General features: G+C 61.7%; 53 protein-coding genes. 29 read left to right on the top strand and 24 right to left on the bottom strand.

What is annotated here, in order from left to right:
* Positions 1-862: 862 nt before the first annotated feature.
* Positions 863-1,846: a zinc-binding metallopeptidase family protein gene (locus GL286_RS10495; protein ID WP_155095521.1), complete on the bottom strand. Its 984-nt coding sequence runs from the start codon at positions 1,844-1,846 to the stop codon at positions 863-865.
* A 102-nt stretch (positions 1,847-1,948) separates the two neighbouring features.
* On the opposite strand from GL286_RS10495, the gene GL286_RS10490 reads away from it, so the two are divergent.
* Together GL286_RS10490 and GL286_RS10485 are read left to right on the top strand one after the other, a co-directional pair.
* Positions 1,949-2,782, top strand: coding sequence for an aldo/keto reductase (locus GL286_RS10490; RefSeq protein ID WP_211596277.1), 834 nt, complete (start codon positions 1,949-1,951; stop codon positions 2,780-2,782).
* A 74-nt stretch (positions 2,783-2,856) separates the two neighbouring features.
* On the top strand, positions 2,857-3,285 hold the full coding sequence (locus GL286_RS10485) for an RbsD/FucU family protein (protein ID WP_155095520.1): 429 nt from the start codon (positions 2,857-2,859) through the stop codon (positions 3,283-3,285).
* 13 nt (positions 3,286-3,298) lie between these two features.
* Here GL286_RS10485 and GL286_RS10480 read toward each other — a convergent pair whose 3' ends face one another.
* The 5 genes from GL286_RS10480 to GL286_RS10460 form a co-directional block, all read right to left on the bottom strand.
* Positions 3,299-3,664, bottom strand: coding sequence for a hypothetical protein (locus tag GL286_RS10480; RefSeq protein WP_155095519.1), 366 nt, complete (start codon positions 3,662-3,664; stop codon positions 3,299-3,301).
* Positions 3,665-3,751: 87 nt separating this feature from the next.
* Positions 3,752-4,795, bottom strand: coding sequence for a selenide, water dikinase SelD (selD, locus tag GL286_RS10475; protein WP_155095518.1), 1,044 nt, complete (start codon positions 4,793-4,795; stop codon positions 3,752-3,754).
* On the bottom strand, positions 4,788-7,901 hold the full coding sequence (locus GL286_RS10470; RefSeq protein ID WP_155095517.1) for an efflux RND transporter permease subunit: 3,114 nt from the start codon (positions 7,899-7,901) through the stop codon (positions 4,788-4,790). The genes selD and GL286_RS10470 overlap by 8 nt, the downstream gene beginning before the upstream one ends.
* Positions 7,901-9,160, bottom strand: coding sequence for an efflux RND transporter periplasmic adaptor subunit (locus GL286_RS10465; RefSeq protein WP_155095516.1), 1,260 nt, complete (start codon positions 9,158-9,160; stop codon positions 7,901-7,903). The genes GL286_RS10470 and GL286_RS10465 overlap by 1 nt, the downstream gene beginning before the upstream one ends.
* Before the next feature lie 124 nt (positions 9,161-9,284).
* Positions 9,285-9,458, bottom strand: a complete 174-nt coding sequence (locus tag GL286_RS10460) for a DUF1674 domain-containing protein (RefSeq protein ID WP_155095515.1) — start codon at positions 9,456-9,458, stop codon at positions 9,285-9,287.
* A gap of 55 nt (positions 9,459-9,513) precedes the next feature.
* On the opposite strand from GL286_RS10460, the gene GL286_RS10455 reads away from it, so the two are divergent.
* The 9 genes from GL286_RS10455 to GL286_RS10415 all read left to right on the top strand — a co-directional run bounded on the left by GL286_RS10455 (position 9,514) and on the right by GL286_RS10415 (position 20,603).
* Positions 9,514-10,776, top strand: a complete 1,263-nt coding sequence (locus tag GL286_RS10455; protein WP_155095514.1) for an RsmB/NOP family class I SAM-dependent RNA methyltransferase — start codon at positions 9,514-9,516, stop codon at positions 10,774-10,776.
* Between the two features lie 39 nt (positions 10,777-10,815).
* Positions 10,816-12,462: a heparinase II/III family protein gene (locus GL286_RS10450; protein WP_155095513.1), complete on the top strand. Its 1,647-nt coding sequence runs from the start codon at positions 10,816-10,818 to the stop codon at positions 12,460-12,462.
* A gap of 36 nt (positions 12,463-12,498) precedes the next feature.
* Entirely contained in the window at positions 12,499-14,088 is a 1,590-nt protein-coding gene (gene purH, locus GL286_RS10445; protein ID WP_155095512.1) for a bifunctional phosphoribosylaminoimidazolecarboxamide formyltransferase/IMP cyclohydrolase, read from the top strand.
* Positions 14,089-14,153: 65 nt separating this feature from the next.
* Entirely contained in the window at positions 14,154-14,816 is a 663-nt protein-coding gene (gene lspA, locus GL286_RS10440) for a signal peptidase II (RefSeq protein ID WP_246184915.1), read from the top strand.
* 32 nt (positions 14,817-14,848) lie between these two features.
* On the top strand, positions 14,849-15,412 hold the full coding sequence (locus tag GL286_RS10435) for a DUF3035 domain-containing protein (protein WP_155095510.1): 564 nt from the start codon (positions 14,849-14,851) through the stop codon (positions 15,410-15,412).
* Positions 15,413-15,511: 99 nt separating this feature from the next.
* Positions 15,512-16,906: a M16 family metallopeptidase gene (locus tag GL286_RS10430; protein WP_155095509.1), complete on the top strand. Its 1,395-nt coding sequence runs from the start codon at positions 15,512-15,514 to the stop codon at positions 16,904-16,906.
* Positions 16,903-18,216: a M16 family metallopeptidase gene (locus tag GL286_RS10425; protein WP_155095508.1), complete on the top strand. Its 1,314-nt coding sequence runs from the start codon at positions 16,903-16,905 to the stop codon at positions 18,214-18,216. The genes GL286_RS10430 and GL286_RS10425 overlap by 4 nt, the downstream gene beginning before the upstream one ends.
* A 43-nt stretch (positions 18,217-18,259) precedes the next feature.
* Entirely contained in the window at positions 18,260-20,092 is a 1,833-nt protein-coding gene (mutL, locus tag GL286_RS10420) for a DNA mismatch repair endonuclease MutL (protein WP_155095507.1), read from the top strand.
* A gap of 139 nt (positions 20,093-20,231) precedes the next feature.
* A complete protein-coding gene (locus tag GL286_RS10415) occupies positions 20,232-20,603 on the top strand; it encodes a DUF3775 domain-containing protein (protein ID WP_155095506.1) in 372 nt (123 codons plus the stop codon).
* On the opposite strand, the gene GL286_RS10410 is transcribed toward GL286_RS10415, so the two are convergent.
* From GL286_RS10410 to GL286_RS10390, 5 genes are all read right to left on the bottom strand, one after another.
* Entirely contained in the window at positions 20,604-21,785 is a 1,182-nt protein-coding gene (locus GL286_RS10410; RefSeq protein WP_155095505.1) for a PQQ-dependent sugar dehydrogenase, read from the bottom strand. It abuts the gene before it with no gap.
* An 87-nt stretch (positions 21,786-21,872) separates the two neighbouring features.
* Positions 21,873-22,928, bottom strand: coding sequence for a saccharopine dehydrogenase (locus GL286_RS10405; protein ID WP_155095504.1), 1,056 nt, complete (start codon positions 22,926-22,928; stop codon positions 21,873-21,875).
* 27 nt (positions 22,929-22,955) lie between these two features.
* Positions 22,956-23,813 (bottom strand): C40 family peptidase, encoded by an 858-nt coding sequence (locus tag GL286_RS10400; RefSeq protein ID WP_155095503.1) that lies wholly within the window; start codon positions 23,811-23,813, stop codon positions 22,956-22,958.
* Positions 23,810-25,213: a leucyl aminopeptidase family protein gene (locus tag GL286_RS10395; protein ID WP_155095697.1), complete on the bottom strand. Its 1,404-nt coding sequence runs from the start codon at positions 25,211-25,213 to the stop codon at positions 23,810-23,812. The genes GL286_RS10400 and GL286_RS10395 overlap by 4 nt, the downstream gene beginning before the upstream one ends.
* Positions 25,214-25,291: 78 nt before the next feature.
* Complete coding sequence (locus tag GL286_RS10390) at positions 25,292-25,669, bottom strand: phage regulatory CII family protein (RefSeq protein ID WP_155095502.1); 378 nt, start codon at positions 25,667-25,669, stop codon at positions 25,292-25,294.
* A gap of 140 nt (positions 25,670-25,809) precedes the next feature.
* Between GL286_RS10390 and GL286_RS10385 the strand changes: the two genes are divergently transcribed.
* Positions 25,810-26,460 (top strand): carbonic anhydrase, encoded by a 651-nt coding sequence (locus GL286_RS10385; RefSeq protein WP_155095501.1) that lies wholly within the window; start codon positions 25,810-25,812, stop codon positions 26,458-26,460.
* A 105-nt stretch (positions 26,461-26,565) separates the two neighbouring features.
* On the top strand, positions 26,566-27,777 hold the full coding sequence (kynU, locus tag GL286_RS10380) for a kynureninase (protein ID WP_211596285.1): 1,212 nt from the start codon (positions 26,566-26,568) through the stop codon (positions 27,775-27,777).
* A 46-nt stretch (positions 27,778-27,823) separates the two neighbouring features.
* Here the strand turns inward: kynU and GL286_RS10375 are convergent, their stop codons facing one another.
* Genes GL286_RS10375 through GL286_RS10365 form a run of 3 tightly spaced genes read right to left on the bottom strand, consistent with a single transcriptional unit; the run spans position 27,824 to position 29,658 of the window.
* Positions 27,824-28,375, bottom strand: a complete 552-nt coding sequence (locus tag GL286_RS10375; RefSeq protein WP_155095499.1) for a biotin transporter BioY — start codon at positions 28,373-28,375, stop codon at positions 27,824-27,826.
* 1 nt (position 28,376) lies between these two features.
* A complete protein-coding gene (locus GL286_RS10370) occupies positions 28,377-28,991 on the bottom strand; it encodes an energy-coupling factor transporter transmembrane component T family protein (protein WP_155095498.1) in 615 nt (204 codons plus the stop codon).
* Positions 28,966-29,658, bottom strand: a complete 693-nt coding sequence (locus tag GL286_RS10365; RefSeq protein WP_246184914.1) for an energy-coupling factor ABC transporter ATP-binding protein — start codon at positions 29,656-29,658, stop codon at positions 28,966-28,968. Before GL286_RS10365 ends, GL286_RS10370 begins: the two co-directional genes overlap by 26 nt.
* A 121-nt stretch (positions 29,659-29,779) precedes the next feature.
* Here GL286_RS10365 and GL286_RS10360 point away from each other — a divergent pair, with 121 nt between their 5' ends.
* A complete protein-coding gene (locus GL286_RS10360) occupies positions 29,780-30,712 on the top strand; it encodes a pirin family protein (RefSeq protein ID WP_155095496.1) in 933 nt (310 codons plus the stop codon).
* Here GL286_RS10360 and GL286_RS10355 read toward each other — a convergent pair.
* From GL286_RS10355 to GL286_RS10345, 3 genes are all read right to left on the bottom strand, one after another.
* Positions 30,709-31,686 (bottom strand): zinc-binding dehydrogenase, encoded by a 978-nt coding sequence (locus GL286_RS10355; RefSeq protein ID WP_155095495.1) that lies wholly within the window; start codon positions 31,684-31,686, stop codon positions 30,709-30,711. The genes GL286_RS10360 and GL286_RS10355 overlap by 4 nt on opposite strands.
* 37 nt (positions 31,687-31,723) lie before the next feature.
* Positions 31,724-32,332 (bottom strand): TetR/AcrR family transcriptional regulator, encoded by a 609-nt coding sequence (locus tag GL286_RS10350; RefSeq protein WP_155095494.1) that lies wholly within the window; start codon positions 32,330-32,332, stop codon positions 31,724-31,726.
* Positions 32,333-32,804: 472 nt separating this feature from the next.
* Positions 32,805-33,578 carry a DeoR/GlpR family DNA-binding transcription regulator gene (locus GL286_RS10345; protein WP_155095493.1) on the bottom strand — a complete coding sequence of 258 codons (774 nt, stop codon included), beginning with the start codon at positions 33,576-33,578 and terminating at the stop codon, positions 32,805-32,807.
* 189 nt (positions 33,579-33,767) lie between these two features.
* Here GL286_RS10345 and glpD point away from each other — a divergent pair, with 189 nt between their 5' ends.
* From glpD to purU, 11 genes are all read left to right on the top strand, one after another.
* Positions 33,768-35,345, top strand: a complete 1,578-nt coding sequence (gene glpD, locus GL286_RS10340; RefSeq protein ID WP_170295138.1) for a glycerol-3-phosphate dehydrogenase — start codon at positions 33,768-33,770, stop codon at positions 35,343-35,345.
* Positions 35,346-35,355: 10 nt separating this feature from the next.
* Complete coding sequence (locus GL286_RS10335; RefSeq protein ID WP_155095492.1) at positions 35,356-36,441, top strand: ABC transporter ATP-binding protein; 1,086 nt, start codon at positions 35,356-35,358, stop codon at positions 36,439-36,441.
* Between the two features lie 9 nt (positions 36,442-36,450).
* Positions 36,451-37,542, top strand: coding sequence for an ABC transporter ATP-binding protein (locus tag GL286_RS10330; protein ID WP_155095491.1), 1,092 nt, complete (start codon positions 36,451-36,453; stop codon positions 37,540-37,542).
* Positions 37,542-38,417 (top strand): carbohydrate ABC transporter permease, encoded by an 876-nt coding sequence (locus GL286_RS10325; RefSeq protein WP_155095490.1) that lies wholly within the window; start codon positions 37,542-37,544, stop codon positions 38,415-38,417. The genes GL286_RS10330 and GL286_RS10325 overlap by 1 nt, the downstream gene beginning before the upstream one ends.
* The gene (locus GL286_RS10320; protein ID WP_155095489.1) at positions 38,414-39,217 is read left to right on the top strand and encodes a carbohydrate ABC transporter permease; all 804 of its coding nucleotides are present in this window, start codon (positions 38,414-38,416) and stop codon (positions 39,215-39,217) included. Before GL286_RS10325 ends, GL286_RS10320 begins: the two co-directional genes overlap by 4 nt.
* A complete protein-coding gene (locus GL286_RS10315) occupies positions 39,217-39,642 on the top strand; it encodes a DUF2160 domain-containing protein (protein WP_246184913.1) in 426 nt (141 codons plus the stop codon). The genes GL286_RS10320 and GL286_RS10315 overlap by 1 nt, the downstream gene beginning before the upstream one ends.
* Before the next feature lie 56 nt (positions 39,643-39,698).
* On the top strand, positions 39,699-41,420 hold the full coding sequence (locus GL286_RS10310; RefSeq protein WP_155095488.1) for an ABC transporter substrate-binding protein: 1,722 nt from the start codon (positions 39,699-39,701) through the stop codon (positions 41,418-41,420).
* Positions 41,421-41,483: 63 nt separating this feature from the next.
* Positions 41,484-42,971 carry a glycerol kinase GlpK gene (gene glpK / locus GL286_RS10305; RefSeq protein WP_155095487.1) on the top strand — a complete coding sequence of 496 codons (1,488 nt, stop codon included), beginning with the start codon at positions 41,484-41,486 and terminating at the stop codon, positions 42,969-42,971.
* The gene (locus GL286_RS10300; RefSeq protein ID WP_155095486.1) at positions 42,968-44,101 is read left to right on the top strand and encodes an iron-containing alcohol dehydrogenase; all 1,134 of its coding nucleotides are present in this window, start codon (positions 42,968-42,970) and stop codon (positions 44,099-44,101) included. Before glpK ends, GL286_RS10300 begins: the two co-directional genes overlap by 4 nt.
* 291 nt (positions 44,102-44,392) lie before the next feature.
* The gene (folD, locus tag GL286_RS10295) at positions 44,393-45,280 is read left to right on the top strand and encodes a bifunctional methylenetetrahydrofolate dehydrogenase/methenyltetrahydrofolate cyclohydrolase FolD (RefSeq protein ID WP_155095485.1); all 888 of its coding nucleotides are present in this window, start codon (positions 44,393-44,395) and stop codon (positions 45,278-45,280) included.
* A gap of 109 nt (positions 45,281-45,389) precedes the next feature.
* Positions 45,390-46,274 carry a formyltetrahydrofolate deformylase gene (purU, locus tag GL286_RS10290; protein ID WP_155095484.1) on the top strand — a complete coding sequence of 295 codons (885 nt, stop codon included), beginning with the start codon at positions 45,390-45,392 and terminating at the stop codon, positions 46,272-46,274.
* A 27-nt stretch (positions 46,275-46,301) separates the two neighbouring features.
* Here purU and GL286_RS10285 read toward each other — a convergent pair whose 3' ends face one another.
* From GL286_RS10285 to GL286_RS10265, 5 genes are all read right to left on the bottom strand, one after another.
* Positions 46,302-47,399: a flagellar basal body P-ring protein FlgI gene (locus tag GL286_RS10285; RefSeq protein WP_155095483.1), complete on the bottom strand. Its 1,098-nt coding sequence runs from the start codon at positions 47,397-47,399 to the stop codon at positions 46,302-46,304.
* Entirely contained in the window at positions 47,399-48,409 is a 1,011-nt protein-coding gene (locus tag GL286_RS10280) for a flagellin N-terminal helical domain-containing protein (RefSeq protein ID WP_155095482.1), read from the bottom strand. The genes GL286_RS10285 and GL286_RS10280 overlap by 1 nt, the downstream gene beginning before the upstream one ends.
* The gene (gene flgK, locus GL286_RS10275) at positions 48,406-49,860 is read right to left on the bottom strand and encodes a flagellar hook-associated protein FlgK (RefSeq protein WP_170295137.1); all 1,455 of its coding nucleotides are present in this window, start codon (positions 49,858-49,860) and stop codon (positions 48,406-48,408) included. The genes GL286_RS10280 and flgK overlap by 4 nt, the downstream gene beginning before the upstream one ends.
* A gap of 36 nt (positions 49,861-49,896) precedes the next feature.
* The gene (locus tag GL286_RS10270; RefSeq protein WP_155095481.1) at positions 49,897-51,231 is read right to left on the bottom strand and encodes a flagellar hook protein FlgE; all 1,335 of its coding nucleotides are present in this window, start codon (positions 51,229-51,231) and stop codon (positions 49,897-49,899) included.
* A gap of 86 nt (positions 51,232-51,317) precedes the next feature.
* Positions 51,318-52,109 carry a flagellar motor protein MotB gene (locus GL286_RS10265; RefSeq protein WP_155095480.1) on the bottom strand — a complete coding sequence of 264 codons (792 nt, stop codon included), beginning with the start codon at positions 52,107-52,109 and terminating at the stop codon, positions 51,318-51,320.
* Between the two features lie 141 nt (positions 52,110-52,250).
* Between GL286_RS10265 and GL286_RS10260 the strand changes: the two genes are divergently transcribed.
* Genes GL286_RS10260 through GL286_RS10245 form a run of 4 tightly spaced genes read left to right on the top strand, consistent with a single transcriptional unit; the run spans position 52,251 to position 56,329 of the window.
* Positions 52,251-52,931 carry a paraquat-inducible protein A gene (locus tag GL286_RS10260; protein WP_155095479.1) on the top strand — a complete coding sequence of 227 codons (681 nt, stop codon included), beginning with the start codon at positions 52,251-52,253 and terminating at the stop codon, positions 52,929-52,931.
* A complete protein-coding gene (locus tag GL286_RS10255) occupies positions 52,928-53,590 on the top strand; it encodes a paraquat-inducible protein A (RefSeq protein ID WP_155095478.1) in 663 nt (220 codons plus the stop codon). Before GL286_RS10260 ends, GL286_RS10255 begins: the two co-directional genes overlap by 4 nt.
* 8 nt (positions 53,591-53,598) lie before the next feature.
* The gene (locus GL286_RS10250) at positions 53,599-55,665 is read left to right on the top strand and encodes a PqiB family protein (protein WP_155095477.1); all 2,067 of its coding nucleotides are present in this window, start codon (positions 53,599-53,601) and stop codon (positions 55,663-55,665) included.
* Position 55,666: 1 nt separating this feature from the next.
* The gene (locus GL286_RS10245) at positions 55,667-56,329 is read left to right on the top strand and encodes a PqiC family protein (protein ID WP_155095476.1); all 663 of its coding nucleotides are present in this window, start codon (positions 55,667-55,669) and stop codon (positions 56,327-56,329) included.
* A gap of 3 nt (positions 56,330-56,332) precedes the next feature.
* Here the strand turns inward: GL286_RS10245 and ferA are convergent, their stop codons facing one another.
* Positions 56,333-56,878, bottom strand: a complete 546-nt coding sequence (gene ferA / locus GL286_RS10240; protein WP_155095475.1) for a flavin reductase FerA — start codon at positions 56,876-56,878, stop codon at positions 56,333-56,335.
* Between the two features lie 156 nt (positions 56,879-57,034).
* The coding region (locus GL286_RS10235; RefSeq protein ID WP_155095474.1) for an integrase core domain-containing protein at positions 57,035-57,211 on the bottom strand (177 nt) is incomplete at its 5' end.

The raw sequence follows: 57,211 nt of genomic DNA, 5'->3' as shown, positions 1-57,211 counted from the left end.
GGCAATCCTACAACATGATCGCGCCGGTTGTCTGGCACTATCGGCGGCTGCGGAGCACCTGATTTTCCGGCAATCGAGGGGCGGGGCAAGTGCGGGATCGTGGGCGTTATCTGCGATTTCTGGCGCATCACTGCATCCGTGTCATCTCCGGACAGGATGCCATGATATCATCAGATGCGCCTGCTTGGTGCAATTGCTCCGGGAAGCGTGTCGTCTGACGATCACGCGGCGGGCAGTTTGCCCAGCGGATGCGAGAAGAATGGTTAGCGGCAGTTGCAGCGCGACGTCAGGGAAATCTCCGGTCCCAAGTGGTCACTTCGGCTTCATAGTCTCAAGACATATCAACTTGCTAAGCCTAGCGATCAGGGCTGCCCGGATGCAGTTCCAATCTCATGGCGGGTCGTCGCAATGCGTCTGTTGGCGGGGCGTGATCCTAAACCGCGGGATACACGGATAGCGGCGCGGAGGAGGATCGCTTGCAATGGTGCGAAGCCGATCAAGCGCCTTGTTCTGCTGCTGATCCGGTCGCATACGCGGCACAGTATCGTCGAGCAAATAGGACGTCGCGCGACCTCTAAGAGCAGTCGCGACTTTCCGGTCGATCGGTTGTTTGAGGCTGGTAATCTGGCAGCGGGCCTCGTTTATCGCGGCCGCACGGCATAGTGTTCCGGCCCGTGCATGCCCCCCGATTTCTGCCGGTTTATGGTCCAATCTTAGCAGGATCTCTCGATTCATGATGGACCTTCGTCATCTAGTCCCGATGCGAGGCCGCGCAAGCTGGCCGATCAGACGAACGGCCAGACGGGATAGGGTCGATATTCTCGATTCGATCTTTGCGCGGCTCGGTAGCGCCGGTTTGGCCTCAAGCGGCCATGGGCGCCATCGCAGAACCTTGCGAAAGCCAATGATGCGCGAAGGCCAGCTTGGCGCGGGTCGTTTCGGTCAGGACGAAGGGATAGACGTCGGGATTGTCGAGGGCGCGGTTGATCTCGTTCACGGCCAATGCCACGGCGGTCGCGACAGTCAGCAATTGCTCGGCATTGGGATCGGCATAGGCATCGTAGCCGGGCGGAGGGATTTGTGGTCCGGTCAATCCGGTTGCCATCAGGCTGTCGGTCATATCGACCAGATGTAGGATATGGGCCGAGGTCTCGGCCCAGTCCTCGTGCGGATGCATGGTGGCGTATTTGCTGATATGCGTCGCGCCCTTGTCTTTCGGGTTGGCGTAATGTTCGGTGATCGCCTGCGCGTAATCGGCGCGTTCGTCACCGAACATGGTGCGGAACTGATCCAGAAATCCCGGAAGGACGGCGAGGCGCTCGAACAGGAAGTGCGCGATCTCGTGGCGCATATGGCCCACCATCGAGCGGTAGAGTTCGCCCAGTTCCTGCTGGCGTTCGACCCGAACGGCATCGTCGGCCTCGACCACGTTGATGGTGATCACGCCATCTGCATGGCCCATGGTCACGTTGACCTCTTGGTGACGGGCGTGTTCCGACAGCATCTGGAAACTGACCCTTTGGCCCTGATCGGCGTTCGTGAACCAGCGCCACCTTGCAAGGTTGGCCAGAACCCAGCGTTTGGCGGCCTCGCTTTGGGCCAACAGGTCCAGATTGCCCTCGACAGACAGATCGGGAACGGTCGTGGTCATTGCGCAGGAACGGCATTGCGGACCGTCTTGCTCGGCCCGCCAGTTGCAGCCGATATCTCTTAGTCGCGTACAGGGTGTGGCATTCGCAGCGAAGGCCCCGAGTTCCGGATCAAACACCAGAGCCATGCCGCAGGAACACAGAGTGTTGTGAAAGTAGACACGCTGTCCGCAACCGGGGCAATCAAGGCGCTGCATTTTGATTAGCTCGTTGTTTTTTGGTGGAATTGCTGGATTTTGATTGTGGTGGTGGTCCCGTTCGTGCTTGATTCAGACAATCACCCGTTTCAGGATGACCGAATGATCCCACGCACAAACCTGCCTGACGGTGAGATGGTTCCAGCATTGGGGCAGGGCACTTGGCAGATGGCCGAGCAGCCCTCGCAGCGGGACTCCGAACTTGCGGCACTTCGAAAGGGGCTCGATCTGGGGATGTCCCTGATCGATACCGCTGAAATGTATGGCGACGGCGCTGCCGAAGAACTTGTCGCAGAAGCCATCCAAGATCGACGGGATCAGGTGTTTCTGGTCAGCAAGGCCTATCCTTGGCATGCCTCGGCCGCGGATCTGCCCAAGGCATGCAAGGCAAGCCTGCGGCGGTTGGGAACTGATCGGATCGACCTGTACTTGCTGCACTGGCGCGGTGACGTCCCCTTGGCCGAGACCGTCGCCGCGATGGAGGCGTTGCGCGATGCCGGTCATATCCGTCATTGGGGGGTCAGCAATTTCTCGGTCACGGATATGGAGGAACTGATGGTTGCTGGCGGCTGGCGCTGTGCGGCGAACCAGGTCCTTTACAATCTGTCCCGTCGGGGACCGGAATGCGACCTGCTGCCTTGGCTCGCAGCGCGCGGCATTCCCGTGATGGCCTATAGTCCGGTAGAGCAGGGCCGCCTTGCAGGCCACCCCGAACTGCGACGGATTGCCACCGGACTTGGCCTGACTGCGGCGCAGCTTGCCTTGGCCTGGGTGCTGAACCGCCCCGGTCTGATCGCGATCCCCAAGGCCGCAAATCAGATCCACACCCAGCAAAATCTGCGCGCGGCGGAGTTGGGGCTGACACCAGTCGTTATGGCCGAACTTGATGACCTGTTTCCCGCACCCTTGACCCCACAACCGCTTGAGGTGATCTGACGCCCCATTGACGCGAGGCGTGCCGAAGCGTTTCTTGGCCTCCAATTTGGAAGAACTCGGTTTGGAGGTTTATCATGCTCAAGGGAATCAGCCCGTCGATCTCGCCGGATTTGCTATATGTTCTGGCGCAAATGGGGCACGGCGACGACATCGCGATTGTCGATCAGAACTTCCCCGCAGTCAGCGTGGCGCGCAACCTGCCCTATGATCGCGTGCTGCCAATGGGATTGCGTTTAGTGGGAGCAGTCACCCAGATCACCAATCTGATGCCCTTGGACAGCTTCGTTCCGGCTGCGGCGACCTCCATGCAGGTCGTGGATGATCCGGACACCGTTCCCGAGGCCGTGGCCGAGACGATCCCGATTATCGAGCGTGCCGGATCGTCGCTGCAATCCATAGATCGCTTCGGTTTTTATGAATTTGCCCGCAACGCTTTCGCTATCGTGCAATGTCAGGACGTCCGGCTTTACGCCAACATGATCCTGAAAAAGGGCGTCCTGTAGAACCGCCAGCCGCCTAGCAGACCGGCGCAGGCTCGGGGCGGCCTTTTAGGTCTATTCCGCGTGCGGTCGGGGAATGCCATGTCTTGGTGTGCTGCGAGCCGCCTTGCGGGTTGGTCCCGATATGCGAGCCGCCGGTTCCGCCGCTCCAGCCTGTCGATCCGGAATTGGATGGAGCAGTGCCATCGGTGGTCGCGGTGTCCTTGGTCGCAGGCTCGGCCTGCGCTGCGGCAGGAGGGCAGTCGCTTTTGGCGATGGTTGCCGTTTGACCGGTCACGGGTGTCTGCTGGGTGGCAGGTGCGGTCTGTGCTGCCAGCGGCACGGTCATCGAGGCGCTGAACAATGCGACAGCGATCAGATGCGGCAAGTGTTGGCACGTCATGGTCGAACTCCTTGCATGGGTCCGACGGAACGCAAGGGCCGGACAGAGGTTCCGTCCGGCTGAATGCCGCATCATGGCAGAGACGTCCTAATCGACTGTAATTCCCGCGCTTCCGGCTTCTGCCCTACCGACGATTGCTGCCAGCGGAAAGCCCGCCGAGCGGATCTGCTGCAGGACGTCCGCGGCTGCTTCGGGCGCGCAGGCGACGAGCAAGCCACCCGAGGTTTGCGGATCGGTCAGCAAATTGCGCTGCCAATCGGCCAGACCTTGCGGCAAGATCACCTCTGCCCCGTATGCAGCCCAGTTTCGGGTCGAGGCACCGGTGAAAAACTCCGCTTGCGCCAGTTCGGCGGCCCGGGTCAGCAAGGGCAGGCGGGCAAGGTCAAGATGCAGGCGCAGGCCCGCGCCGCGCGCGATCTCCAGCCCGTGGCCCAGAATCCCGAAGCCGGTGACATCGGTGATTGCATGCACATCGGCGCGCTTCGAAAGATCACTACCCACGCGGTTCAATGTCGTCGTCGAGGCGACCATTTCGGCCAGTCCCGCTTCGTCCAGCGCGTTTTTCTTGATGGCAGCGGAATAGATGCCGACGCCCAACCCCTTGGTCAGGATCAGCACATCGCCGGGTTTTGCGTCGGCGTTCCGGCGCAATTCGCTTGGATGACACAGACCGATCACGGCCAGACCATAGATCGGCTCTGGTGCGTCGATCGAGTGACCGCCGGCGACGGGAATACCGGCCTCGGCGCAGATTTCGCGGCCCCCCTCCAGAATCTGGCGGATCTGATCGGCGGGCAACTTGTCGACGGGCATGCCAAGGATTGCCAATGCCATGATCGGGCGTCCGCCCATGGCATAGATGTCCGAGATTGCATTTGTCGCCGCGATCCGTCCGAAATCGCGCGGGTTGTCGACCATCGGCATGAAGAAATCGGTCGTCGCGATCACGCAGGTATTGTCATCGACCTGCCAGACCGCCGCGTCATCCGAGGTCTCGGTCCCGACCAGAAGCTGGGGGAACGCCTGCGCCACCGGTTGACCGGCCAGCAATTCGCGCAGGACCGAGGGGGCCAGCTTGCAGCCACAGCCTCCTCCATGGGCAAGCGAGGTCAATCTGGGATGTTCATTCATGCGTCGGCTCCTGTTTGGGTCGCCTGTCAGTCAGCTTGCGGACAGTAACGTAGAAACCGGGAACCATGAAGACTCCGAGAAAGGTTGCTGCGATCATCCCGCCCATGACCCCGATCCCGATCGAGTTCTGCGCCCCTGCGCCAGCACCCTTGGCGATGGCAAGCGGCAGGACCCCCAGAATGAAGGCCAACGAGGTCATCAGGATCGGTCGAAGGCGCTGGCGCGCGGCCTCGACCGCCGCATCGACAGCCGAGCGTCCCGCATCCTGCAGTTCACGGGCGAATTCGACGATGAGGATGGCGTTCTTGGCGGCAAGCCCGATGGTCGTCAGAATCCCGACCTTGAAATAGACGTCGTTCGCCTGCCCGAAGGCCAGTGCCGCGACGACCGCACCCAGCACCCCGACCGGAACGGCCAGCATGACGGAAAACGGAATCGACCAGCTTTCGTAAAGCGCGGCCAGCGACAGGAACACGACCAGCGCCGAAAGGGCGAACAGGAATGGGGCTTGATTGCCTGCCTGCCTTTCCTGATAGGACAGGTCGGTCCAGGCAAGGCCGTAGCCGCCGGGCAGGGAAGCAACCAGTTCCTCCATCGCGTCCATCGCCGTGCCCGAACTGACACCCGCGCCCGGCTGGCCCTCGATCGCGATGGCGTCGATGCCGTCGATGCGGGACAGCCGCGGCTCGACCGGTTCCCAGCGTACGGTCATGAAGGCATTGAACGGCACCATGTCGCCATCCGAATTGCGGGCGTACCAGCTGTTCACGTCATCGGGTTGCATCCGGTTTTCCGCGCTGGCCTGTACGATCACCGGACGCAGTTGCGAGCCAAGAGCGAAGTCGTTGACCTCGTCTCCGGCAAAGATCGTGGACAGCATCGAGTTCACCGCCGGAACCGACACGCCAAGGCTTTCGGCCTTTTGCTGGTCGATGTCGATGCGCAGCGCCGCCTCGTCCTCGGAGCCACCGCTTTCGGTGTTCTGGACGCGGGAATCGCCCGCTGCGTTTTGTTCGAGCAGATCTGCCGCTGCCGTCAGCGCCTCGATTCCGCCGCCTGATTGATCGAGCAGATAGAAGGTAAAGCCCGAGGTATTCCCCAGTCGCGGAATAGCGGGGGGCTGCATGAACACGATCCGTCCGGCGCGATGACCGGCAAAGTGCTTGTTGGCCCGCTGCGCCACAGCCGAGGCTGACAGATCGGCATCACCGCGTTCGTCGAAATCGCGCAGCTTCACAAAGATCGTGGCCTGATTCTGGGCCGTTCCGGCATAGCCAAAGCCCATGGCGACGAATAGCGATTCAACCGCATCGCCCTCGTCGTTCAGCATGTATTCCTCGATCTCCTGCACGACGGCAGCGGTCTGCTGCGCAGTCGAGCCCTCGGTCAGGGTGATGCGCGATTGCAGCACGCCCTGATCCTCGGTCGGGATGAAGGTGGTGGTCAGGCGGCCGAACAGGTCCATCGCGCCATAGCTGAGGCCTGCGAGCACCAGAATGACCAGAAACGGCCTGCGCAACGTGCGCCGGACGGTCGCGGAATAGCCACGGGTGACGCGATCGAATCCGGCGTTGAACCAGCGCGCTGGGGCAAAGCGCGGCGCTCCGTGGCCGGGGCGCAGCATGCTGGCGCACATCGCGGGCGTCAGGATCAGCGCGACCAGAAGCGACAGCACCATGGCTGTGATGATCGTGACCGAGAACTGGCGATAGATCACGCCGGTCGAGCCCGCCATGAAGGCCATGGGAAGGAACACCGCCGACAGCACTAGCGCGATGCCCACCAGCGCGCCGCTGATCTGTCCCATGCTTTTCTCGGTCGCCTCGACAGGGCCAAGCCCCTCCTCGGACATCACGCGCTCGACGTTTTCGACGACGACAATGGCGTCATCGACCAGCAGGCCGATGGCAAGGACCATGGCGAACATGGTCAGTGTGTTGACCGAATATCCCAGCGCCGCCAGCATTCCGAACGTGCCCAGCAACACGACCGGAATCGCGATGATCGGGATCAGTGTCGCGCGCCAGTTCTGCAAGAACAGCAGGATCACGAGAAAGACCAGGACGATGGCTTCGATCAGTGTGTGGTAGACTTTCTCGATCGACAGTTCGACAAATGGCGCGGTGTCATAGGCGATATGGATCTCGACCCCGTCGGGCAGGGCGTTTTTCAGTTGCTCCAGCGTGTCGCGAACGCCTTCCGCCGTCTCGACCGCATTCGCGCCCGTGGCAAGGTTCACCGCAAAGCCCGAAGCGTTCATGCCGTTGAATCGGGAATCGCGGCCATAAGAGGTTTGGCCGATCTCGATCTCGGCCACGTCACCCAGCCGGACCGCCGCGCCATCCGCGCCTGTTTTCAGCAGGATATTGCGGAAATCATCGACCGAGGTCAGCTGGCTTTGTGCCGTGATCGTCGCGGTGAACTGCTGACCGGGGACCACCGGCTGACTGCCCAGATCCCCGACCGACACCGTGCTGTTCTGTTCGGCCACCGCAGAGGTGATATCGGTCGGCGTCAGCTGGAACTGTGCCAGCCGCAAAGGGTCCATCCAGATCCGCATGGCATAGCCCGAGCCGAAGACATTGACGCCCCCGACACCTTCGGTCCGCTTCACCGGCCCTTCGACGACCTGTTCCAGCAGGTTGCCCAATTCGATGGTGGAATGCTGGCCCTTGGTCGATACTAGCGAGCCGACCATCAGGATCGAGGATGACGACCGCGAGACCGAAACCCCCTCGCGCTGCACTGGCGAGGGCAGGCGGCTTTCGACCGAGCGGACCTTTGATTGCACCTCGTTCAGCGCATCGACCGGATCGACGCTGTCGTCAAAGGTCATGGTGATCGTCGCTCGCCCCTGTGACGAGGTCGAAACGGAATAAAGCAAGCCGTCCAGACCGGTCAGCGCATCCTCGATCGGGGTGGTGACCGAGTTCTGCACGGCCCGCGCCGTGGCACCTGAATAGGTGGCGGTGATGCGGATCGTTGTGGGGGCAATGTCGGGATATTGGGAAACCGGCAGACCCATCAGGGACCACGCTCCGATCAGCATGGTCACGATGGCCAGGACCCATGCGAAGACGGGGCGGTGGATGAAGAAGCGTGCCATCAGTTATTGCCTGTCGGCTGGCTTTCCGGCCGTTGGGCAGGTTCAGGCTGTTCTGGCGTGCTGCTTGCGGCTTCACCGGTCGCGGCGGCTTCGCCGTCATCCGTGACCTCTCGAACGACGCCCTGACCGTCGATCCGGACGGGAACGGTTTTCACCTCGGCTCCGGCGCGCAGGTTATCCAGACCGTCCAGCACGAGCTGCTCGCCGGGGGTGACACCTTGTGTTACGATCCAGCTGTTCTGATAGCTGCCCTGTTCGCTCAGCGTGATCTGCTGGGCTTTGCCGTCACGTACGACATAGGCCGTCAGCGTTCCGTCCGAGGCGCGTTTGGTCGCGCGCTGCGGTACCAGTACGGCGCGGGTCGAACCTAGCGTCAGCTGCACGCGCAGGAACTGGCCCGGCAGGATCAGGTGATCGGGATTGTCGAACTGTAACCGGATCGGGACCGTGCCCGTCGTGGGAGATACCAGAATGCCGGGGCTGACGATCCGGCCCGCGCCTAGATATTCATCGCCGGTTTCCAGTGTCAGGTGGGCCTGGATTTCCCGGTTGCGGATCAGTTCTCCGGCGTTGAACCTGGCGCGGTTGCGCAGGATGCTGGCGCTGGATTGCGAGACATCGACAAAAATCGGGTCAAGCTGGGTGACGGTGGTCAGCATCTCGGACTGGTTGGCGGTCACAAGATCGCCGACCGACACGCCCGCAACATCGGCCATCCCTTCGATCGGGCTGGTGATCTCGGTCCGGTCCAGCATCAGTTGCGCGGCATCGCGGGCGGCCTCGGCGGCCTTTAGCGCGGCCTCGGCCTGTTTCAGCGCGACCTCGGAATTGGCGCGATCCACCGCCGACACGCCCGAGCCCTCAAGTCGGCGATAGCGGGTCACCGTGTTCTGGGCTTGTGTCAGGCTGGCTTCGGCACCGGCGACATTGGCTTCGGACGCGGCAAGGGCGGCGGCCAGCGTCTCGGGGTCGATTTTGAACAGGACATCGCCGGTCTTGACCGGATGGCCGGGATCATAGGTGATTTCAAGAATTTCACCGCCAACCTGTGGGCGAATGGCGGTTTGCTGGAACGCGATGGCGCGACCGGGAAGCGTGATCGTATAAGGAACTTCTTCTTCGGCCGCGATCATTATGCCGACTTCAGCCGGGCCTTGCGGGCCGCGATTGCCCCGCTGCTGTGCCCATGCGGGTGTCAACGCCAATCCCGAAACAAGCAGCACTCCTGCCCATTTCGACACCATATGACCAAAGTTCATCTGCCGTTCCTGCGGTTGGATATTACGAACTGTCTAGCCCGTGAACCCCAATGGCAAGTAAACCGTGGCGAGATTTTCCTTCACGGAAACGCCAGCAGACGTGAACTGCCCGCGACCGCCCGTCCTAGAAGTCGACGCAGATGCCTTTTTTCTCGTAATCGCCGTAGCGGATGGGCTCGGGTCCGTCTCGTCCGCCCAACTCGACCGGCAGGTCAAGCGGCTTGGCGTTGCGACGGCGTTCTTCGGCCTCAGCCAAGGCGCGTTGCGCGGCGGGCGGCAGATCCTTGCGGTCGGTCATGGCGGTTTCCCCTGCATCACGCTAGATGCTGGGTATTCTAGTTTAGGGGGCGCAGATGGACAAGACGCGCAAGGTTCAAGGCGGCGACAGCGCCCGACAAGGTGCATTGCGGCTGCTGGCGGCGGTCGAAGAGGGTGCGACGCTGGACGAAGCGGCGACGCTGATCGAGCGGCTCGGCCCGTCGGATAGGGCGCGCGCGCGTCGGCTAGCGCTTGAGGTGCTGCGACGGTCGGATCGGGTGGATGCGTTACTGGCACCGCTGCTGGCGCGCCGCCCGCGCCCCGACATCCGCCGCATCCTGCGGCTTGCAACCGTCGAGATGCTGGCATTGGGCGAGGCTCCGCATGGCGCGGTCAATGCCGCCGTGACCCTGTGCCGGGGTCTGGGCGGCAAAGGTCAGGCAGCCTCTGGCATGGTGAATGCCGTTTTGCGCAAGGTGGCCAGCGCTGGCGATGCATGGTCCGCCCTGCCGCCGCAAAAACTGCCGGATTGGCTGCGTGGTCCTGTGGTTGCACAATGGGGCCGCGATGTCGCCCGCGCGATCGAGGTCGCACATGAGGCCGGCGCGCCCTTGGATCTGACCGCCAAAACGGGTTCGGCTCCGGGAGAGTTGCTGCCGACGGGGTCGTACCGGTTGCCTAGCGGAACGCAGGTCAGCGCGCTTGAGGGCTATGACAGCGGCGATTGGTGGGTGCAGGACGCTGCGGCAGCCCTTGCGGTGCGCGTGCTTGACCCGAAACCGAACGAGGTGATCGCCGATCTTTGTGCCGCGCCCGGTGGCAAGACGATGCAGATCGCGGCGGCAGGGGCGGATGTCACCGCGCTGGATATCTCGGAATCACGGCTGGCCCGTGTCGCGGAAAACCTTGAGCGCTGCGGGCTAAGAGCCACACTGGTTGCGGGCGATGCGTTGGAGTGGCGTCCCGAGGCGCTGCTGGATGCTGTTCTGCTGGATGCGCCCTGTTCGGCTACGGGCACGATCCGCCGCCATCCCGAGCTGCCCCTGATCCGCGATGGCGGCGCGATTGCCGGATTGGCCGATCTGCAGGCGCTGTTGATCGATCACGCGCTGGGGTTGTTGAAGCCGAACGGACGGTTGGTCTATGCGACCTGCTCGCTTTTGCCTGCCGAGGGCGAGGATCAGCTTGCCGCCGCCCTGCAGCGCCATCCCGATGTCAAAGTCGAGCCTGTGCAGACCCCCGGGATCGAGCCCGAATGGCTGACCGATCAGGGCGCATTGCGGTTGCGTCCCGACCTGTGGCCGGAACGCGGCGGTATGGATGGCTTCTTCATCGCGTGCTTGCGGAAATCCGGTTAGAAGTCCTAAGGTTGTCGGGTTCCAGCGAATGCGGCCACCATGAATGACTCGCCTTCCCCCCGCGGTTTCCTGCGTCGGCCCGAGCCGAAGGCCATCGGCCATTCCGGCCGTGGCGAGCAGATCGTCGGCGGGGAATTGCATCTTGGCGGCATGACCCTGACCGGCGAGTTTTTCGACGGTGAGATGCCCGCTTCGGTGGCGGCCGAGTTGCACGGTTTTGGCTGGCTCGATGATCTGGCGGCGGTCGGTTCGCCGCGCGCGCGTTCGGTTGCGCAGCATCACGTGCTGTTCTGGTTGCGCCGTCACAGGACGCTTCAGGCCGATGCGCTGGAATGGACACCGGCGATTGCGGGAAGACGGGTGTTGCACTGGATCTTCCACGCCGGAATGATCCTGCCCGGATTGGACCGCGAGGGGGCCGAGCCGTATTTTCGCTCGCTCGATGTCCATCTGAATCATTTGCGCGACAGTTGGTACGACTGTCCCGATGGTTTGCCCCGCTTGGAAGCGCTGGCCGGTCTGGCGATCGGCGCGATGTCTTTGCGCGACCGGCATACGGTCGCTGTCCCCGCGCTGATCGCATTGGCCGAAGAGGCCGACGCGATGGGTGTGGATACGCTTTCGGAATCCCGTGCGCCCGAAACGCTGCTCGAAGCCATGGCGCTGCTGGTCTGGGCCCAAGAGGTGGCGGACGAAGCGGGGTTGGAATCCCCCCCCGAATTGCGCGCGATCATAGCGGAGATTGCGCCAATCCTGCGCGCGCTGCGTCATGCGGATGGCGGATTGCCCAGTTTCCATGGTGGTGGCCGCGGGGCGGCGGGGCGTCTGGATCGCTGTTTGCGGGCCGCTGACGGCGCTGCTTTGCCAGCACATGGGCTGGCGATGGGCTTTGCCCGCATGAACCGGGCGCGCACGACGCTGATTCTGGACGCGGCCGCGCCGCCGGGCGGTCCGGCGGCTATTCGCGCCCATGCCTCGACCTTGGGGTTCGAACTGACCGTGGCGCGCCAGCCCTTGATCGTGAATTGCGGTCCGGGCGACGGTTTCGGACCTCTTTGGGCCAAGGCCAGCCGCGCGACACCCTGCCATTCGGCGCTTTGCCTCGAAGGGCTTTCCTCGTCGCGGTTGAATCACAACCGGCAAGAGGGCGAGCCCGATATCCTGACCGAACGACCGGCGCTTGTCTGGGCGGGGGATTGCGATGCGCTGGGGAATCTGACCGCGCCCGATTGCGGACCCGCCCATTCGCCCGAACCGGCGCATCTGCTTTCGGGCCATGACGGCTGGCTGGAAAGCCATGGCCTGACCCATTTGCGTGAATTGTGGCTTTCCGCCGATGGCGGTGTTTTGCAGGGCGAGGATTCGCTTGCGGCACTGGATTCCAGTGCCCAATCGAAACTAGATCACGCCCGCCCGACCGAGGGACTGGCCTTCGATATCCGCTTCCATCTGCACCCCGATATCGAGGCGGATCAACAGGCTGGGCACATCCAGTTGACGCTGCCCGGTGGCGAGCAATGGCAGTTCAGCCATGACGGAGTGGGCCGCGTCCGGCTAGAGGCCAGTTGCCTGCTTGACCGCAGTCATGCCGAGCCGCGCCCGTCGCGCCAGATCGTTCTTTCTGCACGATTGCAGGGGCGGGCTATTCAGATCGGCTGGACCTTGGCGCGATCCGGCGCTAGGTGACGGGCAAATTCGCGATCCATGACGGGGCCCCAACCGATGACCGACCGCATTCCGCTGAAACGTGCGCTGCTTTCCGTTTCCGACAAAACTGGCCTGATCGAATTCGCCCGCGCACTTGCCTCGCGCGGTGTCGAGCTGCTCTCGACCGGCGGTACAGCCAAAGCCCTGCGCGAGGCCGGCCTGTCGGTGATCGACGTGGCGCAGGTCACCGGATTCCCCGAGATGATGGATGGTCGCGTCAAGACGCTGCATCCGGTCGTTCATGGCGGTCTGCTCGCGCTGCGCGACAATGCCGAGCATATGGCCGCTGCGACCTCGCATGGCATCGGCATGATCGATCTGCTGGTCGTGAACCTGTATCCCTTCGAGGAAACCGTCGCCAAGGGCGCGGATTACGACGATTGCATCGAGAATATCGACATCGGCGGTCCGGCGATGATCCGCGCGGCATCGAAAAACCACGCTTTCGTCACCGTTGTCGTCGATGTTCAGGACTATGCCTCCGTGCTGGCCGAACTGGACGCCAATGACGACACCACGCGTTATGCCTTCCGTCAGCGTCAGGCCCAGATCGCCTATGCCCGCACCGCGGCCTATGACGCGGCTGTCTCGGCATGGATGGCGCAGGCGATTGGCGAAGAAACCCCGCGCCGCCGCAGCTTCTCGGGCGAATTGGCGCAAACCCTGCGCTATGGCGAGAACCCGCACCAATCTGCCGCCTTCTACAAGGACGGCTCGGATCGTGCAGGCGTTGCCACCGCCAAGCAATGGCAGGGCAAGGAACTGTCCTACAACAACATCAACGACACCGACGCGGCGTTCGAGCTGGTTGCCGAGTTTGATCCCGCCGAAGGCCACGCCGTCGCGATCATCAAACACGCGAACCCTTGCGGCGTTGCCCGTGGTGCGACTGCCGTCGAAGCCTATCGCCGCGCCTACGATTGCGACCGCACCTCGGCCTTTGGCGGCATCGTCGCGCTGAACTGCACGCTGGATGCCGATACCGCCCGAGCGATCACCGAAATTTTCACCGAAGTCGTCATCGCCCCCGATGCGACCGAGGAAGCCCGCGAGATCTTCGCCGCGAAGAAGAACCTGCGCCTCTTGACCACCGGCGGTCTGCCCGATCCGGCGGCAGCGGGGACCTCGTTCCGCCAAGTCGCGGGCGGCTTCCTTGTGCAGGGTCGCGACAACGGTCGCGTCTCGCGTGACGATCTGAAAGTCGTGACCAAGCGCCAGCCTTCCGCCGAGGAACTGGACGACCTGCTGTTTGCATGGACCGTCGCCAAGCACGTCAAGTCGAACGCCATCGTCTATGTCAAAGACGGCGCGACCGTGGGCGTGGGTGCGGGCCAGATGAGCCGGGTCGATTCGACCCGCATCGGCAAGCGCAAATCCGAAGACATGGCCGAGGCTCTGGGCCTGTCCGAGGCGCTGACCAATGGCTCGGCGGTGTCGTCCGACGCCTTCTTCCCCTTCGCCGACGGGATCGAGGCTTTGGCCGCCGCTGGCGCGAAGGCCGTGATCCAGCCGGGTGGCTCGATGCGTGATGCCGAGGTGATCGAGGCCGCCGACCGTCTGGGTCTGGCCATGGTCTTCACCGGCCAACGGCATTTCCGACACTGATGTCGCTGACCCCCGCGCCCCAGAAACCGCGGAAGTCTCCGACGGCAACGCGCAAGACAGGTGCCTTGAAAAAGGCGCCTGAATCTCCGGTCTGGCGCAATGTCGGCCTGATCGCGCTTCTGGTCTTCGTTGTGGATCAGGCGCTGAAATATCTGGTCGTGCATCTGTTGCAGCTTGATCGTGTGCGCGAGATCGACGTGATCAGCCCTTGGCTCAATCTGCGCATGGCGTGGAATCAGGGGATGAATTTCGGCCTGTTCGCCAGCGATGTCGATGTGATGCGCTGGGTCCTGATCGCGATTGCGGTTGCCGTCTGCCTTTGGGTCGGCACATGGGTTTTGCGGGCCAAGCCCTCGAAACTGGCTCAGGTGTCGGCCGGTCTGCTGATCGGCGGTGCGTTGGGCAATGTGATCGACCGGATGGTCTATGGCGCGGTCGCGGACTTTCTGAACATGTCGCTGCCGGGCTGGCAGAACCCCTATAGCTTCAACGTCGCGGATATCGCGATCTTCATTGGCGCTTTGGGGTTGGTCATTCAACCGCCCGAGGGCAAGGTCGATCCGGCAAAGCGGCGCCAGCCGCCAAAACCGCGCACGCAGCAACCTGGCACACCGCGCGCGCCGCGCACCGGCACGAAGCCTCCGGCGCCGGTCGGGCAGGGTGAGTTGTTGCTGGAGGAGACACCACGAGGCGACAAGCCCCGTGACGAGGGCGGCAAAGCAGGCTAAGAACAGCGCCAGACGAAGGTGAGGGACGGAATATGCGGGCATTCGCGGTGACATTGACCATGCTGGGGCTGGCCGCTTGCAGCTCGGACCCGCATCTGATGAACACCAGCGCGGGCCGTTCCAGTCCCGACGAGTTTGCCATCCTTCCGACCAAACCGTTGAGCATGCCGCCGGACCTGCACACATTGCCCACACCGACGCCCGGCGGGCCGAACATCACCGACCCGACGCCGGAATCCGATGCGATTGCGGCGCTTGGCGGCAATCCGGGCCAGTTGACGGTGCGGGGAGTCGGTGCGGCCGATGGTGCGCTGGTCAATCATGCGTCGCGCTTCGGTCGCGATCCCGCGATCCGCGTCATCACTCTGCAAGAGGATCTGGATTGGCGCAGCCGCCATTCCCGTCGCGCGCTCGAGATTCTCGCTGGCACGGATGTCTATTACCGTGCCTATGAAGCGATGACTCTGGACAGCTGGGCCGAACAAGAGCGCTGGCGTCCGACCGGCGTGCAACTTCCCGCGGCTCCTCCCCGGCTCGAGTCGGGTGGCCTGTCGCCGGAAGCGCAAGAGACTGCGGATCGCCTCGCGAACCAATAGTTTCCTCAGGTCGATCACGGCGAGATGACGCGCTGCTGACTTGCACGTTGGCTGCGCTAAGGGCAGGGTCTGGCTGCGTCCCGGAACCGGAGCCTGCCGATGAATATCTTTTTGCGCCTTTCGCCCCTTACGCTGGCGTTGGCCGCCACCCCCGCTTTGGCCGAAATGCCCAAGGGGATCAGCCATTTCAAACTGGATAACGGACTTGAGGCCGTTGTGATCGAGGATCACCGCGCGCCCGTCGTCGTCCAGATGGTCTGGTACAAGATCGGCTCGGCCGACGAACAGCCCGGCAAGTCGGGGATCGCGCATTACCTTGAACATCTGATGTTCAAGGGCACCGACAAGCTGGGACCGGGCGAGTTGTCCAAGACAGTGACCGCCAATGGTGGCATGGACAACGCCTTTACCAGCTACGATTACACCGCCTATTTCCAACGGATCGCGGCTGACCGTCTGCCTCTGGTCATGGAGATGGAATCCGACCGGATGCAGAACCTGAAGATCGGCGAGGATGACTGGAAGGCCGAGCGTCAGGTCGTGCTCGAGGAACGCTCGCAGCGAACCGACAGCGACCCCGGCGCGCAATTTTCCGAGGAACGCAGCGCCGTCCAGTTCTACAACCATCCCTATGGTCGCCCCGTGATCGGTTGGCGCCAGGAGATGGAGGGCCTGACCCGCGAGGATGCGATCGAGTGGTATGACAGGCATTACGCGCCGAATGACGCGGTGCTGATCATCGCGGGCGATGTGACTGCCGATCAGGCGCGCGAACTGGCCGAGAAATACTACGGTCCCGTGCCGTCCAAGGCTGACGCGGCCCGCAAGGCGCGCCCGCAGGAACCCGAGCAGCGCTCGGCCCGACGGATGGAACGCAGCGATCCGCGCGTAGCGCAGCCGGTGATGATCCGCACGACTCTGGCCCCCGAACGCAACGCGGGCGATCAGAAGCAAGCTGCCGCGCTGAGCGTTCTGGCCGAACTTCTGGCGGGTTCGGCGCAGACGTCGGTGCTGGCGCGCGATCTGGTGCTGACCGGCAAGGCGCTTTACGTCGATGCCGCTTATGACGGGCTGACCGTCGATCCGACGACCTTCGGGCTTTCACTGGTTCCCGGACCGGGGGTGAGCAATGCCGATGCCGAAGCCGCCTTGGACGCAGCCCTCGCGAAATTCCTGAAAGACGGTCCCGACCCGACCCAGCTCGAGCGGGTCAAGACCCAGATCCGTGCGTCGCGCATCTACGCCCAGGATTCAGCGCATGGTCGGGCCTATGATTACGGGCAGGGTCTTTCCGTCGGCCTGACGGTCGAGGATGTGAACGATTGGCCCGATATTCTGGCAGCGGTGACTGCGGATGACATTCGCGTTGCTGCCAAGCTGGTGCTCGACAGCCGTGCCAGCGTGACCGGTTGGTTGCTGCCCGATGCCAGTGCCACTGCGGACGCGCCTCAAGCCGTCTCTGCTGATGCTGCCCCTGCCGAGGAAGTCCAATGATCCGCGCATTTGCAACCTTCGTCTTCGTCGCGCTGGCCGCTTTGCCGGCCCGCGCCATCGAGATCCAGCAAATCACCTCTCCGGGGGGCATCAAAGCATGGCTGGTCGAGGATCACTCGATCCCGTTCACCTCGCTGTCGATGATGTTCAAGGGCGGGGCCAGTCTGGACGCTCCGGACAAACGTGGCGCAATCAACCTGATGACCGCGCTTCTGGAAGAGGGCGCGGGCGACATGAACTCGGTGCAATATGCCGAGGCAGTCGAGGGGCTGGGCGCGCTGAACCGCTTCGATGCAGGCGATGACGCCCTGACCATTTCGGCACGTGCATTGACCGAAAACCGCGACGAGGCCGCCGATCTGCTGCGGCTGGCGCTGACCGATCCCCGCTTCGATAGCGACGCCGTCGAGCGGGTGCGGGCGCAGGTCCAGTCGGTCATCCGCAACGAGGCGACCGATCCGAATGCGATCGCCGCCAAGAAACTGTCCGAGCTTTCATGGGGCGACCATCCCTATGCGACTTCGGTGAACGGGACCGAGGAATCGGTCGCCGCATTAACGCGGGATGATCTGGTCGATGCCAAGAACCGCGTGCTTGCCCGCGACCGGGTTGTCGTGGCGGCTTCGGGCGATATCACCGCTCAGGATCTGGGCGTGCTGATCGACCGCATTCTGGGCGGTTTGCCGGAAAAGGGTACCGTACCCTTGCCGGAAAAGACCAAGTTGCAGTTGACGGGCGGGGTGACGGTGATCGACTGGGATAGCCCCCAGACCGTCGTGAGCTTTGCCCAGGCCGGTCTGCCGATGTCGGACCCCGATTACTTCGCGGCCTATGTTGCCGACCATATTCTGGGCGGCGGTGGGTTTTCCTCGCGCCTGATGGACCAGATCCGCGAGAAACGCGGTCTGACCTATGGCGTCGGCACCGGCCTTGCGAATGGCGTTTACGGTGAGACGTGGCAGGGCGGCATGGCCAGCGCGAATGGCAAGGTTGCCGAAGCGGTGGATCTGATCCGTCAGGAATGGGACCGCTTTGCCGAAGGTGGTGTGACCGACAAGGAACTGAACGACGCCAAGACGTATCTGACGGGCGAATACCCTTTGCGCTTCAACGGGAATGGCAAAATTGCCAGCATTCTTGCGGGGATGCAGTTGATCGGTCTGCCCGCTGATTACGTCAATACCCGTAATGCGCAGGTCGAGGCCGTCACCGCCGAGGATGTGCAGCGCGTCTCGAAACGGCTGCTGCATTCCGACCAGATCCGCTTCGTTCTGGTCGGTCGACCCGACGGCGTAACCGCAACTGACTGACGAATCCTTTTCTCTGATCCCTGAAAATGCTAGATCTGGGGGCATGGAAGATCATGCCCCCAATATGCGTCCCATCATCCGGCAACTCGATGAGGCTGCCGCCAACCGCATCGCGGCGGGCGAAGTGGTCGAGCGTCCGGCCTCGGCGGTCAAGGAGCTGGTCGAGAATGCTCTTGATGCAGGTGCGACCCGTATCGAGGTCGCCATCTCTAAGGGTGGCAAGGGCCTGATCAGGGTGACCGATGACGGTTGCGGAATGACCGCCGAGGATTTGCCGCTGGCTTTGTCGCGTCACGCGACCTCGAAGATCGACGGCAGCGACCTTCTGGATATCCGCAGTTTCGGTTTTCGCGGCGAGGCTTTGCCCAGCCTTGGCGCGGTCAGTCGGCTGACCATCACCAGTCGTGCGCAGGGTTTTGACGGGGCGCAGATCGGTGTGTCGGGCGGGCGGATCGGTGCTGTCAAACCTGCGGCGGGCAATCGCGGCACGGTGGTCGAATTGCGCGATCTGTTTTTTGCCACACCTGCACGGCTTAAATTCCTGCGCACGGATCGAGCGGAAACTCAGGCGGTGGCCGATGTGCTGCGCCGTCTTGCCATGGCCGAACCCTATGTCGGATTTACCCTGATCGACGAGGACGAAGGCCGCACCCTGTTCCGCGCCGATGCCGAGCAGGGCGATTTGTTCGGCGCATTGCAGACCCGCCTGACCCGGATCATGGGGCGCGAGTTCATCGACAATGCCCTGCCGATTGATGCGACGCGGGATGAAATCAGTCTGACCGGATTTGCCGCCTTGCCGACCTACTCGCGCGGGGCGGCGGTGGCGCAGCATCTTTTCGTGAATGGCCGACCTGTCCGCGACAAGCTGCTGACCGGCGCGATGCGGGCGGGGTATATGGATGTCCTGCCCTCGGGGCGGCATCCGGCAGCGGTGCTGTTTGTCACCTGCGACCCGCATATGGTCGACGTGAACGTTCATCCAGCCAAGGCCGAGGTGCGTTTCCGCGACCCTGCCATCGCGCGCGGACTGGTGGTCAGTGCGCTGCGCCATGCACTGGCAGGGGCGGGGCATCGGTCGTCCTCGACGGTGGGAACGGCGGCGCTTGGAGTTGCGCGTTCGGAGACGGTGATCGTGACGCCTGCCGCCCCGCGTACCTATCAGGCCGATTACCGCCCGCAGATACAGCGCCCCTCGCCACAGGCCCTCGCCACAAGCTTTGCCTTTCAAGCTCCGGGCTTTGCCGAAACGCCGACCGCGCGGGTCGAACCTGAATCGCTTGCCGATGCTGACGCGTCCTTGGGTGCAGCCCGTGCGCAACTGCACGAGAACTGGATCATCGCACAGACCGGCGACGGCATCGTAATTGTCGATCAGCACGCCGCGCATGAAAGGCTGGTCTATGAGCGCCTGAAAGCGCAGGCCGAGGCCAACGGTATCGCCAGTCAGGCTTTGCTGATCCCCGAAATCGTCGAACTATCCGATGCCGATGCCGCCAGCATCCTTGGCATCGCGAGTGAACTTGCCGGTCTGGGCCTTGTGATCGAGGCCTTTGGTGGCGGCGCGATTGCCGTGCGTGAGGTTCCGGCGATGATCAAACGGATCAACGCTCCGGCCTTGATCCGCGACATTCTGGACGATTTGCAGGATCAGGGGGCGTCCGACCGGTTGCAGGCGCGGGTTGATGCGGTGTTGTCCTCGATGGCCTGCCATGGCTCGGTCAGGTCGGGGCGGCGGATGAGCGCGGATGAGATGAACGCCCTTTTGCGCGAGATGGAACGGACCCCGAAATCCGGCCAATGCAATCATGGTCGGCCAACTTGGATCGAGTTGAAGCTGTCCGATATCGAGCGGCTGTTCGGGCGCAGCGGATGACGTATAGCCTTCACCACTGTTCGCGACCGGCGTGACGCGCCTGATCGCGCGGGCTGGTAGTTCTTGCCTCGGGTATCGCTACGATCCTGATTGACCTCCGAGTCCAGCGGCGCGAGACTTGCGCAAAGGAGGCCTCGCAATGCTCGAGATCAGTCCCGCAAAAATCGCCCATGTCATCATTCGTGCCCGTGAGTATGACAGCGGAGTCAATGCCTGGGCCCATAGCGGCCAGCGCACCGGCCACGGCACGGAAACCGAACTGGCCGAGTTCATCGCGGGGCTGAACGACGACGAGAAAGCAAGCCTTGTCGCCGTCATGTGGATCGGACGCGATACCTTTACCGCAGATGATCTTGACGAGGCGATCCGCACCGCGAAGGTCGAAAACCGCTCGCCCACCGAAACCTATCTGATGGGCGAGCCGCAGCTTGCCGATTATCTTGAGGCCGGGATGGAGGCGCTGGGAATCTCGCCAGAAGCAGCCGAGGACGATCTGCACCACCCCGTCTGATCAGCGCGACAACCGGATCAGCGCGCCTTTCTCGGCATCCGTCAGGACCATAATCGCGCCATCAGGCGCCACGGCAACGTCGCGGACCCGACCGATCCCCTCGGCCAGATGCTGTTCGCCCGAGACACGGCCATCCGTGATCTTGAGCCGGACAACGGATTTTGATTGCAGCCCTCCGATCAGCGCATCACCGCGCATTTCAGGGAACATCGCGCCATCATAAAACGCCATTCCACTGGGTGCGATGACCGGATCCCAGTAATAGACCGGCTGCTCCATCCCTTCGCGCCGTGTCTGGCCTTTGCCGATGGGTTTGCCGCTGTAATCCTCGCCATAGGTGATGATCGGCCAACCGTAATTGCGGCCCGCCCGCGGCATGTTCAACTCGTCCCCGCCTTTTGGACCGTGCTCGACCGTCCAAAGTCGGCCCTGACCATCCAGAGCCGCCGCTTGCAGGTTGCGATGGCCCCATGACCAGATTTCCGGCTTGCCGCCGCCTTGCGCAAAAGGGTTGCCCGCCACACCGCGCCCCGTCATCGGATCAATGCGCAAGACCTTGCCCAGATGTGTGTTCACATCCTGCGCCAACTGGCGCGGTTTGGGCAAAGACCGCTCGCCCGTCGTGACAAACAGCATACCCTGTCGGTCGAATACCAACCGCGAGCCGTAATGCATGGTCGAGTCCCATGCCGGATCTTGCCGGAAAATGACGCGCGCACCTTCGATCGCGGTTCCGTCCGCAGTCAGGGTGCCACTTGCCACCGAGGTCGAGGTTTTGCCCCCCTCGCGGGTTTCGGCATAGCTCCACCAGATGCGGCGGGTCTGGGCAAAATCTGGGGCGACGGCGACGTCCAGCAAGCCGCCCTGCTTGCGGGTGTCGACCTTCGGCAGACCGCGCAGCGGTTCGGACAGTTTGCCATTGGTGAAAAGCCGCATCCGGCCGGGTTTTTCGGTGATCAACCAACCGCCGTCGGGCAGCAACGCTATGCCCCATGGGTGCTCAAGCCCCGAAATCACCGTTTGCTGCTTGAGTTGAACCGCTTGCTGGATCTCGGGCGCGCGGGTCTGGCCTTGAAATGCCGGAGTCTGGCCTTCGGCATTGGGCGGAGACTGGTTCAGCTCGGCCAGCGCCGGACTGCCGGCCAGAGCGGAGATCAACAGGATCGTGCCAAGGGGTTTCATGGTCGCGCTCCGTCTTTGGATCAGGGAACAAGGGGCAACCCGGATCGCTTGCCCCTTGTTCCCTGACATTTCCGTCAGCAGGATCTCTCAAAGCGGTGCGATATGCTGGTCGTAAAGCCGCGATGCGCGACCCCACGCATCTTCGTCGATACGGTCCAGGTTTTTCAGGACGGGCAGGATCTGCGCCGCGAAGTCGATCGAGCTTTCCAGCGGTAAAAGCGAGGGCAGGTTGTCGATCGCCATCACGTCCAGAGGCGGATGCTCGGCCACGCGCAGCGTTGGATGCGTCCAATCCGTCACGCGGTCATAGACCTTTACCGGATTGAACACGCTTGTGGGATCGCAGGCCACGTCGCCGATGACGGATAGTAGCCGCGCTGGTCCGACCGCTTCCGGCGCGACAAAGACCGGCGCGCCCGGCTGGGCAAGAATGCAGTTGATGAAAAGATCATGCATCAGGATCTCGGGAAAGGGGCCGCCATGCGCGGTTTCGGCCATGTCCCATTTCGTCACGGAAACTCCGAGACGGGTCAGAAGATCCGAGGCACCGCTGCCGACCCGCCCAAGCGCGCCGATCACGATGGCGCGCGGACGGCTTTGGCCCGTTGAGTCCAGATCGGCACGCAGCTCGTCGATCATCACGTTCTGCGAGGGGTGGGCATGAACCGGCCCGCACTCAGCGCCGCGTTTTTGCGCCGCCCAAGCCTTGAGCGAAACGGCGGCCCCCGCGAAACCGGCCCAATAGCCAAAGGCGGCAAGACGCCTGCCGCTTGCTTCTGTCAGGTATTCAAGGTCGTAAAGCCTGCCACCTCCGGCCTTGAAACGGTGCAGCAGCGCGATGCCTGCGGGTTGGTCTTTGTAGGCATGTCCGAACATGATGTGGCGATGTTGCAGGGGCGGTCCATCTTCCGGCAGTTCCTTGATCCCGAAAATGATCGCCTCGGCTGGCGCGTCAGGCCACGTATCCCGAGAAACAATCGCTGCCCCAGCGTCGTGATAGTCCCCGATGGGCAGGATCCGGTGCGGGCTTTCCTCGACCGTGATACGGAAACCCTGCGCCAGAAGTTCACGGACGCCGTCAGGGGTGACGCCGACCCGACATTCGTTCGGGCGGCTTTCGGCCCTGACCCACAGATGCACCATCATTACCCCTTTTCTATGTGGACCGGGTTAGGGAAACGCCGATCGGGCGGCAAGCGAGGGGCGGCGGGCGCCAAGGAACGGGCCTTGGCCTGCCACATCTATACGCGCGATTGCCGAGGCAATTGGCTCGATCACGACATTCATGCTGTAAGCAGTGGCATGTATCATCCGCTGGTCATCCAGCGCGATGGCGACATGGCCGGGCCAGAACAGCAGGTCGTTGCGCTGGATCGAGCCCTCGACCAACGGAAACGCCTTTTCCTGCATGTCGCTATCGCCCGGACAAGTCGCGGCACATGCGGTCAGCGCGGTTTGCGCCAGTCCCGAGCAATCGATCCCCCACCTGCTATTGCCACCCCAAAGATAGGGCGTGCCGATCAGCGACTCGGCGACGGTGGCCGGATCGGTGGCCGGAGATTCCGCGATGTGTTGCGCGGGTACCCAGCCACCCTGTGCCAGTCGGGCAAAGCCGCTTTCGATGGCAACGACCGAAAGGCGCGCGCCGATCGACAGCGAATCCGTCTCGCGCAGTTTCATGTTGGGTGCGGGGTAAAGATGCGTCGCAGGGGCGCTGACGCGGTGGGTGATCGGGGCATCGCTGCCGTCCAAATCGGTGTCGCGCAGCCAGCCGCAATACCCGTCGGCTTGGGCTTGAACAACGGCCCATCCATCCTGCCGCTCAATCACCAGCAGGTCTGCGCCGAAATTGACTTGCCGATCACGGGCACCACCCGGTGCGCGGCAAAGATCGGCCACAGGCACCGAAAGCCGCGCAGGGCTGCCCTCGACATAGGCGGGGCGGTCCAAGATGCCGCGCAGGCTTTCCAGTGCGACGCGTTCGGTCGCGGGCGTAAGGCGGCGGTCGGTCGGGCGGATTTCGATCATTTCAGGATCTCCGGCAACGCGTTCAGTATGGCTCGCATGCCTTGGCCCGTTCCGCCCTTGGTTCGACCCGGAGCAGCCGAAGGTTGCCAGCCATAGATATCGAAATGGACGTAATGACGGGCCGTTTCGGTGAAGCGGCGCAGAAACAACGCGGCGGTGATCGCTCCTGCAAACCCGCCGCTCGGGGCGTTGTCCAGATCGGCGATGCCCGGCTCGATCATGGTTTCATAGGGTTCCCAGAATGGTAGCCGCCAGACCGGATCGGCATGATCGCGGCCCGCAGCATGGATCGCCGCTGCAAGCCCATCGTCGTCGCAGAAGAAGGGGGGCAGATCCGGCCCGAGCGCGACCCGCGCGGCTCCGGTCAGGGTCGCCATCGAGATCAGCAGCGCGGGCGATTCCTCATCCGCAAGCGCCAGTGCATCGGCTAGGACAAGGCGACCCTCGGCATCGGTGTTGTTGATCTCGACCGTCAGGCCCTTGCGACTGGTCAACACATCGCCAGGACGGAAGGCATTTCCCGCAATTGCATTCTCGACGGCCGGAATCAGGACGCGCAGCCGCATGTCAGAGGTCTGGCCTAGACGGCACAGCGTCTCGGCCAGACCCAGCACATTCGCAGCGCCGCCCATGTCTTTCTTCATCAGCCCCATTGACGAGGGCGGCTTGATATCCAGCCCGCCGGTGTCAAAGCAAACGCCCTTGCCAACAAGGGTCAGAAGCGGACCCTTGCCCGGAAAGCGGATATCGATCAGGCGCGGAGCCTGTGCACCCGCCCGTCCGACGGCATGGATCATCGGGAAATTCTGCGCGATCAGGTCCTGACCCGTGATGACGGTGATTTCCGCTCCGTGGCGCGAGGCCAGATCGCGGGCGGCCTGCTCCAACTCGTCCGGTCCCATATCCGAGGCAGGAGTGTTGATCAGGTCGCGGGCCAGATATTCGCCGGCTGCGAGCGCCAGAAGTTTGTCGGCATCGACATTCGCAGGGCATACCAATTGCGTAGCAGGTGCTTCGGACTTCTTGTAGCGGGTGAAGCGGTATTGGGCGAAAAGCCAGCCAAGCGCCCCTTGGAAGAGATCGAAACCATCGGGTGCATTGGCGATATGCCAGTCGCCTTGCGGCAAGGTTTCGGCGGCCTTCGCCAATTTGTAGCGTTCGCGGGCCGGACGGTCGGATGCGCCGGGTTTCGGTCCGATGCCGTAAAGCGCACCGGCGAATTCACCGTTTGGCGTGGGCAGCAGGCAAAGTTGCCCCGATTTGCCCGCAAAACCCTGTGCCGTCGCCCAAACCTTGGCGGCTGGGCTGATTGCCTCGGGTAGATCCGGTCCGGTCTCGCCGGAACGGACTAACCACAGCGGTAGGCTGCTGGCAGAGGATGCGGCGAATTCGGGAAGCATGGACATGTCGCGGGGCCTTTCTTGTCGGTGCAGGCAAGGTAGCGCGCAAGGATTTGTCCGCAAGCCCTCCAGCAGATCCTAGCCTTTGGACGGATTGTCCCAGATCCGCGTCAGCGACTGGTTGCCGATCCGCCTGAGCCGCGCCGAGGTCGCGCCAAGTGCGCTTGTATCGCGGAATTCGGCGCATCGGCCGACGTCGATGGCGACCGTGGCCAATGACACCAACCCCAATTGCCAGGCGAGACGCGACAGCCGGTCGGCATCGCGGGCGACCGCCGCCAGATCGCCGCGCATTACCGCGCCGAGCGTCCGACTTAGCGCAAGCGCCATCTGTTCAAGCGCCGCGCCGATGACCTCGGCTGCCGTCGCCTCGCCTAGCTCAGAGACGAGCCCCTCAAGCCTGCGCCGGTCTATGGTCACACATTCGTCGACCGCCAGCTTCGCCACATTTACCATCAAATCACCAGTTACGGGTTCGTCACTGATGCGGAAACTGACATCAATCTATCAAGAAATGGTTGAGCGCATCGCACTAAACCTCTCGAACTTTAGTGATTCCGACTGTATCAAACGGCTGAACGGTAGATGAGGATGTCATGAAACAGGCACGACCGCTGCCCCAATATCTTGTCCAGCGTTATCAGGGCTGGCGCGCCACGTCGTTCACCGAGAACCGTAGCTGGTACAGGAGATTGGCCGAAGGCGGGCAGCACCCCCGCGCCATGGTTATCGCCTGCTGTGACTCGCGGGTGCATGTCACGTCGATCTTTGGCGCCGATACGGGTGAGTTCTTCATTCACCGCAACATTGCCAATCTGGTGCCGCCCTATCTGCCCGATGGCGAGCAGCACGGCACCTCGGCTGCGGTGGAATATGCGGTCAATGCGTTGAAAGTCGCGCATCTGGTCGTCGTCGGGCATACCAGCTGCGGCGGGGTGGCGGGCTGCCATGCCATGTGCTCGGGCCATGCGCCCGAACTCGAGGAAAAGACCAGTTTCGTCGGTCGCTGGATGGATATCCTGCGTCCGGGTTACGAGCGGATCAGCGGCCTGCCCGAAGACCGGCAGGTGGCCGAACTCGAACGTCAGGCGGTTCTGATCTCGCTAGAGAATCTGATGACCTTCCCCTTCGTCCGCGAGAATGTCGAGGCGGGCAATCTGTCGCTGCATGGTGTCCTGCACGACATCGCCGAGGGCACGTTGCAGGCTTACGATCCGGGGACAGATACGTTCTCGTTGGTCGGTTGATCGCGATCCCTGTCGCAACTGCGCGATCGGGCTGGTATGGAACTCGCGCATCAGCCGTGAGGACCGTCCATGAGTGCTTTGCCGACCCGCCATGAAATCGCTCGCATGGATGCGCAGGACCCGTTGGGGGACCTGCGCGACCGTTTCCTGCTGAACGAGGGCGAAGTCTATCTGGACGGCAATTCGCTGGGTGTGGCCAGTAAGGACGCTTTGGCCGAACTTCAGGATGCGACACATACCGAATGGTCCCGCGATCTGATTCGCAGTTGGAACATAGCTGGCTGGTTCGATCTGCCGCTCGAACTTGGTGATCGTATCGGTCGGTTGATTGGTGCCGCGGCGGGGCAGGTGGTCGTCTCGGATACGACTTCGATCAATATCTACAAGGCGTTACACGCGGCTATCGGTTTGCGTCAGGGGCGCAATGTCATCGTCGCCGAGGCGGGCAGTTTTCCGACCGATCTGTATATGGCCGAGGGTGTGATCTCGACCCTGCCGCATATGTCCATGCGGTTGGAGGGGCGTGACGGCGCGCGGCTAGAGGATCTGATCGACGATCAGGTTGCCGTGGTTCTGGTCAATCACGTGAATTATCGCACGGGCGAGTTGCGCGATATGGCGGCGCTGACCCGCAAGATCCATGCCGCAGGCGCGTTGGTCGTCTGGGATTTGTGTCACTCTGCAGGCGCATTGCCGGTCGAACTGGACGCGGCACAGGCCGATTTCGCGGTCGGCTGTACCTATAAATATCTGAACGGTGGACCAGGCTCTCCGGCGTTTGTCTATGTCGCCGAGCGGCATTTGGGGCATGTCGATCAGCCGCTGAGCGGTTGGTGGGGCCATGCCCGTCCTTTCGCATTCGAGACGGGCTTTGCCGGTGATCCGGGCATCCGGCGTTTCCAATGCGGCACGCAACCGATCCTGTCGCTGCGGGCGATGAAGGGGGCGCTGACGATCTGGGACGAGGTCGACTTGCAGGCGCTACGGGGGAAAAGTCTGGCGCTGACTGATCTGTTCATTCAGTTGGTCGAGGGCCAATGCGCGGGCCTAGGTCTGACGCTGCAAACGCCGCGCGACCATGCGCTGCGCGGCAGTCAGGTCGCCTTTTCCCATCCCCATGCCTATGAGGTCATGCAGGCATTGATTGCGCGCGGCGTGATCGGAGATTTCCGCGCGCCGGATGTGCTGCGTTTCGGTTTCACGCCGCTCTATATCAGCTTTGCCGATGTCGCACAGGCGGCAGAGGTGATCCGCGACGTTCTGGTGAAGGAAACATGGCGCGATCCGCGCTACGGTGTGCGGGCCGCTGTGACCTGAGCGGCAGGAAGGTTCTGGACCGTCCGTCGGCGGTCCAGAGCGTTTTCTAGACGTTTAGCGACCAAGCGACCGATTGCGGTCGCGCCTTGGCAATCGCGGAAACCAGCATGCCGGTCACGCCAGCCTTCAGCAGATCTCCGGGCAGGAATGCGGTGACCAGCAACAGGCATTCCGGAATGGACTTGCCTAGTCCGATCGACATGCCGATGATCCCGAAGGCATACATCACGACGATACCGCCAAGAACCGCGCCCAAAGCCGCGCGCAATGCGATGGGGCGCAAGGCGATGTGTTCGACGAAAAGCCCCGTGACATAGGCCGCGACCGGAAACGCGATCAGGAATCCCGATGTCGGGGCGGTAAAGGCGGCCAGCCCGCCACGGCCACCCGAAAGCAACGGCAGACCGATGGCAACGAGCAGCAGAAACAGCATGACCGACAGGAATCCGCGCCGCGCGCCAAGGATCGCGCCGGTCAGCATGACGCCCATGCTTTGCGCGGTCACCGGAATGCCGAAGGGCAATGTGATCGGGGGCACCAAGCCCAACGCGGCGATCAATGCGGCGAAAAGCGCGATCTGCGCGACGTTCTTTTCCATGTCAGTCCTCGTCCCTCGGGTTCAATCCACCGCGCGCACGAAGCGCCTCGGCCAGATGGTCGGCATCATCCAGCGCCAGCAGCGCCATCGGCAGGACGATATGCCAGTTTGCCCTGCGAGGCGAGCGGGCACGCCACGCGTCCAGCAATAGCCGCCCCTTGCCGATCAGCACCGGAGTGAACCGGATGACCAGCGGGATGGCGATCTCGATGATGCCGAATGGCAGTCCGGTGCGGCGCAGCGGGCGGAACAATCGATGCAGCAGATCCGTCATATCGCCAAGCGAGGTGGTCATGGTCACCAGATTCGCGATTGCCACGGCGGACGTCATCCGAAGCGCGGTGCGGATGCCCTCGGGCCAGTTTCCGGCGATGGCGTGCCAGACCAGAAGCAGCGCGACAAAGGGCCAGATCACCCGCAACTGTCGCAACCCGTGATGCAGGAAATGCCGTCCGGGAATGGTATAAAGGGCCAGTACCGAAACCAGCGCCGCAGCCTGAAACCGGATGCCGGGGATCAGGAACAGCAGCGTCGTGGTCGCGGCAAGGCCCAGTAATTTGAGACCGGCAGGCCAGTTATGGGCGCGGGTCTTAACCGGCGAGGTCAGCGAGATCATCGCGCGCGCCCTCGTGGATCATCTCGGTCTCGAATGCGGATAACACATCGGCGTCACCCTTGGCGCGGATCTGGCCGCGATCCAGCCAGCAAATCTGCGCGTAGCCGGCCAGATCGCGCGGGTCATGCGAGATATGGACCAGATTTACCCCGCAGTTTTCAAGGTGGCGGGTCAGTTGCATCCGCGTCGGAATGTCCAGACCGGCAAACGGTTCGTCTAGGATCAACCAGCGTGGGCGCATTGCCATGACAGCCATCATGCACAGAAGGTGCTTTTGGCCCTGAGACAGGGTCTCGGTCGAGGCATCCAGCCAATGCGCCTTTCCAAAGCCGGTCAGGGTGGCCAGCGCGGCGTCGCGGGCGTCGGCCTTGTTGCGGCCAAGTTGGCGCAGGCCGAAGCAGATTTCCTCGAGCACGGTCGGAAAGATGATCTGGTGTTCGGGATTCTGGAACAGGATGCCGACGGTAGAGATGGCGGCGCGGCGATCCTTGCAGACATCGACGCCTTCGATCAGGACGCGGCCTTGGCTTGGTTCGATCAGACCGGCCAATAGCCGTGCCAACGTGCTTTTCCCCGAACCGTTCCGCCCGATGACGCCGATGCGTGGCGCGTCCAGTTGCAGGCTGATTCTGTCCAGAATCCGTCGCGGTCCGATGTTATGGGACATGTCTTGGACGTGGATGCCCGGACCGGATTGCACGTTAGGCCTCATTCCTGTTTGCCAGAATCGCGAACCCCTCTAGCATCTTTGGAGCGACTTGAAAGGCCGAAAGGCCAAAGGAGACAGCATGAGTTGGAACCCTGCGCTTGAGCCCGGATGCCCGGACGAGGTGTCGCTGGACAGTATCGAAACCCTGATCATCCCGCGCGCCCGCGATCTGGGCAGCTTCGAAGTCATGCGGGCGCTGCCTGCGCCGAAGCGGCAGATGGTTGGCCCGTTCATCTTTTTCGATCAGGCCGGACCTGCCGAGTTTCTGACCGGACAGGGAGTTGATATCCGTCCGCATCCGCATATCGGGCTGGGGACCGTGACCTACCTTTATCAGGGCGACTTCCACCACCGCGACAGCATCGGCACGGATCAGGTCATTCTGCCGGGAGCGGTGAACTGGATGGTCGCGGGCAAAGGCGTCACCCATTCCGAGCGGACCAGCGAACAGGGCCGCAAAGGCCCGCATTCGCTGTTCGGCATCCAGACATGGATCGCCTTGCCCGAAAGCCACGAGGATATGGATGCGGTCTTCGAGCATCACGAAAAGAAAAGCCTGCCGCAATTCGACGATGGCGGGGTCAGTGCGCGTTTGATCCTTGGCCACGCCTATGGCGAAACCGCGCCTGCGACGATGTATTCGGACACGTTCTATCTGGATGTGGTGCTTGAAGCCGGTGCGCGCTTTCCGTTGCCCGACGATCACGAGGATCGCGGGATCTACGTGACGCAAGGGTCAGTCCTGATCTCGGGACAGGAATTCACCTCGGGGCGGATGATGGTGTTCCGTCCGGGGGACAAGATCACTGTGGCGGCGGGCGCTCAGGGTGCGCGGATACTTGCGCTGGGGGGCGAGACCCTGAACGGGCCGCGCCATATCTGGTGGAATTTCGTGGCCTCGTCCCGCGAACGGATCGAGCAAGCCAAAGAAGAATGGCGCGCCGCGAAATGGGGGCAGGGGTTGTTCGCCCTGCCGCCCGGCGATGATCACGAGTTCATCCCCTTGCCTTAGGGGCGCAGCAATACCTTGCCCGCCTTGCCCGGCGTCAGCGAGGCGGTGACGGCATGCTGGATCTGATCGAAGCCGAAGATGCCCTCGACCGGCAGCCGCACCTTGCCCTCGATGACAAGGCCCATCAGTTCGGCGACAAGGCGACCCATGCCTTCGCGGCCCAGTGCGGCCGCGACCTTGGCGGCCCAGTAGCCTTTGACCACGGCCTGCTTGTAGATCAACTGGCCCGCGTCGAGGATCATCGGCTCTCCGGTCAGCGACCCGAATGAGACCAGCGTGCTGTCATCACCCAGAAGCGAAAGCAGATCGCCACTGGCCTTGCCGCCGATGGAGTCGACGCCAGCCTTGACCCGCGCGCCGCCGGTCAGGGCGCGGACGCGATCCTGCCAGCCCGTGGTATCGGTCGAGACGACGTTGGTGATGCCCAACTCTGCCATTTCGGTAATGGTTGCCTCGCGCCGGACGATGCTGACGACATTGATGCCGCGCGCCGCACCGAGCATGGCGACCGCCTTGCCGACTGCGCCGTTCGCGGCGTTCTGGACGATCCAGTCACCTTCCTGAAGCCCCAGGAACTCCAGCAGGGTCAGCGCGCTGAAGGGCATGGCGATCAGTTGCGCGGCCTGTTCGTCGGCGATTGCGTCGGGCAGCGGGACCAGCGAAGCGGCGGGTGCAAGGAAATACTCGGCCCAGGTGCCATGCACCGCTGCAACCGCGATGCGCTGCCCAAGGGTCACGCCCTCGACGCCCGGACCGATCGCGTCGATGGTGCCGACGGCTTCGGTTCCACCGATGGCGGGCAGATCCGGTTTGTAGCCATAAAGGCCCTGCACCGTCACCAGATCATGGTTGTGGATCGGGGACAGGATGGTCTTGATGCGAACCTGACCTTCGGCCGGTTCGGGAAGGGGGCTTTCGCCCGGGGTGAGTACCTGATCGGGTTCGCCGAAAGCGGAATGTATAGCGCTGCGCATGGCAATTTCCTTGAATGTTGGGTCTGGTCTGGACGGATCAGTCGTCGCTGTCGCAATCCAGCAAGCGCTCGGTTGCGGTCAGCGCGCGCTCGAAAGGCGCGGCGCTACGGGTTAGGCGGGCAAGCAATGCGGCCCCGAGCCACATCTGGTATAGGGTTTGGGCCAGCGCCTTGGGCTTGACCGCGGGGGACAGCGATCCGTCTTTGCGCCCGTCGCGGATAATGTCGGCAAGCCGCGCGATCAGGGCCTCGGTTCCGTCGCTGAGGACTTGGCGCATGTCTTCGGACAGGTCCGAGACCTCGGCGGCAAGCTTTACGACCAGACAGTCCTCGGTCTGGCCCGGTTCGCCCGCGTGGTTGTCCTCGGCGATCCAGCCGCGGAAATAGCGCATCAAACGCTCGCGGCCCGATCCTTCTGACAAAAGCGGCTCCAGTTTCACGCCGTATTCCGAAACGTAGCGCTGCAGCAAGGCGACGCCGAATGCCTCTTTCGATGCGAAGTAGTGGTAGAACGAGCCCTTCGGCACGCCTGATGACACAAGAATTTCCTGCAGCCCCAAAGCGGCGAAGCCCTTCCTTTTTACCAGTGTTTCGCCTGCTTGCAGAATTGTCAGGCGGGTCGATTCGGATTTTTTTGGCGTGTCCATGGCTCTTGTTTAAATAAAAATAGACCGGTCGTCTATTAATATTAGACCAGTCGTCTAGTTCCTTTGAGGGCAAGGTTGTCAGAATGATGGCATGCGGGTCGCGTCGCTAACGTCATCGACGCCGTTTTGCTCCAGCCGCGAATGAGCGGTTCTGACCCTATTCCCTATTGGGCAGCGGTCCAGCGGTCCGACAAGGAGCCGCGAATATTCTTCGTTCTTGGTGGCTGACGAGATTGACACTGACCCAATGGAATTTGTTCGTGACCCAAGGAAACCTTGCGCGGTTCTTTGTCGTTGGTTGACAACGGGCGTGAAGCCCCAACTGGGAGATTGTCACATGAATTCCATCATCTATCTTGTCGGACTTGTCGTCGTCGTCCTGTTCATCCTGTCTATGCTCGGGCTGCGCTGAGGAACAAAATGGAGGGACTGATCGTGCGGAAAGGCTCTGACAGTTGCGCCAATCCGCAGGTCAGCTTTCTTCGGGGGGGCAGATCCTCAGATCGGTCCCCCATTCCGCACAACGCGCCGCAAGATCGCGGGGCAGCGGGCGGTCAGTAAAGACGGTGTCGATCTCGGACAGGCTGGCAATTCGTGCCGGAGCGGGGCGACCAAGCTTCGAATGGTCGGTGACCAGAAATGCCTTGCGGGCTTGCCGAAGGATCGAGCGACTGACCCTGACCTCGGCAAGGTCGAAGTCCAGCATGTCGCCATCATGGTCCAATGCCGACGTGCCAATGACGGCATAATCGACCTTGAACTGCTCGAAGAATTGGGTGGTCAACTCCCCGACCAGCCCTCCGTCCGAGCGGCGTAACGCACCACCGGCCACCATGATCTCGCAACCCGGATTGGCAAGCAAGATGTTGGCGACATTCATGTTGTTCGTGACCACCGTGATGTTCGAGTGGTTGATCAGCGCCTGCGCAACCGCCTCGGTCGTGGTGCCAAGGTTCAGGATCAGGCTGCAATTGTCTGGAATCTCGGCGGCACATGCGGCACCGATGGCCGCCTTTGCGCCCGCATTCATCCGACGCCGAGCCTCGTAGCCCAGATTGACAGTGCCAGCCCGCGGAACGGCACCGCCATGTACGCGATCAAGCAGCCCCGCCTCGGCCATTTCGCCCAGATCGCGGCGGATGGTCTGCAGCGTCACATCGAACCTGTGCGCCAGATCCTCGACCAGCACGCGGCCTTCGGTTCGCGCCAGATCAAGGATCTCGCCTTGCCTTATGCTTAGTGCCATGGCGTCCTCCCGATCATGGAATTTGCGCAATGTACGAAATTCGTAATTCTGCGCAAGTCGGTTGCAACGAAACCGTCAATGTTCGTTTATTATCTTTGCGCAAGGTAAACGAAGATAATTGTTGACGGAAGCGTGATCCCGGATGCAGCTTCATGCTGCGAGGTTGGGAGGCTTCGTTAGGAGGAATCGGTGGTCAATCAGGCAGAATCGGTCAGCGATCTGTTCATCATTGGTGGCGGCATCAATGGCTGCGGCATCGCGCGTGATGCGGTCGGTCGCGGCCTGACCGTGACTTTGGCCGAGATGGGTGATCTGGCGCAGGCGACGTCCTCGGCCTCGACCAAGCTGTTCCATGGCGGGTTGCGCTATCTGGAATTTTTCGAGTTCAGGTTGGTCCGCGAGGCGCTTGAGGAACGCGAGACCTTGCTGACCGCAATGCCGCATATCAGCTGGCCGATGCGTTTCGTGCTGCCCTATTCCCCCGAGATGCGCTTTGAAAGTGACACGCCAACCTCGCGAATGTTGGGCTTGGCGATGCCTTGGATGCGCGGGCAAAGACCGGGCTGGCTGATCCGCTTGGGCCTGTTTTTGTACGACAATCTGGGCGGTCGAAAGATTTTGCCGGGCACGCGGCGGCTGGATCTGGCCAGCGATCCGTTGGGGCGGCCGCTGAAATCGGGCTTCCGACTGGGATGGGAGTATTCGGATTGCTGGGTGCAGGATGCAAGGCTGGTGGTGCTGAACGCCCGCGATGCAGCCGCACGGGGCGCGCAAATCCTGACCCGCACCCGCGTTTCCCATGCCGAACGGATCGACGGGCTGTGGCACATCACGACCGAGGGGGCTGATGGTCGCCATCTTTATCGGGCCCGCGCCTTGGTCAATGCCGGTGGTCCGTGGGTCGAGAATGTCATTCGCAATGTGATCCATATCCCCACGACCGAGGGGGTCCGTCTGGTGCGCGGCAGCCATATCGTCGTGCCGAAACTTTATGACCACGACCGCTGCTATTTCTTTCAGGGCACCGACGGGCGGATCATCTTTTCGATCCCCTACGAGCAGGACTTTACCCTGATCGGCACGACCGACATGGACCACAAGGGTCCACCGGGCGAGGCGAAGTGCTCGGACGAGGAACGGGATTATCTGTGCGCTTTTGCCAGCCGGTATTTCGCGCTTCCGGTCACGCCGGATCAGGTTGTCTGGACCTATTCCGGCGTTCGCCCGCTATATAACGACGGGGCGAAATCGGCGACAGCGGCGACGCGGGACTATGTTCTCAGTTTGAACGAAGACGGCCCTCTGCTGCTGAATGTCTTTGGCGGCAAGATCACGACCTATCGCCGCTTGGCCGAAAGCGCGCTGGCCAGACTTGCGCCGCATTTCCCGCAATCGGGCAAGGCATGGACCGCCCGCGTTCCGCTGCCCGGAGGGGATTTTTCGGTCGATGGCGTGGATGCACTGACCCAAAGGATCGCGTCGAGCTACCCGTTTCTGACCGCGACCGAGGTCCAACGCCTGCTGCGCACCCACGGGACCGAGACATTTGCCATTCTGGGCGATGCCCGCAGCCGCGCCGATCTGGGCCGTGATTTCGGCGCCGGCCTGACCGAGGCCGAGGTAAGCTGGTTTCTTGCCCGCGAATACGCCCGCACTGCCGAGGATATCCTGTGGCGGCGCACCAAACTGGGACTGCGACTGACACCCGAGCAGACAGCCGATCTGACCGAATGGCTGGCCGGCAAGACTGCGAAGGCCGCCGAATGAGGGAGAGGAAATGACACTGGAACTGCAAGCCGTGTCCAGATTGGTCGAAGGCAGGGTCCATATCCAGCCGACCAGTCTGACATTGCAGAACGGCACGATGAACGTGCTGCTGGGGCCGACCCTGTCGGGCAAGACCAGCCTGATGCGGCTGATGGCGGGGTTAGACCAACCGACGACGGGCCGCATTCTGTGGCATGGCAAGGACGTGACCGGCCAGCGCGTACAGGACCGTGGTGTCGCGATGGTCTATCAGCAGTTCATCAATTATCCGGGCCTGACGGTTTACGAAAACATTGCTTCTCCGTTGCGGATACTGGGTCGTCCCAAGGCCGAAATCGACCGGAAAGTCCGCGAAACCGCCGAGATGCTGCGTCTGACCCCCATGCTGGTGCGCAAGCCGCTGGAACTGTCGGGCGGTCAGCAACAACGCTGCGCGCTTGCCCGCGCATTGGTCAAGGGCGCGGGTCTGGTGCTGCTGGACGAGCCATTGGCAAACCTCGACTACAAGCTGCGCGAGGAACTGCGCGTCGAGATCCCGCGCATCTTCGAGGCCTCAGGGGCGATCTTTGTCTATGCCACGACCGAGCCCGAGGAAGCGCTTTTGCTGGGCGGTAACACCGCGACCATGTGGGAGGGGCGGGTGACGCAATTCGGGCCGACTCCGCGCGTCTATCGCGATCCGGTCGATGCGACCACGGCGCGGGTTTTCAGCGATCCGCCGATGAACTTCACCCGCTGCGCGAAACAGGGCCAGATCCTGCGCTTCGGTGAAGGTGTCTCGGCTTCGACGCAAGGTAGCTTCGCAGTTGCGGACGGCGAATACATGGCCGGATTTCGCGCCAATCATCTGTCGCTGCACCGTGGCAGCGCCGATGCATTGGAGTTTCATTGCTCGGTCATCGCGACCGAGATCACGGGTGCGCAAAGTTTCCTGCATGTCAGCCACGGGACCGATCGCTGGGTCGGTTTGGTCGAAGGCGTGCAGGTTCTGGAACCGGATCAGGAAATCTCGCTCTGGCTCGATCCGCGTCACATCTATCTGTTCGACGGTGAGGGGCGGTTGGCCGCACCCGCCGCCTATGCGCAAGCCGCGTGAGGGGGAATCATGGCTCAGATCACGCTAGAAAATCTTGCCCATAGCTACAGCGCGAACCCGAAGTCCGAGGCGGATTACGCGCTAAAGGAAATGAACCATGTCTGGCAGGATGGCGGGGCCTATGCGCTGCTGGGCTCGTCAGGCTGCGGCAAGACCACGCTTCTGAACATCATTTCGGGCCTGCTGCGGCCCAGTCAGGGGCGCATCCTGTTCGGCGCGCAGGACGTGACCGAAGCGCCGACGACCCAGCGCAATATCGCGCAGGTCTTCCAGTTTCCGGTCGTCTACGACACGATGACGGTGCGCGACAATCTGGCCTTCCCGCTGCGCAACCGCGGCATGGATGCCGCCTATATCAAGTCCCGCGTCGACCAGATCGCCGCCATGATCGGGATGGAGGCCATGCTGGCCCGCAAGGCGCAGGGGCTAACCGCGGATGCCAAGCAGAAGATCAGCCTTGGCCGCGGCATGGTCCGCGAAGACGTCAATGCGATCCTGTTCGACGAGCCTTTGACCGTGATCGACCCGAATATGAAATGGGAGCTGCGCACCCAGTTGAAGCAGCTTCACCGCCAGTTTGGCCATACGATGATTTATGTGACCCATGATCAGACCGAGGCGCTGACCTTCGCCGACAAGGTTGTCGTCATGTATGACGGCCGCGTGGTGCAGATGGGCACGCCCGAAGAACTGTTCGAAACCCCCGCGCATACATTCGTCGGCTACTTCATCGGATCGCCGGGAATGAACTTCCTTGATGCGCGGATCGATGGCTCGAAAGCCGTGCTGACCAATGGCGAAACCGTGGATCTGGGCGCGCGTTACGGGGATTTGTCGGGACGGACTCAGATCGGCGTGCGACCCGAACATGCCGTGCTGACCGATCAGGGCGGGCTTCCCCTATCGATCCGCCGGATCGAGGATGTCGGTCGCCATCGCATCGTCCGCGCCGAACTGTCGGGCGCGGTCTTCAATATCATCTTGCCCGAGGGCGAAGGACTGCCGGCCGACACCCCCCGTGTTAGCTTTCTGCCCGGCAAGATCGGCGCTTATGCCGATGATTGGCGCGTCGCGCCACATGCGATGGAAAGGGCGGCGTGATGCAGAAAATACAAAACAACAAAGCGTGGTTGCTTGTCCTGCCGGTGCTGGTGCTGGTTGCCTTTTCGGCGGTGGTCCCGCTGATGACGGTGGTGAACTACGCCTTCAACGACACGTTCGGGAACAACCAGTTCTTCTGGGCGGGTCTCGAGTGGTTTGACGAGATGGTCCATTCGGACCGATTGCATGGCGCACTCGGGCGGCAAGTGCTGTTTTCGGCGATCATTCTGGCAATCGAGGTGCCCTTGGGCATTTTCGTCGCTCTGAACATGCCGAAGCAAAGTTTCTGGGCCAGCTTCTGCCTTGTCGTCATGGCCTTGCCTCTGCTGATCCCGTTCAACGTCGTGGGCACGATCTGGCAGATCTTTGGCCGCACCGATATCGGCCTGCTGGGGCATTCGCTGGCGGCGCTTGGCGTCGACTACAACTACACCAACGATCCTATTGATGCCTGGGCCACGGTCATCGTGATGGATGTCTGGCACTGGACCAGCCTTGTCGCGCTGCTCTGCTATGCCGGACTGCAATCCATCCCGCAGGCCTATTATCAGGCGGCCAAGATCGATCAGGCCAGCCGCTGGGCGGTCTTCCGCTATATCGAGCTGCCCAAGATGAAGGGCGTGCTGCTGATCGCGATCTTGTTGCGTTTCATGGACAGCTTCATGATCTATACCGAGCCCTTCGTTGTCACCGGCGGCGGTCCGGGCAATGCCACTACCTTCCTGTCGATCGATCTGGTCAAAATGGCCGTCGGTCAATTCGACCTTGGCCCTGCGGCGGCATTCTCGCTGATGTATTTCCTTGTCATCATGCTGGTCAGCTGGGTCTTCTACACGGTCATGACCAATCTCGACAAAGCGGAGGCAGGGCAATGAAACTGCGCGGCTCTGCCATCGTCATGGCGATCTATCTGCTGTTCCTGATGGTCCCGATCTACTGGCTTTTAAACATGAGCCTGAAGACCAATGCCGAGATCACCGGAACCTTCAGCCTATTTCCACACAACCTGACCTTCCGGAACTATCAGGTGATCCTGACGGACCCCAGCTGGTACATGGGTTACGTCAACTCGATCATCTATGTGGTGATGAATACGGTGATCTCGATCACGGTTGCGCTGCCGGCGGCCTATGCGTTCTCGCGCTTCAGCTTCATCGGAGACAAGCACCTGTTTTTCTGGCTGCTGACCAATCGCATGGCTCCTCCGGCAGTGTTTGCGCTGCCCTTCTTCCAGCTTTATTCGTCGATCGGGCTGTTCGACACGCATATCGCGGTAGCGTTGGCACATTGTCTGTTCAACGTTCCGCTGGCGGTCTGGATCCTCGAAGGCTTCATGCGCGGGGTCCCGAAAGAAATCGACGAGACTGCCTATATCGACGGCTATTCCTTTCCGCGCTTCTTTGTGAAGATCTTCATGCCCTTGATCGCAAGCGGCATCGGGGTCGCGGCGTTTTTCTGCTTCATGTTCTCGTGGGTCGAGTTGCTGTTGTCGCGCACGCTGACCTCGGTCAACGCGAAACCCATTGCCGCGACGATGACGCGTACGGTTTCTGCCTCCGGCATGGATTGGGGAGTTCTGGCCGCCGCTGGCATCCTGACCATCCTGCCGGGTGCCTTGGTCATCTGGTTCGTCCGTAATTACATCGCCAAGGGCTTTGCCCTGGGGAGGGTCTGATGTCCGATCTTGCCATTCCGTCCCATCGCCGGAGCAACTGGCGCACCATCAATGTGGCCGCAATCGGGATTATGGGAGCGGTCCTTGCTTTCCTGCTTTGGGCCACGCCGTCGAAAGACGGGGTCAAGGAATGGACCGCGCCGATGATCGAGGGCGGTTGGATGGCGTGGACCTTTCCGGTCGCGCTGTTTTTCTGGGTGATCGCAAGCCTTCTGGTCCTGTTCACCATCCTTGCCATTCGTTTTCCGGAAACCCCGCGGCTTGGCATCCTGCGGATCGAGACGACGCGGGGGGACCGGCTGTTCATCTCGCTGCTCGGCTCGGCTTTTATTTGTCTAGGCTGGCTGTTCTTCGCTGGCCCACCGATCTGGTGGGGGCTGGCTTTGGCCCTTGTCTATGCTGCGGCGGTGTTCCGCTGGGTGTGAAATACCGCGCCCGTCAAAAGGCGCGGAGGAATGGACGTCTCATAAGGGAGGAAAACATGAGACCGACAAGAACGACCACGGCCATGGCGCTTGCGCTGATGGTCATGGGGGCTCCGGCCTGGGCGGATATGGAGGCTGCCAAGAAGTTTCTCGATGCCGAAATCGGTGATCTGTCGTCGCTCACCCGTGCGGATCAGGAAGCCGAGATGCAGTGGTTCATCGACGCCGCGAAGCTGCTGGCGGGGATGGAGATCAAGGTCGTCTCGGAGACCATCACCACCCACGAATACGAGGCCAAGGTGCTGGCTCCGGCCTTTACCGCCATCACCGGCATCAAGATCACCCATGACCTGATTGGCGAAGGTGACGTCGTCGAGAAGCTGCAAACCCAGATGCAGACCGGCGAGAACATCTACGACGGCTATGTCAACGACTCGGACCTGATCGGTACCCATTGGCGCTATCAGCAGGCCCGCGACCTGACCAAGTGGATGGCCGAAGAGGGCAAGGACGTCACCAGCCCGACGCTGGATCTGAACGACTTCATCGGGCTGAAATTCACCACCGCGCCGGATGGCGATCTGTACCAGCTGCCCGACCAGCAATTCGCGAACCTTTACTGGTTCCGGTATGACTGGTTCAACGATCAGAAAACCAAGGACGATTTCAAAGCCAAATACGGCTATGACCTTGGCGTTCCGGTAAACTGGTCGGCCTATGAGGATATTGCGGAATTCTTCACCGGCCGCGACATGTCCTATATCGAGGGCGGTCCCAAGAAGGCTTGGGGCAACATGGACTACGGCAAGAAAGACCCCAGCCTCGGCTGGCGCTATACCGACGCATGGATGTCCATGGCCGGCATGGGCGACAAGGGCGAGCCGAACGGCCTTCCGGTCGATGAATGGGGCATCCGCGTCGATGAGAATTCGCGCCCTGTGGGTTCCTGCGTGGCGCGCGGCGGTGCGACGAACGATGCGGCTGCGGTCTATGCCGTGACCAAGGCGATCGACTGGCTGCAAAAATACACGCCGCCGGAAGCCCAAGGCATGACCTTCGGCGAGGCAGGTCCGGTTCCGGCGCGCGGCGATATCGCGCAGCAGATGTTCTGGTACACCGCCTTCACCGCCGACATGGTCAAGGAAGGGACCGCCGTGGTGAACGCCGACGGCACGCCGAAATGGCGCATGGCCCCCAGCCCGCATGGTGCTTATTGGTCGGAAGGGACCAAGATCGGTTATCAGGACGTGGGTTCGTGGACGCTGATGAAATCGACGCCCGTGGATCGCGCTCAGGCTGCATGGCTTTACGCGCAATTCGTCACCTCGAAGACCGTTGATGTGAAGAAATCCCATGTCGGGCTGACCTTCATCCGCGAGTCGACGATCCGCGACAAGTCCTTCACCGAACGCGCGCCGAAGCTTGGCGGTCTGGTCGAGTTCTATCGCTCGCCCGCCCGCGTGCAATGGTCGCCGACCGGCACCAACATCCCCGATTATCCGAAGCTCGCGCAGCTTTGGTGGCAGAATATCGGCGATGCCATGTCGGGCGCGAAAACCCCGCAAGAGGCTCTGGACGGGCTTTGCGCGGAACAGGAACGCGTGCTGGAACGGCTTGAGCGCGCTGGCGTCCAAGGCGACCTCGGTCCGAAAATGAACGAGGAAAAGGACCCGAAAGAATGGCTGGACGCGCCCGGCGCGCCGGTTGCCAAGCTGGAAAACGAGAAGCCCAAGGGCGAAACGGTTTCCTATGACGAGCTAATCAAGTCCTGGCAGTAAGGACTTTTCGGGGGCGGGGCCGTGTGCCTTGCCCCCATTTCATTTTTCGGCCGCGGATAAGTGATGACCCATATTCTTGCCATAGACCAGGGGACGACCTCGTCCCGCGCCATCCTGTTTGACGCCTCGTTGCAGGTGGTCGCCTCGGCGCAAGAGGAATTTCCGCAGCAGTTCCCTGCATCTGGCTGGGTCGAGCACGATCCTTCTGATCTGTGGGCGACGGTCGCGGCGACCGCGCGCGCTGCTGTCGAAAAGGCGGGGATCGGGGCCTCGCGGATCGCGGCAATCGGCATCACCAACCAGCGCGAGACGACCTTGCTTTGGGACCGCAAGACGGGACGTGCGCTGCACAATGCCATCGTCTGGCAGGACCGCCGCACCGCCGATATGTGCGAACGCCTGAAGACCGAGGGACATGAGGCGATGATCTCGGGCCGCACCGGCTTGTTGCTTGATCCCTATTTTTCGGGGACGAAACTGGCTTGGCTTCTGGACAATGTTGACGGCGCGCGAGCGAGGGCCGAGGCGGGCGAGTTGGCCTTTGGCACGGTCGATAGCTGGCTGATCTGGAACCTGACGGGGGGCAAGGTTCACGCGACCGACGCCACCAATGCGGCGCGGACGCTGCTGTTCAATATCGCCGAGAACCGTTGGGATGCGGATATCTGCAAGCTGCTGAACATACCGATGCAGCTTCTGCCCGAGGTGCGGGACTGCGCCGCCGATTATGGCATGACCCGCGCCGACCTGTTCGGGCATGAGATCCCGATCCTTGGCGTCGCGGGCGATCAGCAGGCGGCAACCGTGGGGCAGGCTTGTTTCCGACCGGGCATGATGAAATCGACTTATGGCACGGGTTGCTTTGCCTTGCTGAATACGGGCACAGAGATGGTGCCCTCGAAAAACCGCTTGCTGACGACAATCGCCTATCGGCTGAACGGGCAGACGACCTATGCGCTGGAGGGCTCGATCTTTATCGCGGGGGCGGTGGTGCAATGGCTGCGCGACGGGCTGAAGATCATCCGCACCGCTTCCGAAACGCAGCCCCTCGCGCAAAAGGCCGATCCCTCGCAAGATGTGGTGATGGTCCCGGCCTTCACTGGCCTTGGCGCCCCTTATTGGCGGCCCGATTGCCGGGGCGCGATCTTTGGCCTGACGCGGAACTCGGGTCCCGCCGAATTTGCACGCGCGGCGCTGGAAAGCGTCGGTTACCAGACCCGCGATCTTCTGGAGGCGATGCGTGCCGATTGGGGCTCGGCAGGGGATGCGGTGCTGCGCGTCGATGGCGGCATGGCGGCCAGCGACTGGTCGATGCAGTTCCTCTCGGACATTCTTGGCGCGCCGGTGGATCGGCCCAAGGTGACCGAGACGACGGCATTGGGGGCGGCCTATCTGGCGGGGCTTCAGGCCGGGCTTTGCCCGCCCCCCGATCAGATCGCCGGACAATGGGCGCTGGATCGCCGTTTCGAGCCGAAGATGGATGACAGCCTGCGCCAAGAGAAGTATGCCCGCTGGCGAAAGGCCGTTGCGGCCACGATGGAGGCTGCATGAATTCCTTTGGCTTTGCCCTGCCGGGCCGCGTGATCTTCGGTCGGGGCGAGGCGCAAAAGGCCCCCTCGCTGATCCGGTCCTTTGGCACGCGCGGGATCGTTGTGCATGGAGCGGATGGTCGCCGCGCGGCATGGCTGGTCGAGGCGCTTCGTGCCGAAGGCTCCGAGGTCCAGACCATCGCTTGCGCCTCGGAGCCGACGCTTGCCATGCTGGAGGCTGCGCTGGCACAGGCCAAGGAGTTCCGCGCCAATTGGGTCGCGGGCTTGGGCGGTGGTGCGGCGCTTGATCTTGGCAAGGCTCTGGCAGGGTTGATCCCTGCGCCGGGCGGGGCAATGGACCATCTCGAAGTCGTTGGAAAAGGCCTGCCGCTAGCTGTCGCGCCTTTGCCGTATATCGCTTTGCCGACGACCGCAGGCACCGGTGCCGAGGCCACCCGCAACGCTGTGATCGGCCTTCCCGAGCATGGCCGCAAGGTCTCGGTCCGCGATGAGCGGATGTTGCCGCGGATCGCGATTGTTGACCCGGCGTTGACCGATCATTGCCCACGTGCGGTCACCTTGGCCTCGGGGTTGGATGCATTGGCACAGGTGATCGAGCCTTACATATCGGCCAAGGCGACGCCCTTTACCGACGCGCTGGTGCGCCCCGTGATCGAGCCCGGTTTGCGGGCGCTGGTCCGGTTGATGCAGGCGGAAGATACTCGGGCGCGCGACTATCTTGCATGGACCAGCCTGTGCGGCGGCATTGCGTTGGCGAATGGCGGGCTGGGCGCGGTGCATGGTCTGGCCGGTGTGATCGGTGGTGTGACCCCTGCCGCGCATGGTGCGATCTGCGGCGCGCTGCTGGGGCCGGTATTGCAGATGAACCGTCGTCTGGTGGAGAATTCCGAGCGGATCGAGGAGGTTTGCTCGATTGTTTCCGGTGTGCTGGGCGGTCGGGTTGAAGATGCACCGGACACTTTGGCGAAATGGGCGCGGGGCAGCGGTCTGCTCGGTCTGCAGGCGCAGGGCCTGGATCCGGCGCAGCATGCTTCGGTGGCGGATGCATCGCTTGCCAGTTCGTCGATGAAGGGCAATCCGGTTTCGCCTTCGGTTTCCGAACTGGTGCATGTGCTGTCCGAGGCCAACTGATCCCGCTTGCTGGGTGCCCGGCTTGAACTGCCGATGCATGCTGGCGCGACGCGTGGATGGGATATTCGCGCCAATGCTCTGAAACCGGCATGCTCCGGTCGTTTTCCGACCTCGATCCGTCAGCAGTCGGGCACACAACTGCTGGCGGAAAATGAGGAAAAGCGATGTCGCATGCCCGTTTGACGGAAAGCAGAGCTTTGATCCGGACCAAGCCTGCGCTATCCGCTGGCGCAAACCTTCGGCGGATGAAAGCTGCGGGGGTTCAGGCGGATCAAGCGAAGGAGTGGCACAATGAGCGCGGATTTGATTGATGGCAAAGCATTTTCGTCCCGTGTGCGGGGGCTGGTTGCAGCCGGAGTTGCTGAACTGAGCCAGCAAGGAATCGTGCCGGGCCTTGCCGTGGTACTGGTTGGCGAAGACCCCGCCTCGGAGGTCTATGTGCGCAACAAGGGCATCCAAACGCGCGAAGCCGGAATGAATTCGTGGGAGCACAAACTGCCCGCCGAGGCATCTCAGGCCGCATTGATGTCATTGATCGCCGAATTGAACGCCGATCCGGCTGTACACGGAATTCTGGTGCAGCTGCCTTTGCCCAAACATATTGATGCCGAGGCGGTGATCAATGCAATCGACCCTGCAAAGGATGTGGACGGGTTTCATATTCTGAATGTCGGTCTGCTGGGAACCGGTCAAAAGGCGATGGTGCCCTGCACACCGCTCGGGTGTCTGATGATGCTGCGTGATCGGTTGGGCGATCTGTCGGGCCTGAACGCGGTTGTGGTCGGGCGCTCGAACATTGTTGGCAAGCCTATGGCTCAATTGCTGTTGGGCGAAAGCTGCACGGTGACGATCGCGCATAGCCGCACCAAGGATCTGCCCGCAGTTTGTCGCAGCGCCGATATTCTGGTCGCGGCGGTCGGGCGTCCGCGCATGATACCGGGAGACTGGATCAAAACGGGCGCGACGGTGATCGATGTCGGTATCAACCGGATCGAGGATGGCGGCCGGACCCGACTGGTCGGCGATGTCGATTTTGATAGTGCGGTCGAGGTCGCAGGCGCAATTACTCCGGTTCCGGGCGGGGTGGGGCCAATGACGATTGCCTGTTTGTTGGCGAACACGCTGACGGCATGTTGCCGCGCGAATGGCCTGCCCGAACCCGAAGGACTGACGGTCTGAGGGCATCAAGCCGGCCTTCCGCGCACCGATTGTCACGGAAGGCCGGTTTCGGAACAACAATAACAAACAAGTCGGGCAAAGCCCGTTTTTGACAGCAGTGGAGCACTTGATGAATAAGTACTGTTTGACCGTCACCTGCCCCTCGACGCGAGGGATTGTCGCGGCAATTTCGACCTACCTTGCGGGGAAAGGTTGCAACATTACTGACAGCTCACAATTCGACGACATCGAGACCGGACGATTCTTCATGCGTGTCAGCTTCGTTCCCGAAGCTGGTGTCGGAGTGGATGAACTGACCCAGGATCTGGAGGGCACTGCGAAGGCTTTCGACATGACCTATGCCTTCCATGACGAGACCGAGAAGATGAAGGTCGTGATCATGGTCAGCCGCTTTGGCCATTGCTTGAACGATTTGCTTTATCGCTGGCGGATCGGGGCCTTGCCGATCGACATCGTTGCGGTGATCTCGAACCATATGGATTATCAGAAGGTCGTCGTTAATCACGACATCCCCTATTACTGCATCCGCGTGACGAAAGAGAACAAGCCCCAAGCAGAAGCCCAGCTTCTGGCGATTGTCGAGGAATCCGGGGCTGAACTGATTGTCCTTGCGCGCTATATGCAGGTTCTGTCGGATGAACTATGCCGGAAAATGTCTGGCCGGATAATCAATATCCACCACTCCTTCCTGCCGTCCTTCAAGGGCGCCAACCCATACAAGCAGGCTTATGAGCGCGGCGTGAAGCTGATCGGGGCAACATCGCATTATGTCACCGCCGATCTGGACGAAGGGCCAATCATCGAACAGGATATCATTCGTGTGACCCATGCCCAGTCACCCGAGGATTATGTTAGCCTGGGACGCGACGTCGAATGCCAGGTACTGGCGCGCGCCATCCATGCTCATATTCACCGTCGGTCGTTCAAGAACGGCAACAAGACCGTCGTGTTTCCTGCATCTCCGGGAAGCTATGCCAGCGAGCGCATGGGATAAGGGATCAACGAGGTATCCTCAGATCACTTAATTGACGATGAACTCGGCGTGAAGCGCACCCGCCGCGTGGACCGCTTTCAGCACATCGATCATGTCGCGCGGCCGGATGCCCAAAGCGTTCAGTCCAGCGACGACATCCGACAATGACGTTTCGCCGGAAATTTCGGCGAAACCGATCCCGGGCTCTTGCGTAATGTCGGCCTGGCTGCGTGGAACGACGATCGTGTCACCAGGAGAGAACGGGTTCGGCTGGGAAACGACCGGCGCTTCTCGGACCCTTAAAGTGAGGTTGCCTTGGGATACCGCGACGCGATCGATCCTGACATCCTCGCCGATCACGATCGTCCCCGATTTATGGTCAATGACCACACGGGCTGCCGTTTCCGGTTCGACCAGAACGTTTTCGATCTGTCCGAGCAGGCGTGCGGGGTTAACGCGTCCCAAAACCGACGAGTCGATCAGGATGGTTCCTGAATCCTCCAAATTCGCGAGGCCGTCACCAAGTGCGCGATTGATCGCGGCCTCGACCCGCGCGCCGGTTGTGAAGTCGGGGTTGCGCAGGGCAAGGCGAATGTCCGTCATTTGCGAAAAATCGAACGCGACCTCTCGTTCTACCCTTGCACCCGAGGGAATATTTCCGGTTGTTGGTACGCCCTGAACAACCGATGCAGCTGCACCACTTGCCTCGGCCCCGCCTGCCAATACCGATCCTTGTGCGACGGCATAAATCTCTCCGTCGGCCGCGTTCAGCGGGGTCATGACCAAAGTTCCACCGAGAAGGCTTTTTGCGTCGCCAATCGCCGCCACGCTCACGTCGATTTGCGAACCGGATCTCGCGAATGGCGGCAGGGTTGCCGTTACGATCACCGCCGCCACGTTTTTGGGCCGGAACGCGTCGTCGGTCACGTTGACGCCCAGTCGCTCGAGTAATCCGGCCATGATCTCTTCGGTGAACGGAGAGTTCCGCAGACTGTCGCCCGATCCGCTTAGCCCGACGACCAGCCCGTAGCCGACCAGATCGTTCCCACGCACCCCCTCGACATTAGCAAGATCCTTTATGCGTACCGGTGCTGCCTGTGCCGCAGTTGTCAGTACAAGGAGGAATGCGACTAATAATGCGCGCATTATAGGTAATCCGTCAGGCTCAGTTTCGATAGCCGTGCCGTCACTGCGTAAAGTGTCTCCAGATTTGCCTCGATCTCGCTTAGTGCCGTCGCGGCCTCATAAGGATCGGATGCGATCAGGGTGTTGCGAGCGACCGACAAGGCCGATTTCTCGGCTTCGTTTGCTGTGGCGGCTTTCTCGGTAGCCTCCTGTTTGACGCCGATTGTGGTCTGGGCGTCGGTCAGCCGCATTTCACCTTCGACCAGCATCCGCCCCGCCGCGCGAGAGATTTCGCGCTGGGTTTCAAAGCTTAGACCCGGATTCTCAGCCAGATAGGCCATCGTGGCAAAGCCCTTGAGGATCGTTCGCAATTCGGCGGAATTGGCCGTGATTTCAGGCTTGATGTTTTTTCCGGGCGCGACAGGGATTCCGCTCGTGCCCACATCATTCCCCGTGAACGATTGGTCCGAAAAACCTCCGCCACTCGCAGGTGCATCAAAGAACGCGTCGATCCCGGCAAGTATTGTGGCGGGAGTGGTAGCGCCGCCGACTGCAGTCGAAATTTGTTGCACTATTTCGTCATATCCGACGAGCGCCGGTTGATCGGTCCTGCTGCCAGAAAAGACGAATCGTCCGCCCACAGACGTATTCAAAGCGGTTATCACCGTTTCAAGATCTGTGGGCGCCTTATTGAGATAGACATTGAGTGTTGCCGGAGACGAGACGAGCGCATCCGACATCAGCACCGTCCCCGTCTCGGTCGCGATCGAGTGGACCGTATCCAGAGATGTCTGCATCGCCTCAAGGACGCCCTTAGCTTCTGAAGCGTTGTTCGAGTAATTTTTCAGGACCGTTAGACGATTCTCGATCTGCGAAATGCGTCCCAGATCACCGCCCAAAGCCAGTGGAATATCAGACTTCAATCCAGTTGTCGCCTCTTGCGATATCGAGGCCAGTTTTGACTTCATCGCCGTTTGTGTGGTGCGCAACTGATACGAGCGTGCAAGATCACTTATCGAATTAAAGGTCATGTCAGCCTCAGAATTTCTGCCAGCATGTCACTGGCGGTCTGCAGAACCTTGGCGTTCGCAGCGTAGGCGCGCTCCAGTGTCAGCAAAGCCTGCATTTCGGTATCGGTATCGACGCCTTCACTAAGCAGTGCAGTCTTGAGACTTTCCGAATGGGTCAGGTCTTGGACCTGCGCGGCTTCGGTACGAATCCGGAATGAAGAAGCTTGCGACGCAAGTTCTGACGCAAGGCCCAGCATGGAAGCCGGGCTCGAGGTCAGGGCAGGTGAGGCGGGGTTGCGGTTCTCGGATTGCGCCTTCGTCATGGCCAGAAGCAATGTGCTGTCCCCGACCTCGCCCGGGCCAGTGGCGTTGCGACCGGTTCTGATACGCCACAGATCACCGCCTTTGTCAGGGTCGTAGGTATCTGCGACGGCCAACCTGTTTGCTAACCCCAATTCCACCGTCAGACCGGCTTGAGCGTCCGAGAACAGGCCGTGTTCACCTGCTGCAAGCGAGGGATCCAGCGCGGGATCGGAAAAGCGTTCATAGACTTCGCGTGCGAAGGCATCGATTTTCTGCTGGTATGCGGGCGCAAGCGTGTCGCGCAGTTCAAAATTCGCGGCCATCGAACCACCCGCCAAGATTCCCATCTCGTTTTTGCTGAGTGGTCGCCCATTAATTGTAATCGTGCCGAGGCTTCCGTGCTCGACGTTCATTTCCGGCGTGATCTGTCCGGCGGGTGTGAACTCCAGCCGTGCGGGCGAGGTGCCATCGAGTAACGTCCCGCCGCCTTTCGTGAAAATGGCGATCCTGCCATTTTCTCGGGCCACCTCGACGATTGGTACGATGCTCGAGATACTGTCCAAGGTGGTCTGGCGCGCATCGACCAATGAGGACGTGTCCTGTCCTTGTGAAGATAGTGTCGTGATCTGACGATTCAGCGCCGCCACCCGCTCGAGGGCTGTGTTCAGTTGATCGACATCTTTCGCAATCGAGCGATCGGCCGAGCTGCGCGCATCGCTGATGCTTTTGGCGATACCGGTGATTTTTTCTGTTAGTCCGGTGGCCGAATCCAGAACTTCTTGCAACCTGACGTCGCTGTCGGGTCTGGCCGAAGCCGAGACAATCGCCGCTTCAAACGCCGTCACGAAGCTGACCAGTGACGAGTTATCATTTGCTGTGCCGAAACTTGTTTCCATCGCGGCATGGAAATTTGCCACCGTGGTCGACCGCGAGGTGCTGGCTTGGGCAATCCGGCTGTCAGCCAGCAATCCCGCATTCACCGTACGACGGACGCCATCAATCTGAACACCACCGCCATTGCCTGAATAAAGCCGCGATGACAGATCAAGCTCTCGTCGGGCATATCCCGCAACGGATTTGTTCGAGACGTTCGTCGATACGATTTCCGTTCCCCGCGCTGTGGCGGTCAGGCCGGAAAGTGAGTTCGAGATTGCTGCTGACAGGCTCACGGTTTCAGTCCTTCTCCATGGAAAAATCCATTATCATCAGCGTTTGATGTTCGTGGTTTCCTGAAGCATCTCGTCGACGGTCTGGATGATCTTCGCGTTCGATGAATAGGCGCGCTGGGTCTGGATCAGATCGGTCAGTTCGGCCGCGACATCTGTCGTCGAGCTTTCGCGCGCGTAGCCAGAAATCGAGCCGGTCGGGCCATCACCCGCATTCCACAAGAAGAACGAGCCGGATTCGGGTGAGACCTGGTAGGTCTGGTTATCCAACGCGATCAGCCCGTTCGGATTCGGGACATCGACAAGCGGGATTTGGAACAACAGGCGGGTCATCCCGTTATCGTAGGTTCCGTGCAAAAATCCGTTTTCATCGACCTCGACTGCGGTCAGGATTCCAGCGGAGGTGCCGTTCTTCGTGATATTGGTCGGCGAGAAATCCGAACTGATCTGCGTCAGGCCGGTTGCTCCGCCCGGTGTGCCGATATTGATCGTGATGGGGCCATGACCGGCGGCGACCGTCAACTGGCCCGTGGTCGCATCATAGGCACCCCCAGTCAGCGTGGTCACCGAGGCCAGTGGCCCCCCGGGCGCGTCATCGAACCCGAGCGCATAGGAACCGATCAGGGATTCATCGTCAGGGGTCGCAGGATCGTCAACCGTCGCGGAATCGCGGATCTCCATCGTCCATGAGTTTGAGCGACCGGATCCGGCTGGATCAACCGTCGGCACAAAGCTCATGGTGAGTGAACGAGAGGCACCCAGATTGTCGAAATATTCGATCGAGGTCGAGGACGGGGTCACAGCGGTCCCGCCAACCGTCGCTTCGGCCGGCAAATTGAAGCCGACGCTGATTGCCGTGGTCGGTTCGGCATAGGTGTCATTGGCGTTCAGGACGATCGGGCGCAGCCCGCTGGTCGAGTCGCGCGGAACTGTCGGAATGGTGCCATCGCGATTTGCAGGCCACCCCATCAGGACAAGCCCCGAGGCCGTGCGCAACACTCCTTCGGCGTCGGTACGGAATGCGCCTGTGCGGGTCAGGGCAAGCGGTGCGCTGCCCGTGCCGAGATTGTTCAGGTCCGACATCGAAATCACCGGCAACATGCCGCGGCCAGAAATGGCAAGATCGAGCGGATTGCTGGTGCCAACCAGACTGCCGCGTTGATCTACGATCCGGCTGGACTGGGCCAGTACCCCGCCTGCCGTGTATTGGCCACCGCCACGAGAGTTCCCGATGACGACGCTTTCGAACTCAGTTGACACGCGCCGATAGCCATAGGTGCCAGAGTTGGCAATGTTGTCGGAGATACCGGCCAGTCTGGCCGAGTTGGCAGCAAGTCCGGACACACCGGCACTGAGGGCAGAAGAAATCGACATTCACGTCATCCTGTCTGAGTCGAACTGGGGTCAGTCTGTGTAATGGCCGGTAAAATTTGCTCTAACGGTCCAAGGATCGGTGGCACCTATCTAAGTAAAATCACTTCGATACGGTTGTTCTCAGGGTCCATCGGGTTGACCGATCTGTTGCGGCGATCAGCCAATGCGGTCACGCGCTGGATCCGTTTGGCATCAAGTCCAGCGCTTTCGGCAAGATTGCGCACGGCATGCGCGCGGGCATCGGACAGCGCCCATACCGGTGAATGGATCAGAAGCTCGGGGTAGGTGCGAACATGGCCCGAGATCGCGATCTGGTTTTTCACCCGACGCAGCACGCCAGCCAGAATTGTTGTCAATTCCTGCAATGCCGGTGTGGGTTGGGCGGTATCGTCTACGAACAATGGCTCGTCCATCAGATCGGTCAGTTCGATCACCAGCCCTTCATCGGTCATGCGGGTGACGACATGTTTGAGTAGGTTGACGCGTTGCATCGACTCGGCCCCGCTGCCGGTCAACTCGTTCATGACATGCTGGGCGACGGCTTCGAATTCGGCGTCACGCGCTTGCCCGCCCTTTGTGTCCAGCGAAGCACCAAGGCCTTTGCCAGAATTCGAATCCGAATCCTGCAGCTCACCTCCGAACGGGCCGTTTGCCCCGCCTTTGCTGGATTGGACGATGGTCGGGTTAAAATAGTCTGCCAGCCCCTGGCGCTGTTTCTCGGTGGTTGCATTCAACAGCCACATCAACAGGAAAAACGCCATCATCGCAGTGACGAAGTCGGCATAGGCGACTTTCCAGGCGCCGCCGTGATGCCCGCCACCCGAGGTGACCTGCACCCTTTTGATGATTACCGTGCTACCGCCATTCTTTGCACCCATGAGTCGCCCCTTTGTGCCCGTCTTCGTCGTTGTAGGAGCAGAAGCCCTAAGATCGGGTTAACCGATCAAATCCGAGGGAATTTGCCGTAATTACGGTGCGGTTTGCCTTGAACGCAGCGGGGCAGGGCATATGGTTGGGCGATGCAAACCGAAGGGACCTATGATCTGACCACCGGAGCGGGGCTTGTCGCTTGCCCTCGCTGCGATGCGTTGCATGTCGAACATGATCTGGAACCGGGCGAGACAGCGCGCTGCATACGCTGCAACGCGGTTCTGGCAAGTCCGCGCGCGGGGGCCTTCACCCGGATTATCGCGTTGTCTGTCACGTCGCTGGTGCTGATGGTCGGAGCGGTTTTCTTTCCGTTCCTCGAGATTTCGCGCATGGGATTTGGCAACGAGACCTCTCTTTTCGGCGTCGCCATGGCCTTTTCGCATGGCGCGCTGATGCCGCTGACCGTTGCATTGATGGCGACGATCATCGGTCTGCCGGTCTTGCGTGCGATCCTGCTGGTCTACACCTTGCTTCCATTATCGCGGCGACGGTCTCCGTTTTCCCACGCTGTCGGCGCCTTCCGCCTGTCCGAGACTTTGCGTCCCTGGTCCATGGCCGAGATTTTCGTCATCGGCACCGCCCTCGCGCTGGTCAAGGTCGGGGGGCTTGCCACAATCAGTCTGGGACCGGCTTTCTGGGCTTTCTGCGGGCTGATCGTGGTGAACGGGGCCAGCAATGTCTTTACCAGCGCCACCACGATCTGGGACGCGATTGAGGATGGCGGAGCGTCGACCGACGGTCGCGAGCTTAGCCGGAATGCCGCCCCATGAGCCATCCCGAGGAAACGGATCACGCCGCCCCGATCATGACGGCCCATCGTGCTGGCTTGATCGGTTGCCGCAGTTGCGGAAGGGTCTGGCCCGAAAGCGAGATTGATTGTCAGCGCTGCGGCGCAACGCTTGTTGCCCCTGATCGACGGTCACTGAATGCGGTCTGGGCTTGGCTTCTCGCGGGGTTCATCTTCTATATACCCGCAAACATGTTCCCGATGCTGCGCACCACGACTTTGGGCGGGATCGCAGGAAAAACCGAATCCACCATTCTTGGCGGCGTGCTCGAGCTTTTGCATTACGGCAACTGGTTCGTCGGCGGGGTAGTGTTTTTCGCCTCGATCATCGTGCCCATCGGTAAGTTCATCGCGATCGCATGGCTTGCGCGGGTCGCGGGCCGTCCGGCTACCGCGCATGACGCGCATTGGCGATTGGGCCTTTATGAGGTCGTCGAGTTTATCGGTCGCTGGTCAATGATCGACGTTTTCGTCGTGGCGATCCTTTCTGCGCTGGTGCAGTTGGGCTTCGTTGCCTCGATTCATCCCGGCCCGGCAGCGGTTTGCTTCGCGCTGTCGGTTGCTTTCACAATGCTTTCTGCGCAAAGCTTCGATCCAAGGTTGATCTGGCGAGGGCTGCCGTTGCGAAGCCGCAAGGACTGAACTGAAATATGACCGACACTCCTCCGCTTGGCGGCGCAGATGCTGCCATGAAGCCCGCTGAACCCGTACGCAAGACAACGGCCCGGGCTGCGCGGGCGGGATCGTCGCTGATCTGGCTGGTGCCGATCATCGCGTTGATCGTGACGCTTGGCGTGGGCTGGAATGCGATTGCAAGCCGGGGCACCCTGATTTCGGTGAACTTCAAGGACGCGACCGGCATCACGCCGGGCGAAACCGCGCTGAAATTCCGCGAAATAACAGTTGGTAAAGTGGAATCTGTCCGCTTCACCGAGGATCTCCAGCAGGTCCGCGTGAATATCAGGGTCGACAAGGATCTTGCGGGTTTTATCGATCAGGATGCGCAATTCTGGATCGTGCGGCCTCAGGTTTCGGCGCAGGGGATCTCGCGGTTGGATACGGTGCTGACCGGCGCGTTCATCGAGGGCTATTGGGACGACAAGGCCGACGAAAGAACGACCGAGTTTCAGGGTCTTGAAAAGCCGCCTTTGACCAGCCCCGGTGAAAGCGGAACATTGATCACATTGCACGCCGAACGCTCACGCGGCATGACCGAGGGTGCGCCGGTCATGTTCAGAGGCATTCAGGTCGGGCAGATGCAAAACCTGCGGCTGGCCGAGAATGACGAGGGCGTACTGGCCGATGTGTTCATTGCCGCGCCGCATGATAAGCGTCTGACAACGAACACTGTTTTCTGGGATACGTCGGGCTTCTCGATCAGCTTTGGTGCGCAGGGATTGGCACTGAACGTAAATTCGCTGGCAACGGTGCTGCAGGGTGGGGCCGAATTCGCGACCGTCACCTCGGGCGGCCAGCCGGTCGAAAGCGGGCATTTGTTCGACCTGCAACCCGATGAGGATTCCGCCCGCGCGAACCTGTTTGCCGATGTCTCGAACGCGCTTCGTCTGACCATGTTGGTGGACGATTCCGTCAAGGGGCTCGCGACCGGTGCGAACGTCCAATACATGGGCGTGACCGTGGGGCGCGTCAGCAATATCGCCGCGCGGGTGGTGCAGGATCCGGACGGAACCGACCGTGTCGAGCAAGAGGTGACTTTGGTCGTCACGCCCGAGCGTTTGGGTCTGACCGGCGATACCACGCCCGAACGCGCGACCGAGTTTGTGGCCGATCAGGTCAGTCGGGGCCTGCGCGCCCGTATCGCGAGCGCAGGCTTTTTCGGGACATCGCTTGAGATCGAATTGGTCAGCCTGCCCGATAGCGCGCCTGCCGCGCTTGACGTAGCGGCGCAGCCCTATCCGGTCATTCCATCCGTGGCGGGCGAGGTATCGGATTTCTCGGAAACAGCGCAGGGCTTCCTGTCGCGTGTCGGCAACCTGCCGATCGAGGAGGCTCTGAAGTCCGTCACCGATATGTTGAACTCGATCACCGCCATCGCCACCAGCGAGGATACCCGCGCCATCCCGGCGGCTTTGCGCGGTACATTGGAGGACGCCAAGGCGACCAGTGGCGAGGTGCGCCAGATCGCGACCGATCTGCGTGAATCCGGCGCTGCCGGTCAGATTGCGAAAATGGTCGAAGAGGCGGCCGCCGCTGCCGAAGCCGTCAAGCTGGCCGCGGCCGATGTGCCCGCCATGGTCGATGAAATCAACAAGGCGGCGGCGCAGGTCGGTGAGGTCGATTTTGCCGCGATCTCGACCGAAGCCGAAGGCATCATCCGCGATGTCCGCGCGATGATCGGCTCGGAGGATGCCTCGCAATTGCCGAAGAACCTGTCAGATACGCTTCAAGCCGCTTCGGGACTGCTCACGGATCTGCGTGACGGGAACGCCGCAGGCAGCCTGAACGAAGCGCTGGCCTCGGCCAAGGTCGCTGCGGACAGCGTTTCAAGCTCGGTCGAACGGCTGCCGCAGCTTTCCACACGGCTGGAATCCTTGGCGGCGCGGGCGGAAAGCGTGATTGCGGCCTATGGCGACCGCTCGGCCTTCAACAATGAATCGATCAATCTGATGCGCGAAATGCGCCGCGCGGCCAATGCTTTCGGAAGCCTTGCCCGCACCATCGAACGCAATCCGCAAGCCTTCATTCTGGGACGATAAGATGCGCCAACTCATGATCGCCTCGATTTTTCTGGCCGCGTTGGCGGGCTGTTCGAATGGCGAAAAGACTGCCCGGTTCCTGATCGACCCGCCCACCACCGGCGAGAGGTTGCCGAACCGCTTGGGCACGACCGAGCTGAAGGATGTCTCGTTGCCCGACTATGCCTCGGCGGGAGAGGTCAGTTGGCAAAGCACCGACGGCGCGGTTCGTTCGAACACCAAGCAATTATGGGCCGATAATCCGCAGCGCGCATTCACGCAGACATTGGCGCGGGCGATCTCGGATCTTTCGGGTGCGACGGTCATCGCAGAGCCATGGCCCTTGGCCGAGCCGCCGCGTCGCACGCTCGAGGTCCGCGTCGAAAAGGCCTTGGCGCAGGCGGACGGGACGTACCGCCTGACTGGTCGCTATTTCGTCGGCGATTCCGGCGCGGGTGGCGCCAATCAGGCGCGCAGTTTCGACATTGTGGTGCCAATGGGGACCGAGGCGGGCAAGGCCACTCCGGCAACGGTCGCGCGTACGCAGTCGCTGGCGATAGCGCAGCTTGCGCGCCAGATTGCGGTTCTGGGTGGGCCGGGCAATTCGATCCGGACCTCATCGCCGCCGCCTTCGTCGATGGATGATATTTTCTCGCAGCCGTTGCCACCGATCGGGGACAGCTAAATCCTAGCTGTCTTCGGGATCGAACTGGCCGAAACGTCCGGCGGCAAAGACCAGCGGGTGATCGCCCGGACCGGCGACGGTGACACGCAGAACGCGCCCGATCACCACGCTATGGTCGCCCGCATCGTGGACCGCATGGGTTTCGCAATCAAAGCGCGCCGCAGCACCCGGAATGACCGGAACATTGTGATCGTTCATGCTGTGGTCCAGCCCGTCGAACTGGGCTCCGCCACGGGTGAATCGCAGGCAGGTTTCGAGTTGCTCGGCGCCCAGAACGTGAACGGACCAATGGCTGGCTGTGACAAATCCCGCATGGCGGCTCGATGCTTTGGCCGGACACCACAGCACCAATGGCGGCTCAAGCGATACGCTGCTGAAGCTATTCACCGTCATGCCCATTGGCCCCCGACTGCCGAGCGTCGTGACGACCGTCACGCCGGTCGCAAAACGACCAAGTGCTTCGCGCAGCAGTCTTGCCTCGGCGGTAGCGGGATGGAAGGTGATCTCGTCAGCGAGCCGGTCGCGGGTCGCGGGTGGAATGCGGCGCATACGCGAGCCCTGTCATTTGCGGTCGGCCTTATTCTTAGCCGGGAGCCCGGGCAGCATCAAGTTCGACCGGGCATACCTGTCTATGGTTGCGGCCAGAGGTGTTCCGGGAATTTGGACCGGTTTGTCGCTCGGCTCAGCTTCAGCATGGGGTTCATGTCAGGCGGCGGCTTTCAGGTTCTGGTCGGAGGTATCATAAGCCTCGGCCGGGGTCAGCAACCCGTGTGATGAGTGCGGGCGTTTTTCGTTGTAATCGCTGATCCAGGCACCGATCCCCTTGCGGGCCTCCGAGCCGGCCTCGAAGGCGTTCAGGTAGACGCATTCGTATTTGAGCGA

It is taken from the genome of Paracoccus aestuariivivens, from assembly GCF_009711225.1.
GTDB classification, from domain to species: domain Bacteria; phylum Pseudomonadota; class Alphaproteobacteria; order Rhodobacterales; family Rhodobacteraceae; genus Paracoccus; species Paracoccus aestuariivivens.
The sequence above is the reverse complement of the archived record's forward strand: the minus strand, read 5'-3'. Positions and strand labels throughout refer to the sequence as shown.

Coding starts and splice junctions, on each gene's coding strand:
- selD (WP_155095518.1), bottom strand. CDS start 4,795: ATGAATGAACATCCCAGATTGACCTCGCTTGCCCATGGAGGAGGCTGT.
- GL286_RS10260 (WP_155095479.1), top strand. CDS start 52,251: ATGCAAACCGAAGGGACCTATGATCTGACCACCGGAGCGGGGCTTGTC.
- glpK (WP_155095487.1), top strand. CDS start 41,484: ATGACCCATATTCTTGCCATAGACCAGGGGACGACCTCGTCCCGCGCC.
- GL286_RS10280 (WP_155095482.1), bottom strand. CDS start 48,409: ATGACCTTTAATTCGATAAGTGATCTTGCACGCTCGTATCAGTTGCGC.
- GL286_RS10250 (WP_155095477.1), top strand. CDS start 53,599: ATGACCGACACTCCTCCGCTTGGCGGCGCAGATGCTGCCATGAAGCCC.
- GL286_RS10390 (WP_155095502.1), bottom strand. CDS start 25,669: ATGGTAAATGTGGCGAAGCTGGCGGTCGACGAATGTGTGACCATAGAC.
- GL286_RS10360 (WP_155095496.1), top strand. CDS start 29,780: ATGAGTTGGAACCCTGCGCTTGAGCCCGGATGCCCGGACGAGGTGTCG.
- GL286_RS10450 (WP_155095513.1), top strand. CDS start 10,816: ATGAATGACTCGCCTTCCCCCCGCGGTTTCCTGCGTCGGCCCGAGCCG.
- GL286_RS10405 (WP_155095504.1), bottom strand. CDS start 22,928: ATGGTGCATCTGTGGGTCAGGGCCGAAAGCCGCCCGAACGAATGTCGG.
- mutL (WP_155095507.1), top strand. CDS start 18,260: ATGGAAGATCATGCCCCCAATATGCGTCCCATCATCCGGCAACTCGAT.
- ferA (WP_155095475.1), bottom strand. CDS start 56,878: ATGCGCCGCATTCCACCCGCGACCCGCGACCGGCTCGCTGACGAGATC.
- GL286_RS10325 (WP_155095490.1), top strand. CDS start 37,542: ATGCAGAAAATACAAAACAACAAAGCGTGGTTGCTTGTCCTGCCGGTG.
- GL286_RS10490 (WP_211596277.1), top strand. CDS start 1,949: ATGATCCCACGCACAAACCTGCCTGACGGTGAGATGGTTCCAGCATTG.
- GL286_RS10285 (WP_155095483.1), bottom strand. CDS start 47,399: ATGCGCGCATTATTAGTCGCATTCCTCCTTGTACTGACAACTGCGGCA.
- kynU (WP_211596285.1), top strand. CDS start 26,566: ATGGATGCGCAGGACCCGTTGGGGGACCTGCGCGACCGTTTCCTGCTG.
- GL286_RS10245 (WP_155095476.1), top strand. CDS start 55,667: ATGCGCCAACTCATGATCGCCTCGATTTTTCTGGCCGCGTTGGCGGGC.
- GL286_RS10410 (WP_155095505.1), bottom strand. CDS start 21,785: ATGAAACCCCTTGGCACGATCCTGTTGATCTCCGCTCTGGCCGGCAGT.
- GL286_RS10435 (WP_155095510.1), top strand. CDS start 14,849: ATGCGGGCATTCGCGGTGACATTGACCATGCTGGGGCTGGCCGCTTGC.
- GL286_RS10355 (WP_155095495.1), bottom strand. CDS start 31,686: ATGCGCAGCGCTATACATTCCGCTTTCGGCGAACCCGATCAGGTACTC.
- GL286_RS10300 (WP_155095486.1), top strand. CDS start 42,968: ATGAATTCCTTTGGCTTTGCCCTGCCGGGCCGCGTGATCTTCGGTCGG.
- purH (WP_155095512.1), top strand. CDS start 12,499: ATGACCGACCGCATTCCGCTGAAACGTGCGCTGCTTTCCGTTTCCGAC.
- GL286_RS10335 (WP_155095492.1), top strand. CDS start 35,356: ATGACACTGGAACTGCAAGCCGTGTCCAGATTGGTCGAAGGCAGGGTC.
- GL286_RS10365 (WP_246184914.1), bottom strand. CDS start 29,658: ATGTCCCATAACATCGGACCGCGACGGATTCTGGACAGAATCAGCCTG.
- GL286_RS10460 (WP_155095515.1), bottom strand. CDS start 9,458: ATGACCGACCGCAAGGATCTGCCGCCCGCCGCGCAACGCGCCTTGGCT.
- GL286_RS10330 (WP_155095491.1), top strand. CDS start 36,451: ATGGCTCAGATCACGCTAGAAAATCTTGCCCATAGCTACAGCGCGAAC.
- GL286_RS10270 (WP_155095481.1), bottom strand. CDS start 51,231: ATGTCGATTTCTTCTGCCCTCAGTGCCGGTGTGTCCGGACTTGCTGCC.
- GL286_RS10255 (WP_155095478.1), top strand. CDS start 52,928: ATGAGCCATCCCGAGGAAACGGATCACGCCGCCCCGATCATGACGGCC.
- GL286_RS10425 (WP_155095508.1), top strand. CDS start 16,903: ATGATCCGCGCATTTGCAACCTTCGTCTTCGTCGCGCTGGCCGCTTTG.
- GL286_RS10395 (WP_155095697.1), bottom strand. CDS start 25,213: ATGCTTCCCGAATTCGCCGCATCCTCTGCCAGCAGCCTACCGCTGTGG.
- purU (WP_155095484.1), top strand. CDS start 45,390: ATGAATAAGTACTGTTTGACCGTCACCTGCCCCTCGACGCGAGGGATT.
- GL286_RS10385 (WP_155095501.1), top strand. CDS start 25,810: ATGAAACAGGCACGACCGCTGCCCCAATATCTTGTCCAGCGTTATCAG.
- GL286_RS10495 (WP_155095521.1), bottom strand. CDS start 1,846: ATGCAGCGCCTTGATTGCCCCGGTTGCGGACAGCGTGTCTACTTTCAC.
- GL286_RS10370 (WP_155095498.1), bottom strand. CDS start 28,991: ATGATCTCGCTGACCTCGCCGGTTAAGACCCGCGCCCATAACTGGCCT.
- GL286_RS10315 (WP_246184913.1), top strand. CDS start 39,217: ATGTCCGATCTTGCCATTCCGTCCCATCGCCGGAGCAACTGGCGCACC.
- GL286_RS10470 (WP_155095517.1), bottom strand. CDS start 7,901: ATGGCACGCTTCTTCATCCACCGCCCCGTCTTCGCATGGGTCCTGGCC.
- GL286_RS10465 (WP_155095516.1), bottom strand. CDS start 9,160: ATGAACTTTGGTCATATGGTGTCGAAATGGGCAGGAGTGCTGCTTGTT.
- folD (WP_155095485.1), top strand. CDS start 44,393: ATGAGCGCGGATTTGATTGATGGCAAAGCATTTTCGTCCCGTGTGCGG.
- GL286_RS10415 (WP_155095506.1), top strand. CDS start 20,232: ATGCTCGAGATCAGTCCCGCAAAAATCGCCCATGTCATCATTCGTGCC.
- GL286_RS10400 (WP_155095503.1), bottom strand. CDS start 23,813: ATGATCGAAATCCGCCCGACCGACCGCCGCCTTACGCCCGCGACCGAA.
- GL286_RS10345 (WP_155095493.1), bottom strand. CDS start 33,578: ATGGCACTAAGCATAAGGCAAGGCGAGATCCTTGATCTGGCGCGAACC.
- GL286_RS10485 (WP_155095520.1), top strand. CDS start 2,857: ATGCTCAAGGGAATCAGCCCGTCGATCTCGCCGGATTTGCTATATGTT.
- GL286_RS10350 (WP_155095494.1), bottom strand. CDS start 32,332: ATGGACACGCCAAAAAAATCCGAATCGACCCGCCTGACAATTCTGCAA.
- GL286_RS10310 (WP_155095488.1), top strand. CDS start 39,699: ATGAGACCGACAAGAACGACCACGGCCATGGCGCTTGCGCTGATGGTC.
- GL286_RS10375 (WP_155095499.1), bottom strand. CDS start 28,375: ATGGAAAAGAACGTCGCGCAGATCGCGCTTTTCGCCGCATTGATCGCC.
- GL286_RS10265 (WP_155095480.1), bottom strand. CDS start 52,109: ATGGGTGCAAAGAATGGCGGTAGCACGGTAATCATCAAAAGGGTGCAG.
- GL286_RS10480 (WP_155095519.1), bottom strand. CDS start 3,664: ATGACGTGCCAACACTTGCCGCATCTGATCGCTGTCGCATTGTTCAGC.
- GL286_RS10455 (WP_155095514.1), top strand. CDS start 9,514: ATGGACAAGACGCGCAAGGTTCAAGGCGGCGACAGCGCCCGACAAGGT.
- GL286_RS10430 (WP_155095509.1), top strand. CDS start 15,512: ATGAATATCTTTTTGCGCCTTTCGCCCCTTACGCTGGCGTTGGCCGCC.
- GL286_RS10320 (WP_155095489.1), top strand. CDS start 38,414: ATGAAACTGCGCGGCTCTGCCATCGTCATGGCGATCTATCTGCTGTTC.